This window comes from Cohnella xylanilytica (assembly GCF_014212175.1).
Classification (GTDB): domain Bacteria; phylum Bacillota; class Bacilli; order Paenibacillales; family Paenibacillaceae; genus Cohnella; species Cohnella xylanilytica.
In genome coordinates, this window is the sequence record NZ_JACJVR010000072.1 from 1 (window position 1) to 55,454 (window position 55,454).

The following is a 55,454-nucleotide window of genomic DNA, read 5'->3' on the forward strand; positions in this document are numbered from 1 at the left end:
AAGCGCGGCAACGCGTGGAGCTGACGAGTACTAATCGGTCGAGGGCTTATCCAAATAGGCCTACACAGGTAGATGATTCTAAGCGCATAAACGTTTCGTATCCGGTTATCAAGGCGCAAGCAGCAACCGTACCTTAGCGACGATCGTCGCGGTCGGTTGTCGGCAAGCCTTGATGAATAGTGGTAGAAATTACCGCTGTACAAAGCCGCGAAAACATGGTAACATGTCATTCGCTGCTGAAAAATCCGGTCCGGTGATGATGGCAGAGGGGTTCCACGCGTTCCCATCTCGAACACGACCGTTAAGCCCTCTAACGCCGATGGTACTTGGACCGCAGGGTCCTGGGAGAGTAGGAAGTTGCCGGGCCGGCAACACAATCTTATACATTCCCCGATAGCTCAGTCGGTAGAGCACTCGACTGTTAATCGAGTTGTCACAGGTTCGAGTCCTGTTCGGGGAGCCATTCTGGAGAGATGTCCGAGTTTGGTCGAAGGAGCACGATTGGAAATCGTGTAGGCGTCACAAGCGTCTCGAGGGTTCGAATCCCTCTCTCTCCGCCAGCATGGCCCGTTGGTCAAGGGGTTAAGACACCTCCCTTTCACGGAGGTAACAGGGGTTCGAATCCCCTACGGGTCACCACTTTCAATCTCAACCCGAAAAAAAGATCTTGAAAAAGATAAAAAAGGGTTGCAAACGAGTAGGCGTTTGGTGTATGATATTAAACGTCGCACTCGAGGAAATGCTTGATCAACGACGCGGGGTGGAGCAGCCCGGTAGCTCGTCGGGCTCATAACCCGAAGGCCGCAGGTTCAAATCCTGCCCCCGCAACCAAATGATCTACCTTCGGACTTACGATCCGAGAATGATGTGGAGCCGTGGTGTAGAGGCCTAACATGCCTGCCTGTCACGCAGGAGACCGCGGGTTCGAATCCCGTCGGCTCCGCCATTCAAACCTTAAACCTCGGCTCGGTAGCTCAGTTGGTAGAGCAGAGGACTGAAAATCCTCGTGTCGGCGGTTCGATTCCGTCCCGAGCCACCATCAAGACATGGAATGCGAACGCGCCGGTGTAGCTCAACTGGTAGAGCAACTGACTTGTAATCAGTAGGTTGGGGGTTCAAGTCCTCTCGCCGGCACCATTGTAGGGACTGCTTTGGAGGGTTAGCGAAGTGGCCAAACGCGGGAGACTGTAAATCTCTTCCTTCGGGTTCGGTGGTTCGAATCCATCACCCTCCACCATTTTACCTTACTTAGGGGCATAGTTTAAAGGTAGAACAGCGGTCTCCAAAACCGTTAGTGTGGGTTCAATTCCTGCTGCCCCTGCCAAACAGAATAGCGTGGCGGTCGTGGCGAAGGGGTTAACGCACCGGATTGTGGCTCCGGCATTCGTGGGTTCAAGTCCCATCGATCGCCCCATCTACTCTAAAACTTCATATTGGGGCTTAGCCAAGCGGTAAGGCAACGGACTTTGACTCCGTCATTCCAAGGTTCGAATCCTTGAGCCCCAGCCAACATGCGGAAATAGCTCAGTGGTAGAGCATCTCGTTGCCAACGAGAAGGTCGCGGGTTCGAATCCCGTTTTCCGCTCCATCTTCTTTATACGGCGCCATAGCCAAGTGGTAAGGCAGAGCTCTGCAAAAGCTTTACCCCCAGTTCGAGTCTGGGTGGCGCCTCCATCAACTTCATATCGCGCGCCCTTAGCTCAGCTGGATAGAGCGTTAGACTACGAATCTAAAGGCCAGGAGTTCGAATCTCTTAGGGCGCGCCATTTATTTGCTGGTGTGGCGGAATGGCAGACGCGGCGGACTCAAAATCCGCTTCCGGCGACGGAGTGGGGGTTCAAGTCCCTTCACCAGCACCAAGACTCGACGATGAAGCTCTTAGGATCGACAGCCGATCATAAGGGTTTTTTTATTTTATCCGGAGGTGCTTCCGTGGATCGACGCGAGATGGACGTACATATCAGAAGGCTGCTCGACAGCTATAGGAGATGGACCGGGGAGGAGCTCGCTCCGGAGCTTGCGGGGAGAGATCCGGCCGCGGAGATAAACGAAGCGCCGTTCGCCCTGCTCTCTCACGGAACCGAGGAGGATCCGATCCTGAATTACGGCAACCGAACGGCGCTTCGACTATGGGAGATGGATTGGGACTCGTTCACCTCGACCCCGTCCCGTCTGACGGCCGAGCCGCTCGCGAGGGAAGAACGGGAGAGGTTCATGGACGACGTGCGGATTCGCGGGTATTCGGACGGCTATTCGGGCGTTCGCGTCTCGCGGACGGGACGGCGCTTCCGAATCGAGCAGGCCGTCGTCTGGAACGTGACGGACGAAGATGGCCGCTACATCGGACAGGCCGCTTCGTTCAGGAAGTGGACGGACTTATGACGGACGCGGGCTGAGACTCCTCCAGAGCGGCCTTCCACTTGCCGTAGGCGGCGAGGGCCGCTCCGTTGTCGATAAGGGCTTTGCACGTATACAGCCCTTCCTCCAGGGATCCGACGCGCTCCGCAAGCTGCAGTCTGGCCGCTCCGTTAAGCAGGACGAGGTTCGTGTAGGCGAGCTCGGCTTCGCCCTTCAAGACGCTCTCCGTCGTCAGGAGCTGCTCCTCGGGCGTCCAGGTCTTCTCCGGGAGCGGAGCCTCCAGGCCGTACGTCTCCGGGTCGATGACCTGGAGCTGGAATTCCCCGTTCTCCACGACATATACGCGGGTCGGACGGTCGACGAACAGATCCTCCGAGCCCTCGGCCCCTTGCACGATCAACGCCTTGCGGTAGCCGAGCTTGACGAGAAGCCGGGCGAGGCGGTCGAACACGGTGTTGTGATAGACGCCGAAGGCCAGGTACGGAGACCGTCCGTAATCGATCAGCTTCTCCGCCGTGTTGAGCACGGTGCGCATCCCGAGCTCTTCCCGAATCGGGCGCAGCTTGCGCAGAGGCGGGCACCACTCCTCCGAAGACGCGTACAGGACGCCCGACCGCTCGGCCGCCTGCAAGCTTCTCTCGCGCGTCAGAGAAGCGGGGTCGATACCTGCCGCCCGGATGACGTCCTGGAGCGTCATGCCCCACTTGGGAGGCAGAGAAGCGGAGCCGTGCAGCGTCACCGGCAGACCCGCGGAGGCGAGCACGAACGACGCGGCGAACGTGGCCATGAACGACGTCTTGCGGCCGTCGTACGGTCCCGCGCAATCGAGCCCGTACCGAGGCTCGGAACGAACGGCGTATTTTCGACAGACGTGCACGAACGCTTCCAGCTCTTCGACGCTCTCCAGCTTGATTCGTTCGGCGATGAAGAACGCCCCGATCTGGGCAGGAGTCGCCTTCGATGTCAGGATGGCTTCCGCCGCCTCCAACGCTTCCTCATAACTTAAATCGCGGGCGCCGCGCTTGCCCCGGGCCACTTCCTTCAGCAGGTTGATCATCGTCTCGCGCCCCCTTTTCGCTCGCTTTTCTCGCTCTGGATCAATTGGTACACATTCACGATCGACGTCGCGACGTCGACGAGCCGCTTCCTCTCGTTCATCGCCTGCTTGCGGAGCAGGTCGTACGCTTCCGACTCCGTGATGTTCTTGATCTCGCAGAGGATTCCCTTGGCCATGTCGATCCACTTGCGCTCCTCGATCTTCGAGAGCAGCTGCTTGCGCTCCAGATGCCATTGCTGCCGCTCGAAGCATTGCTTGGCTCCGAAGTGAAGCGCCCAATGGATCTCCGTCGGCTTCATCGAAGGCGTCAGCACGCCGTCGACCATCACGTTGTCCTCGCAGGCGTCGACGGACAGAGTCGCGGTCGCCTCGCTGCACCACCAGAGCAAGGGCACTACCTTCATTCGAAGCAGCAGCGTTCCCCATGCCTGAATGTCGGATACCGGCAGATGCAGCACCGCCCCGTCGGCATCCGGAAGGAGCTTGCGGCACGACTCTTCATTATGAGCGTTCGTGACGGCATATCCGCAAGCGCGGAGAACGTGCTCGGGGAGAAGCATCTTTGAAGCGGTGGCCGACTTCCGATCCGATGCCGTCGCTTGGTTATGAATAACCAACAAAGAACGCATAGCGCCTCTCCTCTCTTTATTGTCGTTCAAGACCCCATAATTCGAAGAAAAAGATACTGACGTTAATTTATATAACACAAAAAAGCCGCCTGTGTCGAGGTTGTTTCGGTTATATTTTTGTTGTGTTATATATATTGACAAAAGGGGAAGGCTGTTATATAGTTTCCTTAATAAATTCATGAATACAACGATGTATTCAGATGAAGCGGCAACGAAGCCTGCTCTCGCTCGACATGGGTTCTCTTTTACCCATGGGGCGAAGCAGGCTTTTTTGGTCTCAACGAACGATTAACGACGAGAGGGGTAACGCATATGGCGGAAGCAAAAAAGCTGGTGTTAATCGGGAACGGGATGGCAGGGGTACGGGCCATCGAGCATCTGATCAAGCTGGCCCCCGGGGCTTACGAGATCACGATTTTCGGAGCGGAACCGCATCCTAACTATAACCGCATCATGCTGTCCTCCGTCTTGGCGGGCGGCGCCGATATGAAGGATATCGTCATCAACGATTGGGACTGGTACAAGGAGAACAACATCCGCCTGCACGCGGGCCATACGGTGACGAAGATCGATACGAAGGCCCGCAAGGTCGTCTCCCACCTCGGCGTCGAAGCGGAATACGACGCGCTCGTGCTGGCGACGGGCTCCAACCCGTTCATGCTTCCTCTGCCGGGCGCGGACAAGGAAGGCGTCATCGGCTTCCGCGACATCAAGGACACCGAGATCATGCAGGAGACGGCGAAGACCTATAAGAAGGCGATCGTTATCGGCGGCGGCCTGCTCGGGCTGGAAGCCGCTCGCGGCTTGCTGAACCTGGGGATGGACGTGTCCGTCGTCCACAACCAGCCGTACCTGATGAACCGGCAGCTGGACGAGACGGCATCCGCGATGCTGAAGAAGGAGCTCGAAGCGCAAGGCATGAAGTTCCTTCTCCGCAAGTATTCGGAATCGATCTACGGCAAGAAGCGGGTGAAGGGGCTGCGGTTCTCCGACGGCACCGAAGCGGAAGCCGATCTGATCGTCATGGCGGTCGGCATTCTTCCGAACGTCGGGCTGGCCAAATCGTCCGGAATCGAAGTCAACCGGGGAGTCGTCGTGAACGACTTCATGGAGACGAACGTTCCCGGCATCTATGCGGTAGGAGAATGCGCGGAGCACCGGGGCATCGCCTACGGCCTGGTGGCTCCTCTGTACGAGCAAGGCGCCGTTCTGGCGAAGAGGCTCGCGGGAGTCGCGACGGAAGGCTACGCGGGATCGGTCACTTCCACCAAGCTGAAGGTGTCGGGCGTCGACGTGTTCTCCGCGGGGCAATACCTGGACTCGGACGATACGCGTTCGCTGCGTTATCAGGACGAAGTCGACGGCGTCTATAAGAAAATCGTGCTGAAGGACGACAAGCTCGTCGGGGCCGTTCTCTTCGGCGATACGGGAGACGGGGCGTCGCTGTTCTCGATCATCAAGAAGGGCGAATCGGTCAAGGGCAAGGAGAAGGAGCTGCTGCTCGGCTTCTCGGCCTCTCCGTCGGGAGGCTCTTCTCCGCTCGCCCGGCTGGAGAGCATGGCCGACGACGAGATCATCTGCGGCTGCAACGGCGTCTCCAAGGGAACGATCGCGGACGCGATCAAGACGAAGGGCTGCAGCAGCGTCTCCGAGATCAAAGCCTGCACGAAGGCTTCCGCTTCCTGCGGCGGCTGCAAATCGCAAGTCGAAGGCCTGCTCCAGATCTACGCCGGCGACGCCGCCGTCTCGGTCAAGGAAGGCATCTGCGGCTGCACGACGCTGAATCGCGACGAGATCGTCGCCGAGATCAAGCGGATGGAGCTCAAGACGATCAAGGAAGTCATGCACGTGCTCGATTGGAAAAACACCGAGGGCTGCTCGAAGTGCCGGCCTTCTCTCAATTATTACCTCGGCATGCTGTGGCCGACGGAATACAAGGACGAGAAGGAATCGCGCTTCACGAACGAGAGATATCACGCGAACATTCAGAAGGACGGCACGTATTCCGTCGTTCCCCGCATCTACGGCGGCGTAACGTCTCCGGCGGAGCTGAAGAAGATCGCGGAGGTCGCGGAGAAGTTCGACGTGCCGATGGTCAAGTTCACCGGCGGTCAGCGCCTCGACTTGCTCGGCGTCAAGAAGGAAGACCTTCCGAAGATGTGGGAAGAGCTCGACATGCCGTCGGGTCACGCGTACGGGAAGATGCTCCGGACGGTGAAGACTTGCGTAGGCAACACGTTCTGCCGCTTCGGCACGCAGGACTCGATCGCGATGGGCATCCGGCTCGAGAAGGAATTCGAACGGCTGAACGCTCCCGCGAAGGTGAAGCTGGCCGTCTCGGGATGCCCGCGGAACTGCGCGGAAGCGACGATCAAGGACTTCGGCGTCGTCGCGATCGACGGCGGCTGGGAGCTCCATATTGGCGGGAACGGAGGCGTTCATATCCGAGCGACCGACCTGCTCTGCGTCGTGAAGACGGAGGACGAAGTGGTCGAATGGGCATCGGCGTTCCTCCAGCTGTACCGCGAGCAAGCGCAATGGAACGAGAGAACGTCCACCTGGGTGGAGAGAGTCGGACTCGATTACGTGAAGCAAGCGCTGGAGAAGCGGGAAGACCGCCTTGCGCTGATGGAGAGAATCCGGACGGCTCTCGACCAGACGGTCGATCCGTGGAAGGAGATCATCGCCAACAAGGAGCTGCGCAAGAACTTCGAGGCGCTGAACCCGGTTCAAGCCGTACAGAGCTGAAGAGAGAGATAGAGAGAGGAGACGAACCCCATGACCAAAGTGCTAATCGGAAATATCGCGGACATCGACGCCAAGGGCTCTCGTACGTTCCGTCTGGACGATACGGAGATCGCCGTCTTCCGTCTCTCGGACGGAGACGTGAAGGCGGTGGAGAACCGTTGTCCTCACAAGGGCGGCAAATTGTCCGAAGGAATGGTGTGCGGCCAGGTCGTCCACTGCCCTCTTCACGATTGGAAGATCGACCTGAAGAGCGGCAAGGTGCACGAGCCGGACGACGGCTGCGTCACGACGTTCGAGACCGAAGTCGACCGCGCCAACGGATCCATATACATCAACATTAGGGGGTGAGCTCGATGGATTACGTGAAGCCGAATCAAGTGTTGGACGCCATGATCGAGACGGGAACGGCCAAAGCGAACTTGAGCGCGTCGCAACTGATCGTCCGGGGATTCCTCGGAGGAGCGATTCTGGCTTGCGCGACCACGCTCGCCTTCACGGCGGTCGCACAGACGAAGATCGGCATGGCGGGAGCGTTGATTTTCCCCGTCGGGTTCGTCATGATCGTCCTGCTCGGGCTGGAGCTGGTCACCGGCAGCTTCGCCCTCATTCCCTTATCCGTTCTGCAGAAGAGAACGACGGTCGCCCGGATGCTCGCCAACTACGGCTGGGTGATCGCCGGTCACCTGATCGGCTGCTTCGTCTACGCGGTCCTCTACGATCTGACGGCGACGAAGATGGGCACGGACATGACCGCATCTCTAACGCAGACGCTGATCCAGACGAGCGAAGCGAAGACGATCGCCTACAAGCATCTGGGTGCGGACGGATGGCTTCTCGTCGTGATCAAGGCGATTCTGTGCAACTGGATGGTCACGCTCGGCGTCGTCATGGCGATGACCTCCACGTCCACGATCGGCAAGATCGTCGCCATGTGGCTGCCGGTGCTGACCTTCTTCGGCCAAGGCTTCGAGCATGCCGTCGTCAATATGTTCGTCATTCCGGCCGGCATGATGCTCGGCGCCGACGTCAGCTTCGGAGATTGGTGGCTGTGGAACCAGATCCCGGTTCTGATCGGCAACTTCATCGGAGGTTCGGTTCTGACGGGGCTGTTGTTCTATCTGTCGCAAAAAGGGATCAAGCTTCTGCCGGGCCGTCCGGCGCCGCGCCTCGATCCGGCGGTATCCGCGGAGAAGAGCGCATGAGGCCGGGCGAGGTGTTCATCGTCGGGGCCGGACCCGGCGACCCGGAGCTGATCACGCTGAAGGCGCTCCGGCGAATCCGGGAGGCGGACGTCATTCTGTACGACCGGCTCGCGAACGAGGAGCTTCTGCAGTACGCGAAGCCGGAAGCGGAGCTGGTCTACTGCGGCAAGGCGCCTGGCGCGCATTCGATGCCGCAGAAGCAGATCAACCGGAAGCTGGCGGCTTATGCGCTCGAAGGGAAGACGGTCGTCCGGCTCAAGGGCGGCGACCCGTTCATCTTCGGCCGCGGCGGGGAGGAGGCGCTCGAGCTGGCGGCGCAGGGCATTCCGTGCGAGGTGATCCCGGGCGTCACGTCCGCCGTCGGGGCGGCGGCTTCGGCGGGAATTCCGCTGACGCACCGGGGGCTGAGCGCGTCCGTCGCCTTCGTGACGGGCAAGCGGTGCCAGGACAGCGAAGCCCCGCCCCGCTGGGATCTGCTCGCTCAAGCCGTCGACACGCTCGTCATCTACATGGGCGTCGGCAAGCTGGCGGAGATTCGCGCGGAGCTGCTCCGGCACGGCAAGCTTGACTCGACCCCCGTCGCGCTGATCGAGCGCGGAACGACGGCCAGCCAGCGCGTCGTCACCGGCACGCTGGCCAACATCCATAAGCTCGCCGAATCGACGAAGGTCACGAACCCGGCCCTCATCGTCGTCGGCGAAGTGGCCCGCGTCCGGGAGCAGCTGCTGGCTCTCGAGGCGGAGGCGGATTTAAGGATCGGCTAATGGCCCTTTTTCCGAATCTGCTTGCGGCGGTCTTCGCCCCACTCCTTGGCCTTCGCCGTAGCGATAGCGATGGCCCGGCCTTCGTCGTAGCCCTCCTCGAGCAGGGCGTTGGCGATCTCGATCGCCTTGTTGCGGATCGGGGCCATGAAGTTCTGAAGCGACGGCGGGTAATCGTCGGGAGTCCAAGGCATGACTGTTCACCTCTCTCGCGGATGACCGCGTGTCCTACTTATGATTTCCCCGAACGGCGAATAGCGAAACAACACAATCGAACCGAAGCGGCCCGATGGCGGGCGCTTCGGTTTTTTTTGGCGTACGGCGGAAAAGTGCGAACGCGTCCATAATAGTCCAATCGCGGCAGGCGCTCCGGTCCGGCGGGTCGCAAAAAAGTCCGATTGCCGGCAAGCGAGGCCCGGGCTAAGCTGATCCCAAGACCGGCGAGGAGGGAATATCGAATGAAGGATCGGGAGGAGGTCGACTGGATGCCGGACGCTTGTCGGGAAGGGATACGGCTGGAGCGGTTGGATCGAGGGCTCGTGGCCGCGTCGACGCCGGAGGGCGTGTTCCTAAGCTGGCGGCTGCTGCGCCGGGAGGCGACCGGTTATTCGGACCGGGGATTGACCGGGGCGGACTTCCATCTCTACCGCGACGGGCGGAGGATCGCGACGGTCCGGGACAGCACGAATTACCTGGATCGCGACGGAGGCTCGGAGTCCGTCTACGAGGTGCGGGCGGTCGTCGGCGGCCGGGAAGCGGACCGAAGCCGGGAAGCGAAGCCTTGGGCGGGTCCGTACTGCGAGCTGCCGCTAAAGAAGCCGGAAGGAGGAGCGACGCCCGCGGGCGAGGCGTATACGTATTCGGCCAACGACATGAGCGTCGGGGATGCGGACGGCGACGGGCAATACGAGTTCTTCGTCAAGTGGGACCCGTCGAATTCCAAGGACGTGTCGCACTCCGGCTATACCGGGCCGGTCTATGTCGACTGCTACCGGCTGGACGGCACGTTGCTGTACCGGATCGACTTGGGGCCGAACATCCGGGCGGGAGCGCACTACACGCAGTTCCTCGTCTACGACTTCGACGGGGACGGCAAGGCGGAATTAATGATGAAGACGGCTCCGGGGACGAGAACGATCCGGTACGACGCCGAGGGGCGGCCCGTCTCCGAAGCATCGATCACGATGCTTCCGGAGGATACGGCGTCCGGATACGGCCATCGGGACGATTATCGGATGAGCGCCGCCGATTACCGCGAGCACGTCGTGAATCTGTTCATGAGCTGGCATGAGCATGAGGAAGTCAAGGCGGGCCGCTGGCCCTCCAGCCTGGAGGAATGCTTCGGAATCGCCAGGCGCTTCGGCTATCCGCTGGATCGCGAGGACGCGGAGCGGTTGGCCGATTTTTTTCTCGACGAATACGCCCCGTCCCGAAGCGAGCGCAACCGGCTAAGGGAGTTCGAAGGCTTCGTTCTGAAGGGGCCGGAATACCTCACCGTATTCGCGGGCGAGACGGGGGAGGAGCTGGAGACGATTCGCTACAAGCCGGGCCGGCACGACGACGGGCTGATGTGGGGCGACTACTCGTGGAACCGGATCGAGCCGGGCAACCGGGCGGACCGCTTCCTGGCGGGCGTGGCGTACCTGGACGGCCGGAAGCCGTACGCGATCTTCGCCCGCGGTTATTATACCCGGGCGGCGGTCGTCGCTTACGAGTGGGACGGGAAGCGGCTTCGGGAGCATTGGGACGCGGACAGCGGCTGGGTCCCGATGGACAATCCGTTCGGCGACACGCTGCGTCGCAGGGACGGGACGAGCGAGACCCACGGCAGCCTGGCGGGACAGGGCGCGCATTCGCTCAGCGTGGCGGACGTGGACGGAGACGGCTGCCACGAGATCGTCTACGGCGCGGCGACGATCGACCACGACGGCGCGATGCTGTACAGCTCGCGGGCGGAGATGCCCGCGGAGAGCGCGGCTCCGGGGACGGTCGCCAAGCTCGGCCACGGCGATGCCCTTCACGTCGCGGACATCGATCCCGACCGGCCGGGGCTGGAGATCTTCATGGTCCACGAGAGCGGCGTCTGGGGACCGTACGGGTATACGCTTCGCGACGCGGCGACCGGCGAGGTGCTGTTCGGCGGCTTCGCCCGCGAGGACGTCGGCCGCGGCATGGTCGGCCAGGTCGATCCGCGGTACCGGGGGCTGCAGGTATGGTCGAGCGAGGACATCTATAGCCGGGAGACGGGGGGCCTGCTGACGGCGAAAGGGGAGCGGATCGACGGGAAGGCTCCCGGCACGAATATGAGCATCAAGTGGGCAGCCGACATGACGACGCAGATCGTAAGCGGGTCCTTCGACGACGACGTCGTCATCGAGGATTGGCGGCGCGGCCGGCTGCTGACCGCGGCGGGGGCGCGCTCCAACAACGGCACGAAGGGCAATCCGTGCTTGGTAGCCGACGTCTTCGGCGATTGGCGGGAGGAGCTGCTCGTCCGGAACGCGGACAGCACGGCGATCCGGATCTACCTCAGCACCAAGGTGACCGACCGCAAGCTGTACACGCTTATGCACGATCCGCAGTACCGCGTCGGCGTCGCCTGGCAGAACGTCGTCTACAATCAGCCGTGCTACACGAGCTTCTACTTCGCCTCGGATATCGATTGGTCGAAGGTGCCGCTTCAGGCGGAAGAGGGGAATCGCCGTTAAGCCGGTTCGAGCGGCGGATTCCGGAGGTTTATCCTTATCCGGCTCCGTTAGCACTTTCTTGCTCGGAGGCTTGGAAGCCAGGCGCGGCGCGGCCTCTCGGGCTCGAGCAAAAATGTCCAATTGGCTGTAAAAGCGAGGGCGGTCATAATGGGCAACAAGGACGGCTCGAACCGGAACCCGCTCAGGCCGTCTCGAACTCTTGCCGGCTCAGGCTACCGAATTCGCTCAACCCGCCCGAACCGGCGGACACGCAGCAAGCGGACGCCGCACCGACCGATGCTTCGCGCGCCGTTCGAATCTTATGGAGGTGACGCAACATGAAGCTCAGAGCCGAGCCGAACCGCGGGGCCGGTTCCGCCCTGGCGGCCGCTTCGATTCCCTCGGCGAGGAGAACGAGCCTCGCGGCCAAGCTGCGGAAGGACAAGTGGATCTACCTTCTGCTCGCTCCGGGCCTGCTGTATTTTCTAATCTTCAAATACGTGCCCATGTGGGGCATCCTGCTCGCGTTCCAGGATTATCAGCCGTTCCTCGGCTTCTGGAAGAGCGAGTGGGTCGGCTTCGATCACTTCAAGGTGTTCTTCGATAATCCGGAATTCTTCATGCTGCTGCGCAACACGCTGACGCTCTCGTTCTACAACCTGATCTTCTTTTTCCCGATGCCGATCGTCCTGGCGCTTCTCCTGAACGAAGTGCGCCGCGCCTTCTTCAAGCGAACGATTCAGACGCTCATCTACGTGCCGCACTTCATCTCGATGGTCATCGTGGCCAGCTTGACGTACGTGCTGCTGACGACGCAAGGAGGATTCGTGAACGGCCTGCTGGAACAGTATGCCGGGACGAAGATCGACTTCCTCGCCAGCCCGGAGTGGTTCCGGCCGATGATCGTCGTCCAGACGATCTGGAAGGAGAGCGGGTTCGGAACGATCATCTTCCTGGCGGCGCTGGCCGGCGTCGACGTCGAGCAGTACGAGGCCGCGATCATGGACGGGGCGAACCGTTGGCGCCAAGCGTGGCATATTACGCTGCCGTCCATTCGCAACACGATCGTCATTCTGCTCATTCTGCGGATGGGGGACGTGCTGGACAACGGCTTCGAGCAGATCTATCTCATGCTCAATCCGCTGAACCGCGAGGTCGCGGAAGTGTTCGACACGTACGTCTACATGATGGGCATTACGCAAGGGGCGTTCAGCTACAGCACGGCGGTCGGCTTGTTCAAGGCCGTAGTCGGCGTCATTCTCGTGCTCGGCTCGAACTGGCTGGCCAAGCGCTTCGGCCAGACCGGCATCTACTAACTCGCCGCGCCAGAAGGAGGGCAAGCCCTATGAACAGAAGATACCGCAGCGTCGGCAGCACCGTCTTCGACACGGCTAATTACATCGTCCTCGCGCTCATCGGCTTCGCGGCGATCGCTCCGTTCCTCTACGTCGTCGCCGGCTCGTTCGCCAGCGATACCGAGCTTACGAGGCGTTCGTTCTTCCTCATTCCTCATTCGTTCTCGACGATGGCGTACAAGTATATTTTCTCGACGGACACGATCATGAAGAGCATCGGCAATTCGCTGTACATCACGGTCGCGGGGACCGCGGTCAACCTGCTCTTCACCGTCACGATGGCGTACGGGCTGTCCAAGCGGGGCATCTACGGGCGCAATGCGATCATGAACCTGATCCTCTTCTCCATGCTGTTCGGCGGGGGGCTGATCCCGACCTATCTGGTCGTTCGCGAGCTTCAGCTGCTGGACACGTACTGGGCGCTTATCCTGCCCGGCGCGATCAGCGCGTTTAACCTGATCATCGTCAAGAACTTCTTCCAGGAGCTCCCGCCGGAGCTCGAGGAAGCCGCCAAGATCGACGGCTGCTCGGATCTCAGCCTGCTGTGGCGCATCGTGCTGCCGCTGTCGATGCCGGTGCTCGCCACGTTCACTCTTTTTTACGCCGTCGGGCATTGGAACAACTTCTTCTCCGCGCTGCTCTATATCAACGATCCGGCCCGGTGGCCGCTTCAGGTCATGCTCCGCCAGATCGTGCTGCTGTCCCAGATGGCGGCCGGCAGCGCCGACAGCGTCGATTACAATTACGTGCAGGAAGCCCAGCAATCGATCAAGATGGCGGTCATCGTCGTCGGCACGCTCCCGATTCTGCTCGTCTATCCGTTCCTCCAGAAGCACTTCGCCAAGGGGGTCTTGATCGGCTCGGTCAAGGGGTGAACGGATTCGCGATACAGCAATGGCCCCACTCGATGGAATGGGACGAACCGGAGTCGCAATCGAAAAAAAAAGGGAGGAACCCAAATGAAAAGAAAGTTGAAAGCTTGGACCATCCTGGCGGCGGGCACCGCGGCTCTCGCGTCCGTGGCGGGCTGCGGAAGCGACGACAACGACAACGGCAGCAACAGCGCGTCCGCTCCGCCTTCGGCCTCGTCCGCCGGCTCGTCCAGCCAAGGGACGTCCGCCGGGAAGCCGCTCGATCTGAGCATCATGCTGCCGATCTTCAAGACGAATTATCCGAAGGACGACGGACCGGTCACGACCGAGATCGAGAAACGCACGAACACGAACATTCATTTCCAATGGGTGCCGAACGCTTCGTACGGGGACAAATTCAACATTACGCTCGCTTCCGGCAAGCTGCCGACGATCATCATGGTGGGCAGCCCCAAGGAGCCGAGCTTCGTCAACGCGGCCCGGTCGGGGGCGTTCTGGGATCTGACCGACTACTTGAAGGATTACAAGTATTTAAGCCAATCGAACGAAGTCATTCTGAACAATTCTTCGATCGACGGCCGCAACTACGGCGTCTACCGCTCGCGCGCCCTCGGACGCAACGGCATCAACTACCGCAAGGACTGGCTGGAAGCGGTCGGCCTGCAGCCGCCGAAGACGATCGTCGACTTCTACAACATGTTGAAAGCGTTTAAGGAGAAGGATCCGGACGGCAACGGCAAGGACGACACGTACGGCATGGTGCTCGTCAAGTGGACCGGAGGCTGGGCGAGCGGCTTCGATACGATCAAGCTGTGGTTCGGGGCGCCGAACAAGTGGGGCGTCGCGGACGGCAAGCTCGTGCCGGAGCACGAGACGCCGGAATATCTGGAAGCGCTCAGGTTCATGAAGAAGCTGTACGACGAAAAGCTGATCAACGAAGACTTCGCCGTCTTCGACAGCGCGAAGTGGAACGATCCGGTCGTCAATAACCAGGCGGGCGTCATCGTCGACGTCACCGACAACGCCGCACGTCTCGACGACAAGATCCGCGCGGCGATGGCCCAGCAAGGCAAGGACGATCCGAATGCGCAATATATGGACAACATGATCGGCGTCGAGGGCGATCACGGCCTGCGCGCGCTGCCGACATCCGGGTTCTCGGGCATGCTGGCCATTCCGAAGTCGACCGTGAAGACCGAGGAAGAGCTGAAGCGGGTACTCGCCTTTATCGATCAATTGAACGATCCGGAGATTCAGACGCTGGCCGGCTACGGCCTCGAAGGCAAGCACTATACGCTGGACGGGGAAGCTATCGTTATCAGCAAAGATACGGCGCTGCTGGAGTCCGAGGTGGAGGGCTTGAACCAGATGGTTCCTTATATCGGGGCCGTGGCCAGCCGGAACGTGAAGCAGACGCCGCTCCGCGAGAAGACGACGCAGATCCAGAAGGAAGCGGAGAAGTACATCGTGGCGAACCCGGCCGAGCCGTTCATCTCGACGGTCTATTCCCAGAAGGGGCAGCAGCTCGACAACATCGTCAACGACGCGCGCATCAAATTCATCGTCGGCCAGACCGACGAAGCCGGCCTGAAGGCCGCCTTCGAGACGTGGAGGAAGTCGGGCGGGGACGATCTGGTGAAGGAGATGAACGAACTGTACGCGGCCGCCGGCAGCAAGTAACAGGCGACGACAAGGCCGTCCGGAGCGAATCCCGGGCGGTCTTGCTGCGGATATTAGCCCCATGGTCGCTTGGCCCGATGCCGCCGGGTGGGGTATGCTTGGAGGTGACGCCATAGCGGTCGAACGATTCTGATCTACGGTTGGTGAGAGGATGCTGTCAACGTTAAGAGCGGGATGGACGAGAGGGCTGGAGCGTTCCTCGGCCCGGCTGGGGCGGTTCTATCTGAAGAGCCTGATGATGATCTTCCTCGTCTCCGGCATCCCGGGACTCGTCACGGGTGCCCTCGTCTACGAGATCGCCGGGGGAAGGATGGAGAGCGAGCTGCTGCAGCAGCATTACAAGCAGATCGAACAGCGGTCGCGCACGATCGACGACCAATTGGGCAATCTGGAGCTGCTGCTGTCGCATTGGGCGTTCGACAACAAGTTCGGGAGCGGGCTGTACGGCCTCGACTTCGTCCGGAGCTTCGAGACGACGAACGATCTGACGAAGACGCTGTTCGTGATGCAGGGCTCCAACGCGATGGTCAAGAAGGCGGAGCTGTACGTGAGCGGCGGCCGGAAGCCGGTTCTGTTCAATCCGGAATACAGCTCTCTCGGGGAGGAGGCTTCGTCCGAAGTTTACGAGCCGCTGCTTCGCGGACCGAGCGAGACGTTCTGGACGCAGTGGGCGTTCGATCCCGACCGGCCGCAGGACAAGGATCTCGCGCTCGTGCACCGGATTCCCGGCGGCAGCCTGCAGCCCTTCGGAGTTCTCGTGTTCCGGTTCAGCGGAGAGAAGTTCGCGAATCTGCTGCAGACGATGGCTCCGTACGACGGCGGGGAGACGCTGCTCATGAACCCGTCCGGCTCTCTTTATGTCTCCGCCAATGGAAGCGCTTCCGATTCCCCGTTCGTTCAGGCTCTGAGGGAGAAGGTCGAAGCGGCCGGCCAGCCGCAAGGCTCGTTCTTCCTCGAATGGAAGGGGATCACGTATACGGCGTCGTACGGCAGCTTGTCCCGCATCGCGGACGATTGGCTCTACGTGTCGGCGTCGCCGATCTCGAACATCACGTCGCCGGTAGTCGTCATCTCCAAGGCGATCATCCTCGTCAGCCTGGCCGCGCTGGCCGTCGCCGCCGTGCTCGCCTGGCTCGCGTCCCGGAAGATCTACTCTCCCGTCCGCAGGCTGGTGTCGCTGCTCGGCGCGCCGGACGAAGGGGGCGGCCGGCAGGACGAATTCGCGCTCATCGAGCGCAGGTGGCGCAACCTTCACGAAGTGAGCCTGGAGCTGAACACGAAGCTGGCGGAGCAGCTTCCGCAGATCAAAGAGAGCTTCCTGCACCAGCTGCTGCAAGGGTACTTGTACGCGTATTCGGAAGAGGACCTGCTGAGGCGGATGAAGCAGCTGAAGTGGGAGCTGGCCGAACGGCGGCTGATCGTCCTCTACGTTCAACTGATCGGGATCGGCGCCCAGGAGGGGCGGTTCCGGGAAGGGGACGAAGGGCTGGTCACGTTCGCGGCGGTCAACATGATCGGCGAGCTGGCCGGCCACCGCTTCGAGCAGAGCAGCACGGTCAACTTCCACGACTTGACCGCGGGTCTGCTCGTCGTCGTTCCGGACGGGGACGATTACAAATCCGCGCTGCAGGCGTTCGGAGAGGAGCTGACCCAGTCGGTCAACCGCATTCTGAACATGAGGGTCGCCGTCGCCGTCAGCCGTCCGGTCTCGCGCGTGTCCGACGTTCCGCACGCGTTCGAGCGGGCGAAGCAGGCAGTCAGCTACCGGAACTTCGCCGGAGACAACCAGATCATCGACATGGAGGAGATCTTCGCGGGAGGCGATCCGGAAGGGGAGCCGCGGTATCCGTTCACGCTGGAGCGGGAGCTCGTCCAGGCGCTGCGAACGGGTCAGGAGCAGGAGGCGGAGCAACTGCTGGAAGCGTTCCTTGCGGCGCTGGCCGGCGACGGCGCCAAGGAATGCGACGTGCAGCAAGGCATGCTTCTGCTCTTGGGCAACGTGCAGCACGCGATCCTCGTGTCCGGCATCCAGCCGAGCCGCCTGTTCCAGGGGGAGAACCTGTACGAACAGCTCTCCGGCATCCGGGAGCCGCGCCGAATGCTGGCGTGGTTCCGCAAGAAGGTGATCCGTCCGTTCCAGACGGAGCTCGCGAGCCGGTCCGACGCGCAGGTGAAGCGGATGATCGAGCAGGCGATGATCTACCTGCAGAACAACTATATGCGCGACATCTCGCTGGACAATTGCGCCGAGCACGCGGGCTGCAATCCGTTCTTCTTGAGCAAGGCGTTCAAGCAGGTCACCGGCAAGAACTTCATCGATTATCTGACCGAGCTGAGGACGGACAAGGCGAAGGAGCTGCTGAGGGAGACGGAGCTCAAGATCAACGACGTCGCCGAACGGGTCGGTTACCAGCACAGCTACTTCAATCGAATCTTCAAAAAAATGGAGGGCATGACGCCGACGCGCTACCGCGAGCTGAGCCGCGGGGGCTAAGGCGTAGGGACCGAGCGGGCAAGCGCCGCCCGCAGAGGTCCGATTCGAAGCGGGAGAGAGACGGAGACGAATCCGAGCTTAAAGGAGAGGACGAACGCATGAATCAAGTGTTGCTATGCTTCCCCGGGGGAAGGCACAAAGCGCTGACGCTAAGTTACGACGACGGACGGAGCGCCGACCGGCGTCTGGTCGAGCTGTTCAACCGGCATGGTCTGCGAGGGACGTTCCATCTGAACTCCGGCTTGTTCGGTACCCCGGATCGCGTTCCGGAGGAAGAGGTTCGGACGCTGTACGCGGGACACGAGGTGTCGGCCCATACGCGGACCCATCCGACGATCGCCCGCAGTCCGAACGAGGCGATCGTGCATGAGATTATCGAGGACCGGCGGCAGCTGGAGCGGATCGTCGGCTATACGGTGCGCGGGATGTCGTATCCGAACGGCTCCTATGACCGCCGCATCCGTTCGATGCTGCCCGGCCTCGGCATCGAATACGCCCGGGTCGTGCCGAGCACGGGGCAGTTCGGCCTGCCGGACGATTGGCTGGAGTGGAAGCCGACCTGCCATCACAACCACAACCTGATGGAGCTGGCCGAGACGTTCGCCGGGCTGCACAAGAAGCAATATTTGTACCTCATGTACGTCTGGGGGCACAGCTACGAGTTCGACCAGGACGGCAACTGGGAGCGGATGGAGCGGTTCGGCGCCTTCATCGGCGGCCGAAGCGACATCTGGTACGCGACCAACATCGAGATCGTCGATTACGTCAAGGCGTACGAGAGGTTGAAGTTCGCCGCTTCCCTCGAGTTCGTCCACAACCCGTCGGCCACGAGCGTCTGGCTGAGCGTGAACGGGGAGATCGTCGAGGTCGAGGGCGGGGAGACGAAGGCGTTGGGGACCGCAGTCGACCAATAAGAGGCTCATTCATTCGGGGCAAGGGGGGCTTATCGGGTGAAGCAATCGAAGAAGGAACCGTATTGCGCGGGGAGAATCGATCTGAGGGCCGCCGGTCCGCGCTGCCGCATGCTGCTCGGCGACCTGGACGGGGACGGCCGCATGGAGATCGTGATGGTTCAGCCCGACAACCGGCAGGACGTCCGGCACATTCCCCATCAGACGCAATGCTTGACGGCGTTCGATCTGGAGGGACGCCTGCTCTGGCAGTTCGGCAGACCGGACCCCGGAGCCGGCGCGCCGGGCTCGGACTATCCGGCCCAGCTCGCGGACGTCGACGGGGACGGGCGGCTGGAGGCGCTGTGCGTGATGGACGGGCGGCTGTGGATGTTGGACGGCCGGACCGGGAAGCCGAAGCGGGCCGCGGAGCTCCCGGACCCGCAAGCGCACGATTGCCTCATCGTCGCCAAGCTGACGGGCGGCGATTACGCGGGAGACTTGATCTTGAAGGACCGCTATCGGACGCTGTGGGCGCTGGACCGGGAAGGGAACCTGCTCTGGAAGCACGAGGGCAACCCGGGCCACTTCCCGTGGACGTACGACTTCGACGGCGACGGGCTGGACGAGGTGATGGCGGGTTACGACCTGCTCGATCACGACGGCCGTCTCCTATGGAGCTGCCGCGACCTTGACGATCACGCGGACTGCATCTGGGTCGGGGACGTCAACGGGGACGGGGAGCCGGAGCTCGTCATCGGCGGCAGCGTCACGGTCATGTACGACGCGAGGGGCAACGAATTATGGCGCTACGAGGGCTCGGTCGAGTCGCAGCACATCGCGCTCGGCCGCTTCCGCCCCGAGCTGCCGGGGCTGCAGATCGCCGGGCTGGACCGGCTCGTCCGGGAGGACGACGGGATGGGACTGAAGGGCAAGGACGCACTGTTCCTGCTGGACGCCGAGGGACGCGAGCTGTGGAAGGAGGATCGCCGGACGGACGGCTGGCTGACGATCGCGGAGACGCTTCAAGATTGGCAGAAGGGGGCTCCCGACTACATCCTGGCGTACCGCCGCGGCGGCGGCGTCCTGCCCGCGCTGTACGACGGACGGATGGAGATCGTCGCGGAGTTTCCGCTCGACGGCTACGCCGCCCACGCCGACCTTTGCGGAAGCGGGACCGAACAAGTTATCATCTATACGGACGAGGAAGCGGCCATCTATTCCGGCGGGGAGATCGACCTGCGAGAGTCCCAAGCTGCCGGACCGCTTCCGCAGCCGAAGCGGCTGTCCAGTTCGACGCTGTATCCGGGCGGGGAGATTCCGCCGCGCGTGCCGGATGGGCGGACGGCGGACGAGAAGCGATAGTTACAGGAGGAGATCGGGAACATGGAACCGCGGTATCGATTCGACTTCGGGACGGGAGACCCGGTGGAGGGCTATACGAAGGTAGGGCCGGACGCGGCGTACGACGGCGCGGCCGCCGGCTACGGGTTTACCCGCACGGAGCGGGTGAACGCCAAGGACCGGGGAGAACCGGGACCCTTGCGAAGGGACTTCTGCATTCCGCTGGACACGGCGTTCGTCGTGGACGTGCCGGACGGCACGTACCGGATCGCGGCGCTGATCGGGGACGAGATCGCCCCGACGGAGACGACGATCCGGGTCGGCCAAGGGCGGCTCGTCGTGCACAAGCAGCGGACGGCGCCGGGGCATTACGCGCGCGTCGTCTTCGCGGCACGGGTTGCGGGCGGCTCCCTCAAGCTGACGTTCGGCGGCTTGACGCCGCGGATCAACGCGCTGGAGATCGATCCGTCGCCGGACGCTTGCACGATTTTCCTGGCGGGAGACTCGACGGTGACCGACCAGCCGGACGACGGCTACCCGTACGCCGGCTGGGGCCAGATGCTTCCGATGTTCGTGAAGCCGGACGCGGCGGTGGCGAACTACGCGCTGTCCGGCCGCAGCTCCAAGAGCTTCATCGGCGAAGGCGCGCTCGATCGGATCTGGCAGGCGATCAAGCCGAACGACTACCTGCTCGTCCAGTTCGGCCACAACGACCAGAAGCCGGACGCCGAGAGGCGCACGGAGCCCTTCACCACGTACAAGGAGACGCTGAAGCTCTACATCGACGGCGCCCGCGAGCGGGGGGCGATCCCGATTCTGGTCACGAGCGTGCAACGCAGGTTCTTCGAAGCGGACGGGACGCTGAGCGACACGCACGGAGAGTACCTGGTCGCGATGCGGGAGCTGGCCGCCGAGGAGAACGTTCCTCTCGTCGATCTGGTGGCCCGCAGCAAGGAGCTGTTCGAGCGGCTCGGGCCGGAGAAGACGAAGGACTTGTTCATGTGGCTAGCGCCTGGCGAATTCGCCAACTTCCCGGATGGCGCGCAGGACAACACGCACTTCCAGCAGCAGGGCGGCATCGAGGTCGCGCGGCTGGTGTACGAAGAGCTGAAGCGGCTGCAGCTTCAGCCCCTGACGTTATTTTTGAGATAAACGATACTGGACGAACGAAAAGCCGGAGCCCCTAAGGGACTCCGGTTTCTTCTATATTATATGGCGATTATATGGCGCGATTGCGCCTATACGACGCTGCCTCCGAACAGGAACCGGTATTCCCATGCCGTGCCTTCGATCGAGTCGACGCGTACGCCGCCGCTCTTGACGGAATACGTCTGGAGAACCTTGCCGTCGCCCAAGTACAGGCCGACGTGGGTAATGCGGGCCGTCGACTTGTCGACGCCGGCGTAATCCGCTTCCTTGGAGCCTTTGTAAGACATGAAGAAGATGAGGTCGCCGCGCTTCAGCTGATGCCAGTCGGTCTTCGCTTGGCCGCGCTGCTTGACGTAGTCGCCTTGCTGGCGAGAGTCGGACGGGAGATCGACCCCAAGCGTCTCCTGGAAGATCCACTTGGTGAAGTCGGAGCAATCGAACGTCTTGCTGGTGCTGCGGTCGGAGCCGAATTCGTAGGGCGTGCCCAGATACTTCATGCCGTCGGCGATCACCTTCTCGATGTCGTTCGAGGCCGTCTGGCTCGGGTCCGAAGCGTCGCTCGAATCCGCCGCCCCGGCTCCGTCTGCGTTCTGTTCCTGGCCGCCGCCGCCGTTCCAATCGCTTGCGAAGCCGCCGTCGTCCGTCTGTCCGTTATCGAACGATGTTCCGTCGTTTTTATTATAGGAAGCCTTGAAGCCGGATTTGCCCTTGGGGGTCGAGAGGGACGCCGCGGAAGCCGTCGTCGAATGGGCGCCGAAGAGACCGGTCGCCACCGCGCATACGAGCGCGAGCCATGCGATTTGTTTTCTCATGCGTCATGCACCTCCTATTAGCGTGTACAACTACGCTAACATAGGCACAGGAGGGCATGTAACCCTCAATTGTTGCCATTGACGCCCGAAGTCTTGCGTCCCAAGGGCCGTGGGACCGTCCCGACCCTCGACCCCAGTCTAGGATCAAAAACGTCCGCGAGTCCGTTATGCCCAAATGCCGTTCCGTTTACAATGTAAATGTGAGGTCAAGAGAAACGGTTAACGAAGCGAGGCGCTTCGGACGCCGGACACAAGGAAAGAGGTGAGGAACCATTGAAAAAAGGAAACGGATTGGCCGTTATACTCATCGTCATCGGCATCCTGCTGCTCTTCGGTAAATTGGGCAACCTGTTCGGCTTCATCATCTCGCTGCTAATCCCGGTGCTTATTATCGGATTGGGCGTGATGGCTTGGCGCCGGGACAACCGAATCGTGGGCGGCATCCTCGCCGTCATCGGCGGGTTCATGCTGCTGGGCAAACTATCCGCGGTTATCTTCTGGATCGCCGTGATCGGCTTGATCGTATTCGGAATCTCGATGCTGGGCAGGAAGCCCGCGGGTCGGCCGTAAAAGCCGGGATAAGGAGGATTAGGAATGAGCGTCATCAAACGGGTACGAGACATGACAGTGGCTACTTTAAACGACCGGTTGGAGAAGACCGAAGATCCTGTTCGCTTGATCGATCAGTTCTTATGGTCGACCCACCAGGAGATCATCCAGAGCGAGCAGCTTCACAGGCAGTATTCGGCGCATACCGATAGCCTGTATCGGCAATGGAAGGAAGCCGAGCAGTGGAGGGATCGGCGCGAGCAGCAAGCGATGACGGCTCTCAAGGCCGGAGAAGAATCCGCAGCCAAGCTGGCTCTTCAAGATAAAATGGCGCACGAGGAGAAAGCGGCGCGTTATCAAGGGCTGTACGAGCAGAGCCGCAGCGAGCTGAACGAGCTGGAGCAGCTGCTCCAGGAGCTCCGCGACGAATATCGGGCCGTCTACGACCGCAGGCAGTTCTACGTCGCCCGGATGGAGTCGCTCCGGCTCCAGCAGAGGCTGAACGCCCGGTTCGGTCCGAGCGCCGACAGCAATCCGTCGACGATGTTCCGCAGGCTGGACGACCGGCTGACGGACATGGAGCTGGAGACGAAGAGCCTTCGCGACTTGCGGAGGATGGGTCAGGAGTTCGCCTACCAAGCGGGCAGCGTCATCCATGAAGCCATCGAGAAAGAGTTGCAGCAATTGAAGCGCAAACTGCAGCAAGGAGGTTAACCATGCGCAAACTTTATCGTTCGTCCCGAGACAGCAAAATATTCGGGGTGTGCGGAGGGCTGGCGGAGTACCTGGGCGTCGACGCGACGCTGCTTCGGATTCTGCTGATCGTCGTGGCGGTGTTCTCGGCCGGCTCCATCGTGCTCGTCTACATCCTCGCCGGGTTCATCATCCCGCGGGAGCCGCAATTCGGCGGCCCGTTCGGATCGGGGCCCTACGCGGATCCGACGCCGCCCCGCGGCGGCCGTTGGAACGGCGGCTATAGCGGCTGGAATCCGCCGCACCAAGCGCCGAACGCGGCGCCGGGCTGGACGCCGGGCACGCCGTGGCCGGGGCCGGGTCCTTCCGCCGCGTCGGCGGCGCCGGGAACGGCAAGACCGGGAGCGGCTCCCGCCGCGGGAACGGCGACGACGGCTCCCGAGCTGGACGCCATGATGGAAGATATCGAGAAGAAGGCTCTGAAGCGCGAGATTGAAGAACTGAAAGCCAGAATTACTAAATTCGAACAACAATCGAAAGGGGAATAACGACCATGGGAGTATTTCAACGCGTAAAAGATATGACGAAGGCTTCGATTCACGATCTGCTGGATAAGCTGGAGGACCCGATCGTCATGCTGAACCAATATCTCCGCGATATGGAGACGGAGATTCACGAAGCGGAAGTGACGGTCGCGAAGCAGATGGCTTCCGAGCGCCGCCTGAAGCAGCGGCTGGACGAAGCGGTGCGCATCGGCGTCGAACGCGAATCCCAAGCGGAGCAAGCTCTCCGCGGCGGCAACGAAGCCGTTGCCCGCAAGCTGCTGGAAGAGAAGGTTTACTACGATCAGCAAGCCGCCGACCTGCTCGGCCTGCATGAGCAAGCCAGCGCGCAAGTCGGCGAGCTGACGGCTCAACTGCACGAGATGAAGGAAGAATACTACAAGCTCCGCAACAAGCGCAACGAGCTGTCGGCCCGCGCCCAGATGGCGAAGGCCCGCAAGCAAATGGCTCAAGTGAGCTCCCTGCACACGATCGAGAGCGGCAACGCGTCCCGCGGATTCCACCGCATGGAAGAGAAGATCATGCAGCTCGAAGCCGAAGCCGACGTCGCCCGCCTGCCCGGCTCGCCGTTCCGCTCGATCGCCGCTCCGGTGGACGCCGAGAAGTCGTTCCGCGTCGAGCAAGAGCTCGCGGCCCTGAAGAATCGCCTGCAGCCTCCGGCCGCTACGGAGTAATCCGGATCGCCGCAAGCTTCCGGACATAGTCGGAAGCTTGCGGCTCCTGCGAAGCGGGAGAGACGAGAGGGACGTTCCCGACAGAGGGAAGTTATGGTATGCTAATCAAGATGCGTTCAGGCCAGGCCATAACGGATTCTATCCGTTATGGCCTGAGCCGCGAAGCGGAAGCGAACGTGAGAGGAGGCGAGGCCCGTCGTGAAGAGACTATCCAACCATGCGTTATTGTTCGTCGGCGCCGGGCTCTATCTCGCTCTCGGAGGGGTGGCGGGGTTCGCGACGGTGAATGCCGTTCTTCTTCTCTGGCTCGGAATCGACCGGTTCCGGCACGACCGAAGCAGGCTGGCCGTGATCGTCATCGCCATCTGCGCTTTGATTCTGGTCGTGCAGCAGTTCGGGCTGCTCATCGTCCTTCTGCTCGTCTCGCTCGGCATTTATTATTTGAAGGCCAGGCCGACCCATGCGGGCGGGCCCGTCGACCGCAGACACCGGTTCGCGCTGAACATGCGTCTGGATAAGCAGTCGTGGGTGCTCAAGTCGATGAGCTGCTGGCACGCGTTCGGAGAGGTCCGGATGGACCTGTCGATGGCCATGCCCGAAGAACGGGAGACGACGATCGTGCTGCAGGGAATCGTCGGCGACGTCGACCTGATCGTACCGGAGGACTACGGACTCGAAGTCGAAGCGTCCGTGCTGATGGGACAGATCGGCTGGGACCAGCAGCGGGAGGGCGGGTTTTTCCACAAGACGCGCTGGCGTTCGCCCGATTACGACCTGAAGGATCAGAAGTTGAAACTGCAATTGTTCTACCTCGTAGGGAATATCAGAATTCGGCCGATCTGAAGAAGGGGGAATCGGAATTGGTATGGCGTCACGTTGGCGAATCCGTCTTGTTCTCCCTCGGCATCGGCATCTTGATCGTCTACTTGCTGGAGAGCCAGGGACTCGCCGCTCCGTTCCATTCTTGGTCGACGATCGTTACGTTCGGCCTCTCCGCGGTCGGGGTGCTTCTCGTGGCCGGCGCCGCATTCGGCTTCTATCGCAGTTACCCGATCCGCAACCGGGTAGACATGATGAGGGATGCCATGCTGATGCTGGAGAAGGGAAGCCCGGTCCCGCAGCTGCCCGATATGGGCAAGGACGAGATCGGCCATCTGGCGGAGCAGCTGTCCCGGATTAGCCGCAAGTGGGAGGAACAGGTGTCGAGCCTTCAGAGGCTGTCGACGAACAATACGGAATTGGCCGCCAAGGCGCGGATGAGCGCCGTCGTGGAAGAGAGACAGAGGCTCGCGCGCGAGCTGCACGACGCGGTCAGCCAGCAGCTGTTCGCCATCTCGATGACGGCGACGGCCGTCGGGCGCACGCTCGATCACGACTTCGAGAAGGCGAAGCGCCAGGTGAAGCTGATCGAGGAGATGGCCTCCGTCGCCCAGTCCGAGATGAGAGCGCTGCTTCTGCATCTTCGGCCCGTTCATCTGGAAGGGAAGAAGCTGTCCCAGGCGATCCCCGAGCTCGTCGAGGAGATGCGGGCGAAGGTCGCCATGGACATCGCGCTCGAGATGGACGAAGACATCCAGCTGAACAAGGGCATCGAGAATCACTTGTTCCGAATGCTGCAGGAGGCGTTCTCGAACACGCTTCGGCATTCGAAGGCGACGAGGATGGACATTGCCCTTCAGAAGCGCGGCGAGACGGTGCGGCTGGCGATCAAGGACAACGGAGTCGGCTTCGACGTGCAAGCGAAGAAGCAGACGTCCTACGGACTCGTCAGCATGGAGGAGCGGGTCAGCGAGCTGGGCGGTTCCTTGAACGTGGCCAGCGCTCCGGGCAAGGGAACGAGAATCGAAATTCGGGTGCCGATCGTGACGGCGGAAGGGAGAGCTTGGGAAGATGGCGGAACAGCAACCGATTCGGGTACTGCTGGTTGACGATCACGAGATGGTGAGGATCGGCTTGGCGGCCGTTCTCGATACGGAAGACGGGATCGAGATCGTCGGCGAAGCGGGCAACGGCATGGACGGCCTGCGGCTGGCGAAGGCGTATAAGCCGGACGTCGTGCTGATGGATCTGGTGATGGAGGGAATGGACGGCATCGAGACGACCCGGAAGCTGCTCGAAGAGCAGCCGGAATGCCGGGTCATCGTGCTGACCAGCTTCCTCGACGACGAGAAGATGTATCCGGTCATCGAGGCGGGAGCGTTCAGCTATCTGCTCAAGACGTCCCGCGCTTCGGAGATCGCCGACGCGATCCGGGCGGCGGCCCGCGGGCAGTCGGTGCTCGAATCCCAGGTCGCTTCCAAGATGATGAACCGGTTCCGCAAGCCGGCACAGGCGGCCGCCCAGCCCCACGAAGAACTGACGGAGCGGGAGATGGAAGTGCTGCAGCTGCTCGCCCAGGGCAAGTCGAACCAGGAGATCGCCGACGAGCTGTTCATCGGGATCAAGACGGTGAAGTATCATATGACGAACCTGTTCGGCAAGCTCGGCGTCGAAGACCGCACGCAGGCGGCGATTTACGCCCACCGGCACGGCTTGGCCGAATGACCGGGGCGGGCGATACATAATTGGAATTCAAGGGAGGCCGACGACGTCGGCCTTTGCGTTTTAGTTGGGGGCAGCGGCAAGAGGCGATTTAGAGTTGCGTAGAGCTCCTATATTTGTGCGGGTTCCCGGTTTCATTGGGGGAGGCGGCTAACGAATCGAGGAGACGCTATTTCGTCCCCAATCATGGATTTTCGATTCTAACGAATCGTATAAACGCTATTTCGTGCCGGAAGCCCGTTTTTCCCCCGATTGGCCACAAATAAGATCGCCCGAACCAACACACCCGAACCAACCCTCCCCGACCAACTCTCATGCCTAACCAGCTGGCTGCCCAATGAACATCTCGCCGAATTAACCCAGTCCCCGCCTGAGCGGCTTCGACTTCTCGCAAGCGAAGAGCGCAATTCCCCGTGTATGCGCCTTCAGAACCTCTTTTGTCGAAAGTGCACGACCCCATCCGCCGATCGTCGCTCCCTTTTTGGAAGCGCAAGAGACCAATTACCGGGATTGGCATTTTTGGTATTGCGAAAATCCTATATTATATATAATATAGAATATAGAAAAAGATAGCGTTTTCATGAAATGAGTTGAAAGGAGATGAAGCGATGAAAGACACGGCGCAGCGTCCCCCGTTCATGGACAAGCAGAACATCAGCCACGACGTGGTCGAATACTTCAAGAGAATGATCCTGAACGGGGAACTGAACCCCGGAGACCGGATCGTGGAGACGAAGTTCGCCCGGGAGCTCGGCATCAGCCAGACGCCGATCCGGGAGGCGATGCACCAGCTGTCCGGGGAAGGCATCGTGACGATCGTGCCGAACAAGGGGCCGGTCATCAAGGAGCTGCAGAAGAGCGACGTCTTCGAGATCTACTCCTTGCGGGCCGCGATCGAAGGCTTGGCCATCCGCATCGCCACCCAGATCGCCTCCGACGAAGCGGTAGAGGAGCTGGAGCGCTTCTACTCCGAGATGAAGGTCAAGCTGGAGGACCCTTCGGTCGATACGCTTCTGCAAGACTCGCTCTACATTCACCAGTCGATCATCAAGCTGTCCAAGCACGAGCGGCTCATCAACACGTACGAGTCGATCTCGTTCCAGATCGCCCTCGTCAACCGGATTCTGGGCCGGGAGTCGACGAAGCAGAAGGAAGTCGACCAGCACCTGGAGCTGATCGAAGCTCTTAAGGAGAGGAATCCCGACCAGGCGGAGAAGGTCATGCGCAAGCATATCTACCGTTCGTACCGCGAGTTCATCGAGTTGGACGAGGACAAGCATTGGGAGGACGGAGAGACTCTCTGGTTCTAAGCGGGAGCCGAGCAAGGACCTCAACAGGAAGCAGAAAGCCCATTTCTTCGCAGAGGAGGGCATGAAGTTGACGACGACGGCGCTTCGAATGACCGGAATCTCCAAGGCTTACCACGGCGTCAAGGCGCTCGACAAGGTCACGCTGGAGGTTCGGCCGGGCGAGGTACACGCCTTGATGGGCGAGAACGGAGCGGGCAAATCGACGCTCGTGAAGATCCTGACCGGCCTCGTCAAGCCGGACGAAGGAGAGATCGAGTATTACGGGAAGCCGGTCCGTATCGACGGGCCGCAGGCCGCGCTCGACCTCGGAATCGCGATGATCCACCAGGAGCTGAACCCGATTCCGGAGATGACGGTGGCCGAGAACCTCTTCCTCGGACGCGAGCCGACCCGTGGGCCGTTCCTGAACCGCAGGGAGCTGCGGAGGCGGACCCGGGAGCTGCTGGCCGAATTCGGCTTCCCGCTCGATCCGGACGAGAAGGTCGGCAAGCTGAGCGTCGCGCGGAAGCAGATGCTCGAGATCATCAAGGCGGTGTCGTACAACGCGAAGCTGATCATCATGGACGAGCCGACGTCGGCGCTGTCCGACGGCGAGGTCAAGACGTTGTTCCAGACGATCGCCAGCTTGAAAGGCAAAGGAGTTCCCGTCATCTACATCTCGCACCGGATGGAAGAGATCTTCAGCATGACCGACCGGGTGACGGTGCTGCGGGACGGTCAATACATAGGCTCGAAGCCGACCGGGGAGCTCGATCCGGACCGGCTCATCTCGATGATGGTCGGCCGCCCCCTGGAAGCGATCTACCCGAAGGAGACGGTCTCGCCCGGCGAAGTCGCGTTCGAAGCGGCCGGGCTGACCCGGCGCTCCGTCTTCGAGAACGTCTCGTTCCAGGTGCGCCGGGGCGAGATTCTCGGCATCGCCGGGCTGATGGGGGCGGGAAGAAGCGAGGTCGCTCGGGCGATCTTCGGCATCGACCGCCTGGACGAAGGCGAAGTGAAGATCGGCGGCAGCCCGGTCGCCATCCGGCATCCGGCGGACGCCATCCGGCACGGAATCGCCCTCGTCACCGAGGACCGGAAGGAGCTCGGGCTCGTGCTGTGCCGCTCCATCCAGGAGAACATGACGATGGCGAGCCTCCCTCTCTCGGAGCGCAAGGCGTTCCTGTCCCGGAGCGAGGAATCCCGCGTCGTGGACGAGTTGGCCGGGCGCATCCGCGTCAAGATGAGGGATCCGAAGCAGCTCGTCCAATACCTGAGCGGGGGCAACCAGCAGAAGGTCGTGCTGGCCAAGTGGCTGCTCACGAGGCCGAAGGTGCTCATCCTCGACGAGCCGACCCGCGGCATCGACGTGGGCGCCAAGGCCGAGATTTACCGAATGATGTCCAATCTGGCGAAGGAGGGCATGGCGATTATCATGATCTCATCGGAACTTCCCGAGGTGCTCGGCATGAGCGACCGCGTTCTGGTCATGGGCCAGGGCAGAATCAGAGGCGAATTCCAGGGAGGACAGATCACCCAGGAACAGATTCTCGCCTGCGCGGTCGGAGGTGAGAGGGATGGCTGATCCGGTCTCCGTCAAACGCAGAGCCCTTCCGGACGGCGGGGGCCTGTCGTCCGACATGATCCGCAGGTACGGCCTGATCCTGATTCTCCTCCTGGCCGTCATCGTTCTCAGCATCGTATCCGATACGTTCCTCACCTTCACCAACATCATGAACGTGCTCCGGCAAGTCTCGATCAACGGCATTCTGGCGGTCGGCATGACGCTCGTCATTCTCACCGGCGGCATCGACCTGTCGATCGGCTCGCTCATGGCGGTATCCGCCGTCGTGGCCGCCAGCATCGTCAGCGAGTCTCCTTCCGCCGCGGTCGTCGCCCTCATCGCGGGCATGCTGGCCAGCGGGGTGCTCGGGGGAGTCAGCGGGACGATGAGCTCGCGGCTGAACGTGGCGCCGTTCGTCGCCACTCTGGCGATGATGACGATCGCGAGGGGCATCGCCCTGATCTACACGAACGGCCGGCCTATCGTCGTCGACTCCGCCGCCTTCAAGTTCCTCGGGCAAGGGTATTTGGGTCCGGTTCCTTTTCCCGTCGTCGTCTTCGTCCTCGTGACCGCTCTGGTCGGCATCGTCCTCTACATGACGAAGTTCGGCCGCTATATCTTCGCCGTGGGCGGCAACGAGAACGCGGCGCGCATCTCGGGCATCCGGGTCGGCCGCGTCAAGATCGGCGTATACGTCATCAACGGCGTGCTGTCCGGCCTGGCCGGCGCGCTGCTCGCTTCGCGCATCAGCTCGGGGCAGCCGAACAGCGGCCTCGGGTACGAGCTCGACGCGATCGCCGCCGTCGTCATCGGGGGGACCAGCCTGTTCGGGGGCCGTGGCTCCCTGCTCGGGACGATCGTGGGCGTGCTCATCATCGGCGTCATCAACAACGGGCTTAATCTTCTGGACGTCTCCTCCTATTGGCAGCAGATCATCAAGGGCGTCATCATCGCGGGGGCGGTCATTCTGGACCAGCGCGCCAAGAAGAATTGAAGACGGCACCATCGGAGGCGAGGCGGCGCGCCGCTTCAAGCTTCCGACTGCATAGATCCAATAGACGAGAGGAGCACATGAAAATGGGGAAAACGAGAAGCTGGAAGTGGATGGGTATCGTCGCGCTGTCCGCGGTGCTGTTGGCGGGGTGCGGGAAGGACGCGAATAACGGCGGCTCCGCGGGAGGCTCGTCTTCCCCGTCGGCGGGAAGCGAAGGCTCGGGCGGGAAAACGTACCGGATCGGCGTGGCGGCTCAAGGCTTGTCGCACGAATTCATCAAGTCGCTGGTCGAATCGATGCAGGAGAAGGCCGACGAGCTGAACGTCGAGCTGCTCGTCATGGACAGCCAGGACAAGATCGAAGACCAGCTGAACCAGGTCGACAACCTCATCTCGCAGAAGGTCGACGCCATCATTCTGAACGCGGTCGACATGGTCGGCTCGAGCCCGGCCGTGGACAAGGTGAAGGAAGCGGGCATCCCTCTCGTCGAGACGATCACGTTCACGAAGAACGAGAATTACGACGTGTTCGTCGGGACCGATCCGGAGCAGTCCGGCGTCATGATGGGCGAGATTCTGGCGGACAAGCTCGGCGGCAAGGGCAAGGTGGCGCTGCTGCAAGGGCAGATCGGCCATTCGGCGGAGATCACCCGCGGCGCGGGGCTGCAGAAGGCTCTGTTCGACAAGTATCCGGACGTGAAGCTCGTGACGCAGCAGACCGCCAACTGGAACCGCGACGAAGCGATGAGCATCACGGAGGACTGGCTGCAGCGGTTCCCCGACCTGAACGCGATCGCCGCGCAGAACGACGAGATGGCGATGGGCGCCCTGCAGGCGGTCGAAGCGGCGGGACGCAAGGACATCCTCGTCGTCGGCATCGACGGAATCTCCGACGCGCTCAAGGCCGTCAAGGAAGGCCGGCTGACCGCGACCGTTCTGGACAACGTCACCTCCGAAGGGAAGCGCGCGGTCGAAGTGGCCGTCGGGTTGATCAAGGGCGAGAAGTTCAACAAGAAGGAGCTCGTCGACTACGTGCCGGTCAACGCGGATAACGTGGACGAGTATTACAAGCCGTAACCGAAGAGGACAACCGAAGCCACCTGGAAAAGGAGGATGACCTGGATGAGCCCGAATCCGGACTCGACCCCGAACTCGAACTCGAACTCGAACCCAAATCCGAACCCGTCGTCCGTTCCTCTGCTGCCGACTCCGAAGCGGCTGACCTTGGGGACCGGGAGAACGAGAATCGGACGAGAGATCGTCCTGACGCTGGACCCGGTCTTCGGCGAGTTGGCCGGCATCGTCCGCTCGGAGCTGGAGCATCTCGGCGTGAAGACGATCCGGGAAGCGGCGGGCGCTTCGAATGCTTCGGACGCTTCGGACGCCTCGAACGCCCCGAACGCTGTCTCGCTGTCCGTGCTCGGCAGAGGAGAGATGCCCGAGCCGATCGAGAGGGAGCTGAGCGGGCAGGACTATCCGGAGCAGTCGTACGCGCTGCTGTCCGAAGCCGGCCGCCTGACCGTGTACGCCTTGGATAGAAAAGGAGCCTTGAACGGGATCGCCACGGTGCATCAGCTGATCGAAGGCGCCTCCGGGGGAGAGATCCCCGATCTCAGCATCGTGGACGGCCCGGACATCGAGAGGAGAATCGTCTCCCCGACGCTGACCTGGTACGCGGGCTTCGCCCGGGCCGGCTTCGGCACCCAGCTGTGGGACGGCGACCGGTGGCGCGTCTTCGTCGATTGGTGCTTCCGCCACAAGATCAACGCCCTTAACGTCGTCATGTACGGCTTCTGGCCGTTCGAATTCCCCGAATATTCGGACACGACTCTTCGGGATTTGAGAATGGAGACGTGGTCGCCCGAGATCGGCGACTGGGTAGAGGTCCGCTTCACCCACCCGAATCTCCGCAAGCCGTTCCTTGAAGACCTGATTCGCTACGCCAACGAGAGAGGCATCGAAGTCTATGCGTACATCGGCATGAACTCGTACAGCGGAGGCTACCCGGTCGTTCATCCGGAGAGCCGGAGCGTTCTGTCGCCGGAGCTCGTCGCGGCGGGGCACGTGAACAACTACGACTCCCTGTGCACCTCCCGAGAAGACGTCAGGCGTTACTTGATCGCCAGCGTCCGGAGGATCGAGGAGATCGGGTTCGACGGGCTCGTGTTCGAGGAGAGCGAAGAGGTGCAGTGGTTCTGCCAATGCTCGGAATGCCAGCGCAAGTACGGGCACCTGCCGCCGAACGAGGCGAAGCACAGCGTGACGGTCGAGCTGCTCGAGGAGTACGCGAAGGCGCTGAAGCCGGAGACGCTGATCGGCATCCGCTGGCTGCGCGAGCCGCCGATCGTGAAGGACCGGGAGCGGCTGGCGGCGTGGAACGCGCGGCTGCCGAGCCGGGCGAAGCTGTTCTGGGCTCCGGGCCTCGAGGACGACGACCGCGAATTCCTGAAGTGGGTCGACGTGTTCGGGCCGGAGAGGATCTGGTCGCGCAACTGCGAAGGGAGCGGCTTCGCCGCCAGCCTGGGCCGAATTCCGTATCTCATTCCGGACACGTTCCCGGAGGAGCTTCGGAATTACGCTTTTCAACATCTGTGGAACGACATCGCGCAATTCCAGGGAGCGGTGAACACGAAGTGCGCGGCGATCAACGGCTACGGCTTCGAATGGTACGGGCACGAGCTGTACTTCATGGCGACGGCGCAATTCGGCTGGGACTGCTGGCGGTTCGACCGCGACGGCTTCCTCGCGCACGCTTCGCGGCACCTGCACGGAGAAGAGAACGGGGCGCGGTACGAGCGGCTGATCCGGTCGGTTCCGTGCATCCACGAGACGCAGATCTGCCCGACGCTGCCTTCGTTCCCGTTCATGCCGAACAAGTACGTCGGCCCGGAAGGGTTGGCCTACCTGGAGCGAAGCGCGGAGGCGGCGGAGCGGGCGCTGCGCGAGCTGGACGAGATGGAGCGCGCGGGCCTCGGCAACGCCGTGCGGCGGGAGAACGCGGAAGCGACCCGGATCATGGTCCGCCGGATGAAGGAGGCCGCCGAAGCGGGCATCGCCTTCAACCGGTTCCTGGCGGAACGGGACGGGGAAGGCGACCGCGGGCGGATGAAGCGGCACGCGGACGAGGCGCTTCGTCATGCGGAGGAGGACTACCGCATCGTCAAGGAGCACTACTTCGACACGAAGGCTCACGATTGGACGGGAGTGCCCATCGGCGAATATTACATCCCGATGGTCGTCAACGAGTATCGGAAGACGTTCGCCGCTTCGCTCGGCGACGAGTACGCCCCGGACGACAGCGTCCCCTACATGGTCGGAGGGGAGAGCCTGCCGTGGGAATGGCTGCTGGAGTGGGGGCCGAAGATCGCCGCGGCCAAGCCGCTGGCCGCGGCGCGCCCGAATGCCGCGCCGGCGGGAACTCCGGCGGGAAGGAGCGAAGCCCCGTGAAGCATCCCGCCGTCGAGATTCTGGAGGACCTGGTCCGCATCCAGAGCGTCAATCCGCATTACGGCGAAGGCGCCCGGGGCGAGATGGAGCTGTCCCGGTACGTCGAGAGCCGCTGCCTTCGGGCGGGGCTCAAGGTGACGAGGCAGCAGGTGTTCGAAGGACGGGACAATCTCATCGTCGAGCTGAAGACCGGGCATCCCGAATCGGTGCTGCTGTTCGAAGCCCATATGGACACGGTCTCGCTGGGCAGCATGGCCGATCCGCTTCGCCCGGTCATCCGCGACGGGCGGCTGTACGGCCGGGGAGCTTGCGACACGAAGGGGTCGCTCGCCGGCATGATCTACGCCTTGGAGCAGTGCGCGCGTCATCCGGAGATTCTCCGTTCGGACATCGTCCTGTGCGCGTCGGTCGACGAGGAGCACGCCTACCGCGGGCCGCTTCGGTTCCTCGAGCTGAAGATGCCGATCTCGGCCGCGGTCGTCGGCGAGCCGACGGAGCTGCGCATCGTCGTCGCGCACAAGGGGTGCGTCCGCTTCGCGGTCCATACGCACGGCAAGGCGGCCCACAGCTCCGTGCCGCACGAAGGCGAGAACGCCATCGTCCCGATGGCCAAGGTGATCGGCTATCTGGCGGATACGATGGCGCCCGGCCTGAGCCGGCTTCACGACGTGCTGTGCGGCCCGGCGACGATGTCGATCGGCACGATCCAAGGCGGCCGGCAGATCAACGTCGTGCCCGAGAGCTGCACGATCGAAGTCGACCGGCGGATCATCCCCGGCGAAGACCCCCGCGCCGTCATCCAGGAGATCGAGAGCGGGCTGCTTCGCTGGGCGGCCGACAACGGCATCCGCCTCTCGGTGGAGTCGCTGCTGCTCGATTGGGCGCTGAACACGCCGCAGGACGATCCGCTTATCCATGCGGCCCGGGAAGTCGCCGCCCGCCGCGGCATGCCGACCGGGCTGTTCGGGGAGACGTACGGCAGCAACGCCAGCAAGCTTCAGGGCATCGGAGGGATTCCCTCCATCGTCTTCGGTCCCGGCTCGATCGCCCAGGCCCATTCGAAGGAGGAATGGGTTCCGGTGCGGGACGTCGAGCGGGCGGCCGAGTTCTATCTCGATCTGGCCCGCACCTACGGGCATGCGGCGGCGACGCAAGAAGGAGGAGAGCGAATTGAAGAAGCAAATCATTCGAACCGATAGAGCGCCGCTTCCCGCGGGCAGCTATTCGCAGGCGGTGAAGCTGGGGCCGACGGTCTACGTAGCCGGCACCTGCCCGTTCGAGCTCGGCTCGAAGAAGGTGCTGCATCCCGGCGACACGGCCGCCCAGACGAAGCTCGTGCTGGAGTATATCTCGGCCATTCTGGAAGAGGCGGGAACGTCCATCGACCGCGTGCTCAAGGTGACGGCCTTCCTCGACGATCTGGACGAGTTCGCGGAATACGACCGGGAGTACGCGAAGTTCTTCCCCGCCGACCCTCCCGCCCGCAGCACGGTGGAGATCGGCAAGTTCCCGCCCGGGATGAAGGTCGAGATCGAGTGCACAGCCTACATTCCGGACTAAACAACCGCGAGGAGGAGAGGGCCCGGTGAAGATCGCCGACAAGGTGTACTTGGCGGGGAGCGGCAAATACGGCATGGAGTCGAGCGATCCGACGGATTGCAACGTGTACCTGCTGGACGGAGGGAGCGAGTGCGCCTTGATCGACGCCGGGGGCGGCGTCGATCCGGAGCGGATCGCGGACAACGTCCGGCGCTCCGGGTTCGCGATGGAGCAGGTGCGATGGTGCCTGCTCACCCACGCGCATGCGGATCATGCCGCGGGCGCCCGATATTTTCGCGAGCGGTACGGCATGCGGGTCGTCGCCTCCGAAGAAGCGGCCCCCTGGCTGGAGAACGGGGACATGGAGCGCACGAGCCTGGATCACGCCAAGCGGGGCGGGGTGTATCCGGCGGACTTCCGGTTCCCCGCGTGCCCGGTGGACAGAACGGTTCGCGACGGCGACCGGATCCGCATCGGGGATATCGAGCTGACGGTCGTCGACAGTCCCGGCCATGCCCGCGGCCATATATGCCTGCTCTGGGAGCGCGGCGGCGAGCGGAGCCTGTTCTCGGGAGACGCGGTGTTCGCGGGCGGCAAGGTCGTCATCCAATACGTCTGGGATTGCGACATCCCCGCCTACGCGAAGACCGTCGCGAAGCTTCATTCGCTCGGCGTAGACCGCCTGTACCCCGGGCACGGCCCGTTCCTGCTCTCCCGGGCGGCGGTTCATATCGAGAAGGCGCATGCCTGCTTCGAGAGGCTTGACGTTCCGCCGAATTTATAATTTGCAGTTGCGGCTCCGGTGGCACGGGACCGAGCAGACGGAGGGATTCCGGAGATGAGAGCATTACTGGACAAACGGGATTTTATCGGATTGGACCGCTGCGCCTGGTTCTACAGCGGCGCCGAGACGCCGACGCACCGGGAGGCGCTCAAGGCGGTCACGGAATACATGACCGTCCGCAGCGAAGGACCCGGGGGAAGAGAGCGCAACGCCGAGACGGAATGGAGCTGCAAGCGCAACCTGGCGGAGATGCTCGGAGGCGAGCCGGAGGACATCGCGATCGTGTCCAATTCGTCGGAGGCGATCTCGATGATCGCGCAGGCGCTGCCTCTCCGGGCGGGCGACAACGTCATCGTCCATGCGCTGGAATTCCCGTCCGGCGTGCTCCCTTGGCTCGCGCTCAAGGAGCGGGGCGTCGAGGTGCGCGTCGTCGGGCACAAGGACTGGGAGATCGGCGAGGACGACCTTCTGGCGAGAGTCGACGGGCGGACCCGGCTCGTGCTGACGAGCCACGTCAGCTACCTGACCGGCATCCGAATCGACTACCGGAAGCTGTACGAGGAGCTCTCCAAGACGGACGCCTTGCTCGTCCTGGACGCGACCCAGTCGCTCGGCATCGTCCCGGTCGACATGGCGATGGCCGATCTCGTCGTCTGCAGCACGTACAAGTGGCTGCTGTCCGTTCACGGCGGAGGCGTGCTCGCCGTCAATCCGAAGCGGGCGGCGGACTTGCGCCCGGCGTACGTCGGCTGGCGAAGCGTCGAGGATCGGCCCGGCGCGGACCGGTTCGAGACGTTCGAGTTCCAGCCGGACGCGAGAAGGTTCGAGCTCGGATACCCGAGCTATCCGACCGTGTACGCGCTCGAGCGGTCGACCCGGATGCTGCTGGACGCCGGCATCGCCAACATCGAGAAGCACGTGCTGACGCTTGGGGGAACGCTTCTTCAGCTGTTAAGGTCGATGGGCCTGCGGACGACGACGCCGCTCGAGCCGAAGCGGCGGGCGGGTAACATCAGCTTCCTGCACGACAAGGCGGAGGAAGTCGCCGCGCGGCTCCGGGAGCGGGACGTGTACGTCATGGGAGGGGACGGCCGGGTGCGGATGTCCGTCCATGCGTTCAACGATTCCGAAGACCTGGAGAAGCTGGCGAAGGAGCTGCCTTCCTGTCTGGGAGATTGACATGGAGAATTACGGTTCGGCCGCGAGGCGGCCAAGGGAGGTACAGCGATGAGAGCGTTGGTATGGACCGCTCCCCGGCGAATGGAATATACGGACGCCGCGAAGCCGGAGCCGGCGGAAGACGAAGTTCTGATCCGGGTGGAAGCGGTCGGCATCTGCGGCTCGGAGATCGAAGGGTATCTGGGGCATAACAGCCTAAGGGTCCCTCCGCTCGTCATGGGACACGAATTCTGCGGCCGCGTCGAGTCTTGGGGCGACAGGGCGTCCGGATTCGCGCGGGGGCAGAAGGTCGTCGTCAATCCGCTGCAATCGTGCGGACGCTGCGTCTCCTGCCGCAAAGGGCATACGCAACTGTGCGCTTCGCGGCGCATCGTCGGCATACACCGGCCCGGCGCGTTCGGCGAATGGGTCGCCGTTCCGGCGTCCGGGGTCGTGGCGGTGCCCGAGAGCCTAAGCCCGTTCCGGGCGGCGCTGGCGGAGCCGCTCGCCTGTTCGCTGCGGGCGACGAGGCGGGCGATGCGGCGGCACTTCCACCCGCACGTCGTCGTGTTCGGGGCGGGCGGGATCGGCCTTCTGTGCGCCAAGGTCGCCCGGCTGCTGGGCGCGGACAAGGTGATCGTATCGGACACGCAGCCGGAGCGGCTTCAGATCGCGAAGGAGGTCGCGGCCGACGAAGCCGCCCTTCCCGGAAGCGCGGAATGGGAGCGGCTGCTGGCGGAGGTCGCCGGCGACAAAGGAATCGACGTCGTCATCGACGCGGCCGGGTTCCAACCGACCCGCTCTTCGGCGCTGTCTCTCGTCAACCCGGGCGGGACGGTCATGAACGTCGGGCTCGGCATCGACGAGACCGAGCTTCGCGTCAACCATCTGATCCGCAGCGAGATCGAAGTGCTCGGCTCGTTCTGCTATACGGACCAAGACTTCCGCGACGCGGTTCGACTGCTGGAAGAAGGAAGAATCACGGAAGAAGGCTGGACGGACGTCCGGCCGATCTCCGAAGGCGGCGAAGCGTTCCGGGAGCTGGTCGAAGGCCGAGTGAAGCAAGGCAAGCTATTCCTCGCGATGGAAGGAGAATGAACGTGGAGCGGTTGCGAGTGGGGATTATCGGCCTGGGAAGTTGGGGAGAATGCCATCTCGAGGCTTACCGGGCCCTTCCGTTCGTCGAGGTGGCCGCCGTCTGCGACCCCCGGCCGGAGAGAAGGCGTCTGGCGGAGGAGAAGTACGGCGTCCCGAGCGTATACGAGAGCGCGGAGGAGCTGCTGAAGCGCGAGGATATCGGCCTCGTGAGCGTCGTCACGTATGAAAAGGAGCATCTTCCGCCCGTGCTGGCGGCTCTGCGGGCGGGCAAGCATGTGCTCGTAGAGAAGCCGGTCGCGACCGACGCCGCGGAAGCGAGGGAGATGCTGGAGACGGCCCGGAAGGCGGGGCGGTTCGTCGCTCCGGGGCATCTGCTGCGCTTCGACCCGAAGCACGCGGAGGCTCGCCGTCTCATCGGCAACGGAGAGCTGGGCCGGGTCGCGTCGATCTACATGAAGCGTTCGAGGAAAAACTCCTTATACCGCACCTACAAGAGGACGCATACGGTGTACGAGCTGACGATCCACGACATCGACCTCGCGATCTGGTACGCCGGCAGCCGGGTGAGCGAGGTGACCGCGGCGGGCTGCTTCCTGTCCGGGGACGATTCGCCGGAGGTGCTGTGGGCGCAGCTGCGGTTCGAGAACGGGACGCTCGCGGTGCTGCACAGCAACTGGATGACGCACGACGCCGCGGGCCTGACGATCAACGATTATACGGAAGTGATCGGGGAGCTGGCCACCGTCCAATTCGACGCCGCGGCTTCGGGCGTTCAGCTGCTGGGAACGGCCGGCCGCGAGACGACGGACCTGTCGGTCCATCACAACCAGGGGGGACGCGTCGTCGGGGCGCTTAAGGAGCAGCTCGCCTATCTGTGCGAGTGCGCGCAGCTGGGCCGGGAGCCGTCCGTCGCGTCGTTCGAGGATGCCGTTCACGGCATCGAGGTCGCGGACGCGATCGCGGAATCGGCCAGGCTGGGGAGGCCCGTCCGAATCGGCGGTTGAGAGGCGATCGACCGCGTTGCTCTTATTGATTTTCGTCTACATAAGGAGGGGTCTTCATGAAGTGGGTTCAATTCATAGAGCGGGCCGATCCCGCGCGCAAGCTGCGTCTCGGGGCGCTGTCCGGGGACGGAAGCTTCGTATATGCTGCGGAGGACGGGCTGACGATGAAGGAATTTATCTCCCGCTGCGAGAAGGAGCCTGCGCTCGCTTCGCGGGCTCCGGAAGGAGGGAGCCGTTATCCTATCGAGGAGGTGCGCCTCGCGGCGCCTATTCACGATCCGGAGAAAATGATTTTCATCGGGCTGAATTACGTCGATCACGCCTCCGAGTCGAAAATGGCGATTCCGAAGGTTCCCGTGCTGTTCCCCAAATTCCCGAATTCGATTGTCGGTCCCGAGGACGACGTCGTCTTTCCGGCCGAAGTGAAGGAGTGCGATTACGAAGTCGAGCTCGCGGTCGTCATCGGCAAGACGGCCAAGAACGTCTCCCGCGAGGAAGCGCTGGACTACGTGTTCGGCTACACGATCGTCAACGACGTCAGCGCGCGGGATCTCCAGTTGACGGAGGGGCAATGGACCCGGGGCAAGGCGATCGACACGTTCGCGCCGATGGGGCCCGTCATCGTCACCCGGGACGAGCTGGCGGATCCGCACGTTCTCGATCTGTCGCTTGCGCTTAACGGAGAGAAGCTGCAGGACTCGAACACTCGCCATTTGATTTTCGACGTTCCCTACCTGATCTCGTTCTTGTCGCGGACGATCACCCTCTCGCCGGGAGACGTGATCAGCACGGGAACTCCGCCGGGAGTCGGCATGGGGCGGGATCCGCAAGTGTGGCTGCAAGAGGGAGACGTCACGGAGGCGTACGTGCAAGGAATCGGGACGCTTCGGAACGGCTACGTTCGCGAGCGGACGCCGGGCAAGGCGTGAACGGAGAGGAGGCTGCGGCGGCGTGAGGCGGTTCCGGTTCAGAATCTCGGTGAAAATCACGATCGGCTACGTCGCGCTTCTGCTGTTCCTGGCCGGCGCCCTGCTGATCGTCTCGTGGACGATCGATCGGCTGCAGCGGGAGATCGAAGCGGTGACGAGCCGCGATCTCAAGGTTCAGGAGCTGACGTACCAGATCGACAAGAACGCTTCGGATATGGAGAACAACCAGCGCGGCTACCTGATCGCCGGCGGCGAGGATTACCTCAAGGCGTACGAAGGTGCGTTGGACAAGTGGAAGATGAACGGCGGGCAGCTGCGCGGCTATCTGGAAGGGTCGGACGAACAGACCAGCCGGCTGGCGAGCGTGGAGAACGCCATCGAGCAGTGGATCTCGCTGGCGGATCGGCAGATCCAGGAAGCCCGTCCGGGCGCGCAGTCCGCGGAAGAGCTGGAGAAGCTGTTCTCCGCGGATTCGGGGCGCAAGCAGATGGAAGGAATGCGCGAGCAGCTGTCGAGGCTCCGCCAAGCCGAGAAGGTCGCGATGGACGAGCGGGTGAAGGCGCTGCGGGACAGCAACGGCCGTCTCCGCGGGCTGCTGTTCGTCGTGTTCGCCGCCCTGACCGCGTGCACGATTCTGTTCTCCTGGATCGTCTCCCGCCACGTGACGCGGAACATCCGCAAGGTGACGGAGGCGGTGTCCGACATCGCCAAGTCCGGTGGCGACCTGACGAAGCGGATCGAGGTGAAGACGAGTGACGAGACGCTCGAGCTGAGCCGCGAGACGAACGCGCTGCTGGCTTCCCTTCAGAGCATGATCGGCCGCATCCAGGAGCAGGCGCGAGGGCTGTCCGAGGTGTCCGGCACGATCGGCGTCGGCGCCGAAGGCGCGATCCGGATCAACGGGCAGGTGAACGACGCGATCCGGAGAGTCGCCGAGGGGGCCGAGCAGCAGGTGGCCCAGACCGAAGAGATTACGGCCATCATGGCCGAAGCGATGAAGGGGCTGGAGCAGGCGGCCGCCGATTCCCGGGAGGTGGGGGATCTGGCGCTGGCGACGCGGGAGGCCGCGGACGACGGCGGACGGCACCTGGACAAGACCGGGGAGGAGATCGGGCGGATCGAGGGGATTTTCGGCCGGATTCGCGAGAGCGTGCAGGAGCTGTCCGAACAGTCGGGGCGAATCCAGGAGATCGCGGGCTATATCTCGGAAGTATCGACGCAGACGAACCTGCTGGCGCTGAACGCCGCCATCGAAGCGGCGCGGGCCGGCGTTCACGGGCGGGGATTCGCGGTCGTCTCCGCGGAGATCCGCAAGCTGGCGGACCAGACCGCTCATTCGGCGCGCCAGATCTCGCAGACGCTCGGGAGCCTCGACGACGGCGTCGGCCACATCGCGGAGCTGATCGAGAGCAGCTCGGAGGCCGTGTACGGAGGCACGGCGTCGATGCGCGAGGCGGGCGACAGCGTGCGCCGGGTCGTCGACAGCGTCAGCCGGTTGACCGGGCAGATGCTCGAGGTCGCCGCGTCGGTCGAGCGGATCGCCTCGGGCAGCAGCCAGGTCGTGAGCGCGAGCGAGGAGATCGGCCGGGTGACGGAGGAGACCTCCGCGTTCGCCGAGCAGATGACGGCCATGGCCGAGGAGCAGAACGCCGCGTTGCGGCAGTTCGCGGTGACGTCGGAGCGGCTGGGCCGCGTCTCGGACGCGCTGAGGGAAGTCGCGGGCAACTTCCGGGTGTGAGGTAGGGCGTTCATCCTCTCATCCCCATCCGACTCGGCATCGAATCCGCATCCGACTCGATATCCGTTTAAAGATCCGATTCCGCTTCGGATACACGTCGAATAACCAAATCCCGTCGTTTTCGCAGGCGCGGATTTGGTTATTTTGTTCGTATGGGCGCTAACGGGGTTATGTTATGCTCTGGCGTCCAGCAGGCTGCCCGGCGGCACGGCCGCTACGTTCTTGCCGCCTCTCGAGTCGTAGCCGACGACGGTGCCCGGAGCGGGGCCGATTCGCAGGGAGCCCGCTGCGGATTCGGCTAGAGGAAAGGCCGAAGCCGCTGGCGTCGCCGCCAATGTCGTCGACGGCGCATGTATGCGCGCTATGGATCTAGCGGAAGTTACGGATGGTGCCGATGATGAAGGATTCGCAGGAGTCGCAGGAGTCGCAGGCCGACGCGCATTAGTGGCGGAAATTGCGGAAGTCGAAGAAGTTGCAGAAGTTGCAGAATTTGAAGAGATTGCAGAAGTTGCGGAAGATGCAGAAGTTGCGGAAGTTGCCGAAGTTGCGGATGTTGCCGAAGTCGAAGTAGACGCAAATGCCGCGCTGGACGCGGAAGGTTCAGAAGACGGGGCGGTCTTGGCTAAGGATGCCTTCTCTTCGCGAGCGGGCTGCTCGTCGCGGGATCTTCTTCCGGAGAACCTCCGGTATCTCTCGGAGAAGGCGTCGAAGTCCCGTTCGAAGAACGGATAGACCGGGTAAAACGGGCGAATCGCGGCAGCGGGATCGACGCGAGGCAGGGAGCGAAGCCACATGCAGGTTCCTCCTCTCGGACTCAACGAAGATAGGTTCGCCCTTATTTTACCACACCTAGCGCTCGTTCGAACCAGTCGGCGCGCTGCCCGCGAGGGATGGCTCCCTGTTCGCGGGCAGCATGGAGGACGGGAAGGACGGCCATCTTCGTCGCGTCGAACGGTAACGGCCCGCCGGTTCCCGGCTTCGCTCGACTCCCGAAGTTACATCACCAGAACCGCCTCGATCGGGTCCAAGGGCAAGATGACCCGGGGGCCGGCCACCGGCGGGGCCAGCTCCAGCGTTCCCCATCCATCCGACGCGGCGCCGGAGCTCTCCGCTCCAACGGTTTTGTTTTCGCTCTTGATGCCGGCCTTGCTGCGGGAACGCTTCCCGGTCCGGCGGGAATGCGCGGCGACACTGCGGCGCTTCCGTGCGCGCGAAGGAGCGAGCTCGGACAGATCCTCGTCCAGCTCTCCGTTCAGCACGACTTTGCCGTGGGCGCATCCCGTGAGCAGGCCGTAGTGGCGGGCGCCGTCGTTCATGACGACGCAGACGGGAAGGCCGCGAAGCGAGAGCAGATGCTCTTCGTCGGCGGGCACGAATTCATCCAACATGGCTACCACCCCCTCGGGGAATGTTCAAACCCAGTGTATTCACCCGGGGGCGAACGCGTATGGACACGAACCTATTTTCATCAAAAGCAAAGGGGCAAACGGCCCGCATTCTCGATAAGCGGAAAAAAACGTCTTGTTGGGGACGCATCAGTTGGCGGCACGTCGAACAAGCGGAAAGCCCGAATCGGCGAAGCCCGAGGGGAGCGAAGGAGGACCGCTGGGCGAACTTCAAAATAATAGCAATCGCACGGCGATGTATGATAAACTACTGACACGCATCCAATCTTGACCAAGAGAGATGAGGATCATGACGGACAAAAACATCGAACAACTCGCCGCCGAGGGCGCGGTCTATTTTATTTTCGGAGCGACTGGCGACCTGGCCAGACGCAAGCTGTTCCCCGCGCTGTACAGCCTGTACCGCGAAGGGAAGCTGGGACGAAGCTTCGCGATCGTCGGCCTCGCCCGCAGGCCCCGCACGGACGAGCAGTTCCGGGACGACGTGCTGGAGTCGATCCGGGAGTTCTGCCGCTACAAGCCGGAAGAAGGGGGCGACTGGCGCGAATTCGCCTCGCGCTTCAGCTACCATTCGCTCGACATCGGCAACGTGGAAGGCATGCGCCGGTTGAACGAGTCGACGCTGGAGCTGGAGAAGCGCTACGAGATCCCGGGCAACCGGCTGTTCTATCTGGCGCTGGCGCCGGACCTGTTCGGCACCGTGTCCCGCAACCTGCGCGACGGCGGCATGCTGGAGAGCAAGGGCTGGCACCGCCTCGTCATCGAGAAGCCGTTCGGCTACGACTACCCGTCCGCCGAGCGCCTGAACGAGGAGATCCGCCAGGTGTTCCGCGAGGACGAAGTGTTCCGCATCGACCACTACCTGGGCAAGGAGATGGTCCAGAACATCGAGGTCATCCGGTTCGCGAACCAGTTCTTCGAGCCGCTCTGGAACTCGAACCATATCGCGAACGTGCAGATCACGCTGGCCGAGACGGTCGGCGTCGAGGAGCGCGGCGCGTATTACAACAAGTCGGGCGCGCTGCGCGACATGGTGCAGAACCATATGCTCCAGATGCTGACGATGATCGCGATGGAGCCGCCCAGCCGTCTCGACCCGGAGGACATCCGCGACGAGAAGGTGAAGGTGCTGCGCTCGATCCGCCGCTTCGCGTCGGCGGAGGACGTTAGCCGCCGGGTCGTGCGCGGCCAATACGCCGAAGGCTCCGCCAAGGGCAAGACGCTCCCCGGCTACCGGCAGGAGGAGTCGGTTCCGCCCGATTCGACGACGGAGACGTTCTTCGCGGCCCGCCTGTTCGTGGACAACTTCCGCTGGGCCGGCGTTCCGTTCTACGTCCGCACGGGCAAGCGTCTCCCGGTCAAGTCGACCGAGATCGTCATCGAATTCAAGAACGTGCCGAACAACGTTCTGTTCGCCCGGCGCCAGGACCTGCAGCCGAATCTGCTCGTCATTCGGGTGAACCCGATGGAAGGCATCTACATCAAGACGAACGCCAAAAAGCCGGGCAACGACATGACCATCCAGCCGGTCGTCATGGAGTTCTGCCAGAGCTGCCTCGTCGGCATCAACACGCCGGAAGCGTACGAACGGCTCATCTACGACGCCGGCCGGGGAGATTCCACCTACTTCACGCGGTGGGACGAGTTGGCCGCCGCCTGGCAGTTCGTCGATCCGATCGCGGCCGCCTGGCGGGACCGGCCGGACGAGCTTGCCTTCTATCCGGCCGGGACGTGGGGACCGGAGCGGGCGTCCGGGCTTCTCGCCGAGGACGGCTTCCGCTGGTGGCCCGTCAACGGCGAAGAAGAGGACAACGTCGTCTGGGTATCGAACTCGAAGGGATAACGCGCGGGGACGCGAACCGAATCGAGCGACAAGTCAAGCAGCATGGGGGAGAAGCCGTTGTCCAAGCTATACGATATCTCGATGACGATTCATGCGGACATGCCTTCGTGGGGCAACGATCCGGCGAAGAAGCCCCGGATCGAGAACGTGCAGAACCACGACCAAGGCCAGCCGCACGAGAGTCTGCTGAGCCAGAACCTGCATACGGGCACCCACGTGGATGCCCCTCTTCATATGATCGCGGGCGGAGACACGATCGAGACGATTCCGCTCGAGCAGCTCGTAGGACCGGCGCGCGTGCTCGACTTGACGCACGTCGAGGATTCGATCGCGAAGGCGGATCTGGAGCCGTTCGCCATTCGGAAGGGCGAGCGGCTGCTGTTCAAGACGTCCAGCTCCTTCAGCGAGGAGTTCCGCGACGACTTCGTGTTCCTGCGCGAGGACGGCGCCCGCTATCTCGCGGAGATCGGCATCCGGGTCGCGGCGATCGACGCGCTCGGGATCGAACGGTCGCAGGAAGGCTATCCGACGCACCGTACCTTGATGAAGAGCGGGGTCGTCATCGTCGAGGGCCTGCGGCTGAAGGACGTGCCGGCGGGCAACTACTGGCTCGTCGTCGCGCCGCTCAAGCTGACGGGAACCGAAGCCGCGCCGGCCCGCGCATTCTTGATCGGAGAGGAATAGCGGCCGGAAATCAATCTCCATCCGAAACTTCGCGTAACGACCCAAGGAGGGTTGTTACGCGAAGTTTCTTTTTTTGGTCTTTACAGCGTAACAATGTTATGTTACATTGTGTTCAGGAAGGTGATACCGATGACGGAACGGGAACTGATCTCGAAGAAGGAGCTGCTCGAGCTGACCGGAATCTCTTACGGACAGCTCTACCGTTGGAAGAGGAAGCAGCTGATCCCGGAGGACTGGTTCATCCGCAAGTCCACGTTTACGGGGCAGGAGACGTTTTTTCCCAAGGAGCTCATACTGGCGAGAATCGACCGCATTCTGAATATGAAGGACGATTTGTCGCTCGACGAACTCGCCGGCAAGCTGTCTCCGCTGCTGTACGAAGCGAAGCTGCGCAAGGATGAATTGTCGAAACGTAACATTGTTTCAAGGGTTGTCCTGGAACGGCTTGGCGCCCGCGACCCGGACGACACGGTCTACTCGTTCGAGCAGACGCTCGCGTTCTTCGCGGCGGATCAACTGCTTCTGACCGGGGAGATGAGCCTCGACGAGGCGGATCTGCTGGCGCAGACGATGAAGGAGCACTTCTCGAAGTTCGAGGGCAAGACTTGCGAGCTGTGGTTCGTCCGGAAGATGGGCGTCTCGACGTTCCTGCTCCTCTCGGTTCCGTCCGAAGCGTACTTCGAGAGCGGAACGAAGGTCGTCGCCCGGCTGAACATGGCGGAGCTCGCGGAACAATTGCAAACGAAGCTGAACTAGGAGGCATCGGAATGGATAGAACCTTATTGGATCTGAATTTAAACGGCATCGGAAGCGCCGCCGGCGGTGAGTACCGCCATGTCCGATTGGACGGCGTATGCAAGCTGCTGTCGGACGTGTCGGCCGAGACGTTCGTCGTCAACGGTCACGGCTCGGCGCAAGGCGCCGTGCGAACGAAGCAATTCACTTGCAACGGCAAGTTCACGATCAAAGGCGCCTTGAACTCCGAGGAGGTGCGGATCGACGGCATGGTCGACACCGGATCGGTCAACGCGGACCGCGTGACGGCGAACGGAGGGCTCAGCTCCGAAGGGGACGTCGAGTCCGAGCTGTTCGAGCTGACCGGCTACTTCGACGTCGAGGGCCTGCTGAACGCCGGAACGATCAAGATCAGCCTGCACGGGGGAAGCCGGGCGCGGGAGATCGGCGGAGAGATCATCCGGGTTCGCAAGGGCAAGGATGCCAAGTGGAACAAGCTGGTCTCGTGGGCGATTCCGCGGCTGAACGTTCAGCTCGAGGCCAACGTCATCGAAGGAGACGACATCGAGCTGGAAGAGACGGTCGCCGCCGTCGTCCGCGGCAATCGCGTCGTCATCGGCAAGGGCTGCCGCATCGGCAAGGTCGAGCATAAAGGCGAGCTCGTCGTCCATCCGCAAGCGAAGGTCGACGAGCGGGTTCGGAACTAGACCTCGGACCGAGGGGAAAATAGGAAGGGAGAATGAGGAACATGGACGCTGCGAGCGGTAATATGAGGTTGGTCGGAACGACGCAGTCCGGAGGCGGGAAGTTCCGCCACGTGAGAATAGCCGGGGAGAGCGAGCTCGTCGGCCGCACGGAATGCGAGTCTATCGCTTGCACCGGAACTTTGAAGGTGAAGGGAGACCTGCAGTCGGGGAGAATCAAGCTGACCGGGGAGTTGACGGTCGAAGGCGATCTGAAGGCGGGCCGGGCGGGCATGACCGGCCATGCGGACGTCCGCGGGAGCTGGCGCGGGGAAGAGCTGCGGCTGAACGGGAGCCTGATCGTGAAGGGCGACCTGGAGAGCGAGGCCTGCCTCGTTCGGGGCGCCGCCAGCGTCGGGGGCCTGCTCAGCGCGGAGACGGTGGAGCTGAGAATGTTCGGCTCTTCGGCAGCCAAGGAGGTCGGAGGCGGAACGATCACCGTGAAGCGGAGCCGGATGGGCTCGATCAAGACGATGTTCACGTCCTCGCAGCCGGCCTTCTTCACGGCGGAGCTGATCGAAGGCGACCGGCTCGACCTGGAGCACACGAAGGCGCGGGTCGTTCGCGGCAACCAGGTGCGGATCGGCCCCGGCTGCGACATCGGCCGCGTCGAGTACCGCCGATCTCTGAGCAAGAGCAATGGAGCTTCCGTCGGCTCGGAAGCGAAGATCGACTAAGTTGCGATTGAAGGCGAAATCCCGATCATTGGAGGTTTATAAAACGATGGCGACGCGCCAAAATCGATTCGGATTCATTCTCGCGGGGCTCTTGCTCGGCATCTTCGTCGCGGCGATCGACAATACGATCGTGGCGACGGCGATGGGGACGATCGTCTCCGACCTCGGCGGGCTCGACAAGTTCGTCTGGGTTACCTCGGCTTACCTGGTCACGGAGATGGCCGGCATGCCGATCTTCGGCAAGCTGTCCGACATGTACGGGCGGAAGCGGTTCTTCGTGCTCGGCATCTTCCTGTTCCTGCTCGGCTCGGTGCTGTGCGGCACGGCGACGAACATCGTCGAGCTCAGCATCTACCGGGCGATTCAAGGCGTCGGAGGCGGCGCGCTCGTGCCGATCGCCTTCACGATTCTGTTCGACGTCATTCCGATGGAGAAGAGGGGCAGCATGTCCGGCATCTTCGGCGCCGTCTTCGGGACGTCGAGCCTGTTCGGGCCTCTGCTCGGCGCCTATATCGTCGATCATATCGACTGGCGCTGGATTTTCTACATCAACCTGCCGCTCGGATTGATCGCTCTATTCTTCATCCTGTTTTGCTACAAAGAATCGGTCGAACACTCCAAGCAGCGAATCGACTGGTGGGGAGCGGCGACTCTCGTCGGGGCGGTCGTCTGCCTCATGTTCTCGCTGGAGCTCGGAGGCCAGGAATACGCTTGGGATTCGGCCCCAATTCTGTCCCTGTTCGCCGCCGCGGCCGTCCTGTTCGTCCTGTTCCTCTACGTCGAGACGAAGGCGCAGGAGCCGATTATCTCCTACTCGATGTTCCGCAGGAGACTGTTCGCGGCCAGCACGGTCGCAGGCATGTTCTACGGAGCGGGCTTCATTACGTTCGCGATGTACATTCCGATTTTCGTCCAGGGGGTCAACGGGGGTTCGGCGACGAATTCCGGCCTCATCCTTCTGCCGATGACGCTCGGCTCCGTGGCCGCGGCGCAGATCGGCGGCTTCCTGGCGACGAAGATGCCTTACCGCAATATCATGATCCTGTCCGCGATCGTCTTCACGCTCGGCACCTTCCTGCTCAGCACGCTGACCCCCGACACGGCGACATGGGAGCTGACCTTGTACATGATCGTGGCCGGGCTCGGCGTCGGCTTCTCCTTCTCGGTGCTCGGGATGGCGAGCATGCACGGCTTCGACGCCCGCCAGCGGGGTTCGGCGAGCTCGACGATGTCGTTCGTCCGTTCGCTCGGCATGACGGTAGGGCTGACGATCTTCGGCATCCTGCAGCGCAACGAGCTGAGCTCGAAGCTGGCGGGCGCGTTCGGCGGGGCGTCCGGCGCTCCGGGCGGCGAATCGTTCGGCAACATCCGCGAGTCGCTGTCCTCGGAGAAGCGGGCGGCCATTCCGAAGGACATTCTGGATCGCATCATCGACGCCATGTCCTCGTCGATCACGACGATGTTCCTCTGGGCTCTCGTCCCGGCGGTGCTGGCGCTCGTCGCGGTGCTGTACATGGGCAAGGAGCGCCTGCAGCTTCCTCCGAAGGGAGCCAAGAAGCAGCCGGGCGGCCGGCCCGAATACGGCGGAGGACACTGACCGCTCCGCGCCCGCACCCATCCTCGCTTCCGTGCGATTCGAACGGGGCGAGGATTCTTTTTTTGCCCGATGGCGCATTCGGTTCATATTCAGTTCATATTCCCCCCGTAATCTAAGGCGCGTGGAGAGTGGATGAGGTTGGAAAAAAAGAGAAGCGCGGCGTTCCGGGAAATACGGCCGTTCCCGGAACGAACGTCGCCGGCCGCCCGGAGGCAACCCCCGCGCGGCGAAGTCGTTCCCTCTTACGAAGTATGGATCCTTATGAGGTGATTCTTATGGCAGCAGCAAAAGGCAACAACAAAGCGCTGGTCCTGACCGCGCTCCTGATCGGCCTGATCTTCGCGGAGCTCGACGAGACGATCGTGTCGACGGCGATGCCGACGATTATCCGCGATCTGCACGGCTTGTCGCTGTACGGCTGGGTAGCCGGCGTGTACATGCTCGCGCTGACGATCTTCATGCCGATCATCGGCAAGCTGGCCGACCTGTTCGGCCGCAAGAAGCTTTACCTGACCAGCATCGGCCTCTTCATCGGCGGCTCGATCGTCTGCGGTCTGTCGCAATCGATGGAGATGCTGCTGGTCGGCCGCGGCATTCAAGGAATCGGGGCCGGAGGCTTGATGCCGCTGGCGATGGTCATTCTCGGCGACACGTATCCGCTCGAGCAGAGGGCCAAGATCCAGGCGGCGATCGGCCCGGTCATGTTCCTGCCGCAGCTGCTCGGACCGACGGTCGGCGGCTACATCGTCGGCCATATCAGCTGGCACTGGGTGTTCCTGATCAACATTCCCGTCGGGCTTCTGGCCGCGGCGGTGCTCTCCATCGGCATGCGGGAAGCGAGAGGCGAAGAGAAGCGGTCCATCGACTGGGCCGGCGCCTTCACCTTGATGCTCGGTCTTCTGTCGCTCCTGCTGGCGCCCGTTCTGATCGACAACCAAGGGCTCAGCTGGTCGTCGCCGCAAGTGATCGGCCTGCTCGTTCTGTCCCTCCTGCTGTTCGCTCTGCTCGTGCGGATCGAGAAGCGGGCGAAGGAGCCGATCATTCCGCTGCACCTGTTCAAGAACCGGACGGTCGTCGTTCTGTCGCTGTTCGTGTTCGTCCTGATGATGGGCCTGATGGGCGGCCTCTCGTCGTTCCCGTTCTTCGCCCAGAACGTCATGGGGCTGACGCCGACCGCTTCGGGCTACCTGAACATGGCGGCGATGGCCGGAGCGATTCCGGCGAGCATTCTGATCGGCTTCCTCATTACGAAGATCGCTTACCGGACGCTGTTCATCGTCTCCTTCATCCTGCCGATCGTCGGCATGTATCTGCTGACTCAGATCGGCGTCGACACGACCGTCGTCTACATCGTCGTCACGTTCTTCATCACGGGCATCGGGATGGGCGCGTTGTTCGGAAGCGACAATCTGATCGTGCAGGAATCGGTCGAGAAGGAGCATAGCGGCGTCGCGCTGTCGACCGTGCAGCTGTTCCAGTCGCTCGGCATGACGATCGGGCTCAGCGTCTTCGGCAGCCTGCTCGCCAACAACATCAAGAGCGGCGTCATGGATCTGAGCGATCAGCTGCCCCCCGGGACGGCGGGCACGATCGCGACGGGCGGCATTCCGGCGGGGCTCGCCCCCGATCTGGTCGAGAAGGTGCGATTCGCGTTCTCGGACGCGTTCCAGAATATTTTCACCATCGGTCTCGTCTTCGCCTTCGTCGCCTTCGGACTCTGCTGGTTCCTGAAGAAGGAAGTGCTGAAGAAGAGGGAAGAGGGCGAGGAGCAGGCGCTGCAGCAAGGCGCTTGAGGCTTGCCGGGAAGACGGCATGGGCGCATCTCCGCGAGGGGGTGCGCCTTGTCGTTCGCGGGGAGGCGTACGTTCCCGGGTTGGCTTCGTTTGGCTGAGGTTTACGGAGGAACAATGTGCTATAATGGAATCTGCCATTTTCCTAAGGAAGGGAACTTCAAACGATGAGCCAAACGTTGCGCGAAGAATTGGAGCAAGAAGTGGCCAAGCGCCGCACCTTCGCGATTATCTCCCACCCCGACGCGGGGAAGACGACGCTGACCGAGAAGCTGCTGCTGTTCGGAGGCGCGATCCATATCGCGGGCTCCGTCAAGGCGCGGAAGGCGGCCCGTCACGCGACAAGCGACTGGATGGAGATCGAGAAGCAGCGGGGGATCTCCGTTACGTCCTCGGTCATGCAGTTCGAATATGCCGGCAAGCACGTCAACATTCTCGATACGCCGGGTCACCAAGACTTCAGCGAAGACACGTATCGCACGCTGACGGCCGCGGACAGCGCGGTCATGCTTATCGACGTCGCCAAAGGCGTCGAGGCGCAGACGATCAAGCTGTTCCAGGTGTGCGCCAAGCGGGGCATTCCGATCTTCACGTTCATCAATAAGCTCGACCGCGAGGGACAGAACCCGTTCGACCTGCTCGAGGAGATCGAGCGCGTGCTCGGCATCCGTTCGGTGCCGATGAACTGGCCGGTCGGCATGGGCCGCGAGCTGTGCGGCGTCTACGACCGGATGAAGAAGCAGGTGGAGCTGTTCAACGGCAGCGACCATTCGACCATCGAAGTGCGCAAGGTCGAAGACTACAACGATCCGATCATCCGCGAGATGGCGGGCGACTACCTGGCCGACCAGCTGACGCAGGACCTGGAGCTGCTCGACGTCGCGGGCGACCCGTTCGACTACGAGAAGGTGCTGGCGGGACAGCTGACGCCGGTCTTCTTCGGCAGCGCCGTCAACAACTTCGGCGTGCAGACGTTCCTCGAGAACTTCCTGCAGCTCGCGCCGGCTCCGACGCCGCGCCGCAGCACCGACGGCCCGATCGAGCCGGCGACCGAGAAGTTCTCCGGGTATATTTTCAAGATCCAGGCGAACATGAACCCGGCGCACCGCGACCGGCTGGCGTTCCTGCGCATCTGCTCCGGCAAGTTCCAGCGCGGCATGAGCGTGAAGCACGTCCGCGCGGGCAAGGATATCAAGCTGTCGCAGCCGCAGCAGTTCCTCGCGCAGGACCGCGAGATCGTGGACACCGCGTATCCGGGCGACATCATCGGCTTGTTCGACCCGGGCATCTTCCGGATCGGAGACTCGCTGAGCGAAGGCAGCCAGATCACGTTCGACGAGCTGCCGACGTTCTCGCCGGAGATCTTCGCCAAGGTGTCGGTCAAGAACGCGCTTAAGCAGAAGCAGTATCTCAAGGGGCTGGACCAGCTGACCGAGGAAGGCATGGTGCAGGTGTTCCGCTCGATCGGCCCGTTCGAGGATACGTACCTCGGCGTCGTCGGCCAGCTGCAGTTCGACGTGTTCGAGTACCGGATGAAGAACGAATACGGCGTCGACATCCAGCTCGCGCGCACGCCGTTCCAGTTCGCCCGCTGGATCGTCGCCGACAAGCTCGACGCGTCCAAGTTCCGCATCAACTCGACGCTCGTGAAGGACAAGAACGACAACGACGTCGCGCTGTTCGAGAACGAGTACGCGATGCGCACCGCGATGGAGCGCATGCCGGAAGTGACGTTCCTGGAGACGGCTCCGTAACGGGACGAGGGTTATCCGCAAATCAGCAAGAAGCTCCGTAACGCCATAAATAGGAACGACCCCCGCCTCAAGTCGCCTGCAGCAGATCAACTTCGCCCAACAACACGAAGGGGGGATTTTCTCCCCCCCATAAAACTTACCGTATGTTATTAAATATCAATACCCGGAATTATTAGTTGGCCATAATGGAGAGCCCAAGGTAAGCTGTAATCGGTAACCGGCTCGAACAATGGCCTTTTGTTTTGCCGCAGGTAAGCTTGATAACGAATAACTTGGCTTGCTTGATTACAAATACGATTATACGAGGAGTGGACGTCATGAAAAAGCTGATCTCTGCAGCTACTGCGATAAGCGTGCTGATCTCCGCATCATCCGCATACGCCGCCGAACCCGTGAAATTACTTATGAAAAATCAAGCTGATGACGCATCGATTGCAATTTCCTCCGATGTGAAGCCCGAAATTAAGAATAACCGAACAATGGTGCCTCTGCGAATTATCAGTGAAAATTTGGGAGCTAAGGTCAACTGGTCGGGTTCGGAAGTTGTGCTTACAAAAAGCAATGTGAAGATTATTTTACAACTGAATAGCAATACAGCAGTGAAAAACGGTAAAACGGAGACGCTTGATGTCAAACCTTACTTAAAGAATAATCGCACGATGGTTCCACTTCGTTTTATTGCAGAGATGTTTGGTTGCAATGTCAGTTACAGCAACTCAGCAGTAACTGTTGAGACCAAGCCATTGATAATCGATGGTGTAGAAGTGAAAGCATTGCAACAAGAATACCACCTGACTATGGGCGGCGTAGTAAATCAAATCAATGGAAATGCCTATAATGAAGCAATCTATAATATTTTTGTAGAAAACAAAGGTAAGAAGGTCGAAGCACCTTCTAATTACACCTGGAATAGTCACCCCAGCCCTGGCGACTACTATAAAGTTGGACAATATGACTTTTTAGACAAAAAGGGGAACAGCATAAAACGTTTTGACATTTATACTTTAGTTCGAGAAGCACCGACTGAGGGGGACCCTGAGGTTTTGATTTATGAAGCGAATGACAACCAATGGTATATGTTTAAGTACACAGCAAGTCAAGATATTCGGCAGTTAATTGATGTAGCCTCAACGAACGGTTTTCTAAAGCAGATCAGTAACACAGCTCCGTAAAAGTCTGCTCCGGCAAGTTCCAGCGCGGCATGAGCGTGAAGCACGTTCGCGCGGGCAAGGACATCAAGCTGTCGCAGCCGCAGAACGACGTCGCGCTGTTCGAGAACGAGTACGCGATGCGCACCGCGATGGAGCGGATGCTGGAAGCGAAGTTCCTGGTGAGAATACGCGAATCAACCGCGATCCTCCCGGCGAGGACGCGGTTTTTTTGGCATGCCGAACGATCCTCTTCGCGGGAGGAGGGGCTAACGAACCGGAGAGACGCTATTTCGCCGAAAATCGCGTTTTGCAATCTCTAACGAACCGGAGAGACGCTATTTGGCTTAGAACGGCCCCTTTTCCGGTAAATCGACGCCAATAGCGTCTCCTGAGTCCGTTAGAAATTCAAAATCGGCTTTTGGAGCCAAATAAGGTCTGTGGGATTCGTTAGAGCTATTAAGCCCCCTAATTAG

50 protein-coding genes, 15 tRNA genes and 1 rRNA gene are annotated in these 55,454 nt (G+C 62.0%); 60 read left to right on the plus strand and 6 right to left on the minus strand.

Annotated features, from left to right (window positions below; translation table 11 throughout):
* The first annotated feature begins 249 nt into the window (after nucleotides 1-249).
* The 17 genes from rrf to H7B90_RS18415 all read left to right on the plus strand — a co-directional run bounded on the left by rrf (nucleotide 250) and on the right by H7B90_RS18415 (nucleotide 2,382).
* Nucleotides 250-366 (plus strand): 5S ribosomal RNA (gene rrf / locus H7B90_RS18335).
* A 21-nt stretch (nucleotides 367-387) separates the two neighbouring features.
* Nucleotides 388-463: transfer RNA gene (locus tag H7B90_RS18340), tRNA-Asn, on the plus strand.
* 4 nt (nucleotides 464-467) lie between these two features.
* Nucleotides 468-560 (plus strand) — tRNA-Ser (locus tag H7B90_RS18345).
* A 4-nt stretch (nucleotides 561-564) separates the two neighbouring features.
* Nucleotides 565-639, plus strand: a tRNA-Glu gene (locus H7B90_RS18350).
* Between the two features lie 115 nt (nucleotides 640-754).
* Nucleotides 755-831 (plus strand) — tRNA-Met (locus tag H7B90_RS18355).
* Nucleotides 832-869: 38 nt separating this feature from the next.
* Nucleotides 870-946, plus strand: a tRNA-Asp gene (locus H7B90_RS18360).
* 17 nt (nucleotides 947-963) lie between these two features.
* Nucleotides 964-1,039 (plus strand) — tRNA-Phe (locus tag H7B90_RS18365).
* Between the two features lie 22 nt (nucleotides 1,040-1,061).
* Nucleotides 1,062-1,137, plus strand: a tRNA-Thr gene (locus H7B90_RS18370).
* A 16-nt stretch (nucleotides 1,138-1,153) separates the two neighbouring features.
* Nucleotides 1,154-1,237, plus strand: a tRNA-Tyr gene (locus H7B90_RS18375).
* A gap of 13 nt (nucleotides 1,238-1,250) precedes the next feature.
* Nucleotides 1,251-1,324: transfer RNA gene (locus H7B90_RS18380), tRNA-Trp, on the plus strand.
* Between the two features lie 14 nt (nucleotides 1,325-1,338).
* Nucleotides 1,339-1,414 (plus strand) — tRNA-His (locus tag H7B90_RS18385).
* Between the two features lie 20 nt (nucleotides 1,415-1,434).
* Nucleotides 1,435-1,509: transfer RNA gene (locus H7B90_RS18390), tRNA-Gln, on the plus strand.
* A 4-nt stretch (nucleotides 1,510-1,513) separates the two neighbouring features.
* A tRNA-Gly gene (locus tag H7B90_RS18395) sits at nucleotides 1,514-1,588 on the plus strand.
* Between the two features lie 12 nt (nucleotides 1,589-1,600).
* Nucleotides 1,601-1,674 (plus strand) — tRNA-Cys (locus H7B90_RS18400).
* A 15-nt stretch (nucleotides 1,675-1,689) separates the two neighbouring features.
* A tRNA-Arg gene (locus H7B90_RS18405) sits at nucleotides 1,690-1,766 on the plus strand.
* Between the two features lie 7 nt (nucleotides 1,767-1,773).
* Nucleotides 1,774-1,859: transfer RNA gene (locus H7B90_RS18410), tRNA-Leu, on the plus strand.
* A 73-nt stretch (nucleotides 1,860-1,932) separates the two neighbouring features.
* Nucleotides 1,933-2,382: an MEKHLA domain-containing protein gene (locus H7B90_RS18415; RefSeq protein ID WP_246578869.1), complete on the plus strand. Its 450-nt coding sequence runs from the start codon at nucleotides 1,933-1,935 to the stop codon at nucleotides 2,380-2,382.
* Here the strand turns inward: H7B90_RS18415 and H7B90_RS18420 are convergent.
* Entirely contained in the window at nucleotides 2,360-3,415 is a 1,056-nt protein-coding gene (locus H7B90_RS18420; RefSeq protein WP_185137351.1) for an anthranilate phosphoribosyltransferase, read from the minus strand. The genes H7B90_RS18415 and H7B90_RS18420 overlap by 23 nt on opposite strands.
* Complete coding sequence (locus H7B90_RS18425) at nucleotides 3,412-4,044, minus strand: ANTAR domain-containing response regulator (RefSeq protein WP_185137352.1); 633 nt, start codon at nucleotides 4,042-4,044, stop codon at nucleotides 3,412-3,414. The genes H7B90_RS18420 and H7B90_RS18425 overlap by 4 nt, the downstream gene beginning before the upstream one ends.
* 312 nt (nucleotides 4,045-4,356) lie before the next feature.
* On the opposite strand from H7B90_RS18425, the gene nirB reads away from it, so the two are divergent.
* Genes nirB through cobA form a run of 4 tightly spaced genes read left to right on the plus strand, consistent with a single transcriptional unit; the run spans nucleotide 4,357 to nucleotide 8,758 of the window.
* Nucleotides 4,357-6,792, plus strand: coding sequence for a nitrite reductase large subunit NirB (gene nirB / locus H7B90_RS18430; RefSeq protein WP_185137353.1), 2,436 nt, complete (start codon nucleotides 4,357-4,359; stop codon nucleotides 6,790-6,792).
* Between the two features lie 30 nt (nucleotides 6,793-6,822).
* Nucleotides 6,823-7,140 (plus strand): nitrite reductase small subunit NirD, encoded by a 318-nt coding sequence (nirD, locus tag H7B90_RS18435; protein ID WP_185137354.1) that lies wholly within the window; start codon nucleotides 6,823-6,825, stop codon nucleotides 7,138-7,140.
* Between the two features lie 5 nt (nucleotides 7,141-7,145).
* Complete coding sequence (locus H7B90_RS18440; RefSeq protein WP_185137355.1) at nucleotides 7,146-7,994, plus strand: formate/nitrite transporter family protein; 849 nt, start codon at nucleotides 7,146-7,148, stop codon at nucleotides 7,992-7,994.
* Nucleotides 7,991-8,758, plus strand: coding sequence for a uroporphyrinogen-III C-methyltransferase (gene cobA, locus H7B90_RS18445; RefSeq protein ID WP_185137356.1), 768 nt, complete (start codon nucleotides 7,991-7,993; stop codon nucleotides 8,756-8,758). Before H7B90_RS18440 ends, cobA begins: the two co-directional genes overlap by 4 nt.
* Here the strand turns inward: cobA and H7B90_RS18450 are convergent.
* Entirely contained in the window at nucleotides 8,755-8,949 is a 195-nt protein-coding gene (locus H7B90_RS18450; RefSeq protein WP_185137357.1) for a DUF2188 domain-containing protein, read from the minus strand. The two genes, cobA and H7B90_RS18450, sit on opposite strands and share 4 nt — an antisense overlap.
* Before the next feature lie 264 nt (nucleotides 8,950-9,213).
* Here H7B90_RS18450 and H7B90_RS18455 point away from each other — a divergent pair, with 264 nt between their 5' ends.
* The 8 genes from H7B90_RS18455 (at nucleotide 9,214) to H7B90_RS18490 (ending at nucleotide 21,229) form a co-directional block, all read left to right on the plus strand.
* On the plus strand, nucleotides 9,214-11,463 hold the full coding sequence (locus H7B90_RS18455; protein ID WP_185137358.1) for a rhamnogalacturonan lyase: 2,250 nt from the start codon (nucleotides 9,214-9,216) through the stop codon (nucleotides 11,461-11,463).
* A 317-nt stretch (nucleotides 11,464-11,780) separates the two neighbouring features.
* Nucleotides 11,781-12,758 carry an ABC transporter permease gene (locus tag H7B90_RS18460; RefSeq protein WP_185137359.1) on the plus strand — a complete coding sequence of 326 codons (978 nt, stop codon included), beginning with the start codon at nucleotides 11,781-11,783 and terminating at the stop codon, nucleotides 12,756-12,758.
* 29 nt (nucleotides 12,759-12,787) lie between these two features.
* Entirely contained in the window at nucleotides 12,788-13,672 is an 885-nt protein-coding gene (locus tag H7B90_RS18465; protein ID WP_185137360.1) for a carbohydrate ABC transporter permease, read from the plus strand.
* 84 nt (nucleotides 13,673-13,756) lie between these two features.
* Nucleotides 13,757-15,349: an extracellular solute-binding protein gene (locus H7B90_RS18470; RefSeq protein ID WP_185137361.1), complete on the plus strand. Its 1,593-nt coding sequence runs from the start codon at nucleotides 13,757-13,759 to the stop codon at nucleotides 15,347-15,349.
* A gap of 151 nt (nucleotides 15,350-15,500) precedes the next feature.
* The gene (locus tag H7B90_RS18475) at nucleotides 15,501-17,843 is read left to right on the plus strand and encodes a helix-turn-helix domain-containing protein (protein ID WP_185137362.1); all 2,343 of its coding nucleotides are present in this window, start codon (nucleotides 15,501-15,503) and stop codon (nucleotides 17,841-17,843) included.
* A gap of 98 nt (nucleotides 17,844-17,941) precedes the next feature.
* Nucleotides 17,942-18,757 (plus strand): polysaccharide deacetylase family protein, encoded by an 816-nt coding sequence (locus tag H7B90_RS18480; RefSeq protein ID WP_185137363.1) that lies wholly within the window; start codon nucleotides 17,942-17,944, stop codon nucleotides 18,755-18,757.
* Between the two features lie 108 nt (nucleotides 18,758-18,865).
* Nucleotides 18,866-20,098, plus strand: coding sequence for an FG-GAP-like repeat-containing protein (locus H7B90_RS18485; protein ID WP_185137399.1), 1,233 nt, complete (start codon nucleotides 18,866-18,868; stop codon nucleotides 20,096-20,098).
* A gap of 21 nt (nucleotides 20,099-20,119) precedes the next feature.
* Nucleotides 20,120-21,229 (plus strand): rhamnogalacturonan acetylesterase, encoded by a 1,110-nt coding sequence (locus tag H7B90_RS18490; protein WP_185137364.1) that lies wholly within the window; start codon nucleotides 20,120-20,122, stop codon nucleotides 21,227-21,229.
* A gap of 86 nt (nucleotides 21,230-21,315) precedes the next feature.
* Here H7B90_RS18490 and H7B90_RS33465 read toward each other — a convergent pair whose 3' ends face one another.
* On the minus strand, nucleotides 21,316-22,038 hold the full coding sequence (locus H7B90_RS33465; RefSeq protein ID WP_185137365.1) for a C40 family peptidase: 723 nt from the start codon (nucleotides 22,036-22,038) through the stop codon (nucleotides 21,316-21,318).
* 273 nt (nucleotides 22,039-22,311) lie between these two features.
* On the opposite strand from H7B90_RS33465, the gene H7B90_RS18500 reads away from it, so the two are divergent.
* The 20 genes from H7B90_RS18500 (at nucleotide 22,312) to H7B90_RS18595 (ending at nucleotide 42,601) form a co-directional block, all read left to right on the plus strand.
* Entirely contained in the window at nucleotides 22,312-22,608 is a 297-nt protein-coding gene (locus H7B90_RS18500) for a LiaF transmembrane domain-containing protein (protein ID WP_185137366.1), read from the plus strand.
* A gap of 24 nt (nucleotides 22,609-22,632) precedes the next feature.
* Complete coding sequence (locus H7B90_RS18505; RefSeq protein ID WP_185137367.1) at nucleotides 22,633-23,301, plus strand: PspA/IM30 family protein; 669 nt, start codon at nucleotides 22,633-22,635, stop codon at nucleotides 23,299-23,301.
* A 2-nt stretch (nucleotides 23,302-23,303) separates the two neighbouring features.
* A complete protein-coding gene (locus tag H7B90_RS18510; protein ID WP_185137368.1) occupies nucleotides 23,304-23,828 on the plus strand; it encodes a PspC domain-containing protein in 525 nt (174 codons plus the stop codon).
* A 5-nt stretch (nucleotides 23,829-23,833) separates the two neighbouring features.
* Complete coding sequence (locus tag H7B90_RS18515; RefSeq protein ID WP_185137369.1) at nucleotides 23,834-24,517, plus strand: PspA/IM30 family protein; 684 nt, start codon at nucleotides 23,834-23,836, stop codon at nucleotides 24,515-24,517.
* A gap of 198 nt (nucleotides 24,518-24,715) precedes the next feature.
* Complete coding sequence (gene liaF / locus H7B90_RS33470) at nucleotides 24,716-25,360, plus strand: cell wall-active antibiotics response protein LiaF (RefSeq protein WP_185137370.1); 645 nt, start codon at nucleotides 24,716-24,718, stop codon at nucleotides 25,358-25,360.
* 17 nt (nucleotides 25,361-25,377) lie between these two features.
* Nucleotides 25,378-26,445, plus strand: a complete 1,068-nt coding sequence (locus H7B90_RS18525) for a sensor histidine kinase (RefSeq protein ID WP_185137371.1) — start codon at nucleotides 25,378-25,380, stop codon at nucleotides 26,443-26,445.
* Nucleotides 26,408-27,061, plus strand: coding sequence for a response regulator (locus H7B90_RS18530; RefSeq protein ID WP_185137372.1), 654 nt, complete (start codon nucleotides 26,408-26,410; stop codon nucleotides 27,059-27,061). The genes H7B90_RS18525 and H7B90_RS18530 overlap by 38 nt, the downstream gene beginning before the upstream one ends.
* Before the next feature lie 605 nt (nucleotides 27,062-27,666).
* Entirely contained in the window at nucleotides 27,667-28,368 is a 702-nt protein-coding gene (locus H7B90_RS18535) for a GntR family transcriptional regulator (RefSeq protein WP_185137373.1), read from the plus strand.
* A gap of 61 nt (nucleotides 28,369-28,429) precedes the next feature.
* Nucleotides 28,430-29,932 (plus strand): sugar ABC transporter ATP-binding protein, encoded by a 1,503-nt coding sequence (locus H7B90_RS18540; protein ID WP_311772756.1) that lies wholly within the window; start codon nucleotides 28,430-28,432, stop codon nucleotides 29,930-29,932.
* Nucleotides 29,925-30,905, plus strand: coding sequence for an ABC transporter permease (locus tag H7B90_RS18545; protein ID WP_185137374.1), 981 nt, complete (start codon nucleotides 29,925-29,927; stop codon nucleotides 30,903-30,905). The genes H7B90_RS18540 and H7B90_RS18545 overlap by 8 nt, the downstream gene beginning before the upstream one ends.
* 83 nt (nucleotides 30,906-30,988) lie before the next feature.
* Nucleotides 30,989-31,981: a substrate-binding domain-containing protein gene (locus H7B90_RS18550; protein WP_185137375.1), complete on the plus strand. Its 993-nt coding sequence runs from the start codon at nucleotides 30,989-30,991 to the stop codon at nucleotides 31,979-31,981.
* Between the two features lie 45 nt (nucleotides 31,982-32,026).
* Complete coding sequence (locus tag H7B90_RS18555) at nucleotides 32,027-34,351, plus strand: glycoside hydrolase family 20 zincin-like fold domain-containing protein (RefSeq protein WP_185137376.1); 2,325 nt, start codon at nucleotides 32,027-32,029, stop codon at nucleotides 34,349-34,351.
* Nucleotides 34,348-35,550, plus strand: a complete 1,203-nt coding sequence (locus tag H7B90_RS18560) for a M20 family metallopeptidase (protein WP_185137377.1) — start codon at nucleotides 34,348-34,350, stop codon at nucleotides 35,548-35,550. The genes H7B90_RS18555 and H7B90_RS18560 overlap by 4 nt, the downstream gene beginning before the upstream one ends.
* Nucleotides 35,522-35,911, plus strand: a complete 390-nt coding sequence (locus H7B90_RS18565; RefSeq protein WP_185137378.1) for a RidA family protein — start codon at nucleotides 35,522-35,524, stop codon at nucleotides 35,909-35,911. Before H7B90_RS18560 ends, H7B90_RS18565 begins: the two co-directional genes overlap by 29 nt.
* 25 nt (nucleotides 35,912-35,936) lie before the next feature.
* A complete protein-coding gene (locus H7B90_RS18570; RefSeq protein ID WP_185137379.1) occupies nucleotides 35,937-36,674 on the plus strand; it encodes an MBL fold metallo-hydrolase in 738 nt (245 codons plus the stop codon).
* A gap of 54 nt (nucleotides 36,675-36,728) precedes the next feature.
* Entirely contained in the window at nucleotides 36,729-37,853 is a 1,125-nt protein-coding gene (locus tag H7B90_RS18575; RefSeq protein WP_185137380.1) for an aminotransferase class V-fold PLP-dependent enzyme, read from the plus strand.
* A gap of 48 nt (nucleotides 37,854-37,901) precedes the next feature.
* Complete coding sequence (locus H7B90_RS18580; protein WP_185137381.1) at nucleotides 37,902-38,930, plus strand: galactitol-1-phosphate 5-dehydrogenase; 1,029 nt, start codon at nucleotides 37,902-37,904, stop codon at nucleotides 38,928-38,930.
* 2 nt (nucleotides 38,931-38,932) lie between these two features.
* Nucleotides 38,933-39,934, plus strand: coding sequence for a Gfo/Idh/MocA family protein (locus tag H7B90_RS18585; protein ID WP_185137382.1), 1,002 nt, complete (start codon nucleotides 38,933-38,935; stop codon nucleotides 39,932-39,934).
* A gap of 56 nt (nucleotides 39,935-39,990) precedes the next feature.
* Nucleotides 39,991-40,863 (plus strand): fumarylacetoacetate hydrolase family protein, encoded by an 873-nt coding sequence (locus tag H7B90_RS18590; RefSeq protein ID WP_185137383.1) that lies wholly within the window; start codon nucleotides 39,991-39,993, stop codon nucleotides 40,861-40,863.
* A 22-nt stretch (nucleotides 40,864-40,885) separates the two neighbouring features.
* On the plus strand, nucleotides 40,886-42,601 hold the full coding sequence (locus H7B90_RS18595) for a methyl-accepting chemotaxis protein (RefSeq protein WP_185137384.1): 1,716 nt from the start codon (nucleotides 40,886-40,888) through the stop codon (nucleotides 42,599-42,601).
* A gap of 173 nt (nucleotides 42,602-42,774) precedes the next feature.
* On the opposite strand, the gene H7B90_RS18600 is transcribed toward H7B90_RS18595, so the two are convergent.
* Nucleotides 42,775-42,936, minus strand: a complete 162-nt coding sequence (locus H7B90_RS18600; protein ID WP_185137385.1) for a hypothetical protein — start codon at nucleotides 42,934-42,936, stop codon at nucleotides 42,775-42,777.
* Nucleotides 42,937-42,955: 19 nt separating this feature from the next.
* Here H7B90_RS18600 and H7B90_RS18605 point away from each other — a divergent pair, with 19 nt between their 5' ends.
* The gene (locus H7B90_RS18605; RefSeq protein WP_185137386.1) at nucleotides 42,956-43,333 is read left to right on the plus strand and encodes a hypothetical protein; all 378 of its coding nucleotides are present in this window, start codon (nucleotides 42,956-42,958) and stop codon (nucleotides 43,331-43,333) included.
* A 263-nt stretch (nucleotides 43,334-43,596) separates the two neighbouring features.
* Here the strand turns inward: H7B90_RS18605 and H7B90_RS18610 are convergent, their stop codons facing one another.
* Complete coding sequence (locus tag H7B90_RS18610; RefSeq protein ID WP_185137387.1) at nucleotides 43,597-43,989, minus strand: hypothetical protein; 393 nt, start codon at nucleotides 43,987-43,989, stop codon at nucleotides 43,597-43,599.
* Nucleotides 43,990-44,296: 307 nt separating this feature from the next.
* Between H7B90_RS18610 and zwf the strand changes: the two genes are divergently transcribed.
* The 10 genes from zwf (at nucleotide 44,297) to H7B90_RS18660 (ending at nucleotide 55,301) form a co-directional block, all read left to right on the plus strand.
* Nucleotides 44,297-45,850: a glucose-6-phosphate dehydrogenase gene (gene zwf / locus H7B90_RS18615; protein WP_185137388.1), complete on the plus strand. Its 1,554-nt coding sequence runs from the start codon at nucleotides 44,297-44,299 to the stop codon at nucleotides 45,848-45,850.
* Between the two features lie 57 nt (nucleotides 45,851-45,907).
* Nucleotides 45,908-46,534, plus strand: a complete 627-nt coding sequence (locus tag H7B90_RS18620; protein WP_260411106.1) for a cyclase family protein — start codon at nucleotides 45,908-45,910, stop codon at nucleotides 46,532-46,534.
* Between the two features lie 129 nt (nucleotides 46,535-46,663).
* Nucleotides 46,664-47,290 (plus strand): YhbD family protein, encoded by a 627-nt coding sequence (locus tag H7B90_RS18625; RefSeq protein ID WP_185137390.1) that lies wholly within the window; start codon nucleotides 46,664-46,666, stop codon nucleotides 47,288-47,290.
* A gap of 11 nt (nucleotides 47,291-47,301) precedes the next feature.
* Nucleotides 47,302-47,976, plus strand: a complete 675-nt coding sequence (locus H7B90_RS18630) for a hypothetical protein (protein WP_185137391.1) — start codon at nucleotides 47,302-47,304, stop codon at nucleotides 47,974-47,976.
* A gap of 41 nt (nucleotides 47,977-48,017) precedes the next feature.
* Nucleotides 48,018-48,689, plus strand: a complete 672-nt coding sequence (locus tag H7B90_RS18635; RefSeq protein WP_185137392.1) for a hypothetical protein — start codon at nucleotides 48,018-48,020, stop codon at nucleotides 48,687-48,689.
* Between the two features lie 46 nt (nucleotides 48,690-48,735).
* Entirely contained in the window at nucleotides 48,736-50,286 is a 1,551-nt protein-coding gene (locus tag H7B90_RS18640; protein ID WP_185137393.1) for an MDR family MFS transporter, read from the plus strand.
* 275 nt (nucleotides 50,287-50,561) lie between these two features.
* Complete coding sequence (locus tag H7B90_RS18645; protein ID WP_185137394.1) at nucleotides 50,562-52,079, plus strand: MDR family MFS transporter; 1,518 nt, start codon at nucleotides 50,562-50,564, stop codon at nucleotides 52,077-52,079.
* Nucleotides 52,080-52,243: 164 nt separating this feature from the next.
* Entirely contained in the window at nucleotides 52,244-53,830 is a 1,587-nt protein-coding gene (locus H7B90_RS18650; RefSeq protein ID WP_185137395.1) for a peptide chain release factor 3, read from the plus strand.
* Between the two features lie 317 nt (nucleotides 53,831-54,147).
* A complete protein-coding gene (locus H7B90_RS18655; protein ID WP_185137396.1) occupies nucleotides 54,148-55,002 on the plus strand; it encodes a copper amine oxidase N-terminal domain-containing protein in 855 nt (284 codons plus the stop codon).
* Nucleotides 55,003-55,037: 35 nt separating this feature from the next.
* A complete protein-coding gene (locus H7B90_RS18660; RefSeq protein ID WP_185137397.1) occupies nucleotides 55,038-55,301 on the plus strand; it encodes a hypothetical protein in 264 nt (87 codons plus the stop codon).
* The last annotated feature ends 153 nt before the right edge of the window (nucleotides 55,302-55,454 follow it).

What these genes read in the sequence shown, in the direction of transcription:
- H7B90_RS18420 (WP_185137351.1), bottom strand. Translation starts at nt 3,415, where the DNA reads ATGATCAACCTGCTGAAGGAAGTGGCCCGGGGCAAGCGCGGCGCCCGC.
- H7B90_RS18425 (WP_185137352.1), bottom strand. Translation starts at nt 4,044, where the DNA reads ATGCGTTCTTTGTTGGTTATTCATAACCAAGCGACGGCATCGGATCGG.
- nirB (WP_185137353.1), top strand. Translation starts at nt 4,357, where the DNA reads ATGGCGGAAGCAAAAAAGCTGGTGTTAATCGGGAACGGGATGGCAGGG.
- nirD (WP_185137354.1), top strand. Translation starts at nt 6,823, where the DNA reads ATGACCAAAGTGCTAATCGGAAATATCGCGGACATCGACGCCAAGGGC.
- H7B90_RS18440 (WP_185137355.1), top strand. Translation starts at nt 7,146, where the DNA reads ATGGATTACGTGAAGCCGAATCAAGTGTTGGACGCCATGATCGAGACG.
- cobA (WP_185137356.1), top strand. Translation starts at nt 7,991, where the DNA reads ATGAGGCCGGGCGAGGTGTTCATCGTCGGGGCCGGACCCGGCGACCCG.
- H7B90_RS18450 (WP_185137357.1), bottom strand. Translation starts at nt 8,949, where the DNA reads ATGCCTTGGACTCCCGACGATTACCCGCCGTCGCTTCAGAACTTCATG.
- H7B90_RS18455 (WP_185137358.1), top strand. Translation starts at nt 9,214, where the DNA reads ATGAAGGATCGGGAGGAGGTCGACTGGATGCCGGACGCTTGTCGGGAA.
- H7B90_RS18460 (WP_185137359.1), top strand. Translation starts at nt 11,781, where the DNA reads ATGAAGCTCAGAGCCGAGCCGAACCGCGGGGCCGGTTCCGCCCTGGCG.
- H7B90_RS18465 (WP_185137360.1), top strand. Translation starts at nt 12,788, where the DNA reads ATGAACAGAAGATACCGCAGCGTCGGCAGCACCGTCTTCGACACGGCT.
- H7B90_RS18470 (WP_185137361.1), top strand. Translation starts at nt 13,757, where the DNA reads ATGAAAAGAAAGTTGAAAGCTTGGACCATCCTGGCGGCGGGCACCGCG.
- H7B90_RS18475 (WP_185137362.1), top strand. Translation starts at nt 15,501, where the DNA reads ATGCTGTCAACGTTAAGAGCGGGATGGACGAGAGGGCTGGAGCGTTCC.
- H7B90_RS18480 (WP_185137363.1), top strand. Translation starts at nt 17,942, where the DNA reads ATGAATCAAGTGTTGCTATGCTTCCCCGGGGGAAGGCACAAAGCGCTG.
- H7B90_RS18485 (WP_185137399.1), top strand. Translation starts at nt 18,866, where the DNA reads ATGCTGCTCGGCGACCTGGACGGGGACGGCCGCATGGAGATCGTGATG.
- H7B90_RS18490 (WP_185137364.1), top strand. Translation starts at nt 20,120, where the DNA reads ATGGAACCGCGGTATCGATTCGACTTCGGGACGGGAGACCCGGTGGAG.
- H7B90_RS33465 (WP_185137365.1), bottom strand. Translation starts at nt 22,038, where the DNA reads ATGAGAAAACAAATCGCATGGCTCGCGCTCGTATGCGCGGTGGCGACC.
- H7B90_RS18505 (WP_185137367.1), top strand. Translation starts at nt 22,633, where the DNA reads ATGAGCGTCATCAAACGGGTACGAGACATGACAGTGGCTACTTTAAAC.
- H7B90_RS18510 (WP_185137368.1), top strand. Translation starts at nt 23,304, where the DNA reads ATGCGCAAACTTTATCGTTCGTCCCGAGACAGCAAAATATTCGGGGTG.
- H7B90_RS18515 (WP_185137369.1), top strand. Translation starts at nt 23,834, where the DNA reads ATGGGAGTATTTCAACGCGTAAAAGATATGACGAAGGCTTCGATTCAC.
- H7B90_RS18530 (WP_185137372.1), top strand. Translation starts at nt 26,408, where the DNA reads ATGGCGGAACAGCAACCGATTCGGGTACTGCTGGTTGACGATCACGAG.
- H7B90_RS18535 (WP_185137373.1), top strand. Translation starts at nt 27,667, where the DNA reads ATGAAAGACACGGCGCAGCGTCCCCCGTTCATGGACAAGCAGAACATC.
- H7B90_RS18540 (WP_311772756.1), top strand. Translation starts at nt 28,430, where the DNA reads ATGAAGTTGACGACGACGGCGCTTCGAATGACCGGAATCTCCAAGGCT.
- H7B90_RS18545 (WP_185137374.1), top strand. Translation starts at nt 29,925, where the DNA reads ATGGCTGATCCGGTCTCCGTCAAACGCAGAGCCCTTCCGGACGGCGGG.
- H7B90_RS18550 (WP_185137375.1), top strand. Translation starts at nt 30,989, where the DNA reads ATGGGGAAAACGAGAAGCTGGAAGTGGATGGGTATCGTCGCGCTGTCC.
- H7B90_RS18555 (WP_185137376.1), top strand. Translation starts at nt 32,027, where the DNA reads ATGAGCCCGAATCCGGACTCGACCCCGAACTCGAACTCGAACTCGAAC.
- H7B90_RS18575 (WP_185137380.1), top strand. Translation starts at nt 36,729, where the DNA reads ATGAGAGCATTACTGGACAAACGGGATTTTATCGGATTGGACCGCTGC.
- H7B90_RS18580 (WP_185137381.1), top strand. Translation starts at nt 37,902, where the DNA reads ATGAGAGCGTTGGTATGGACCGCTCCCCGGCGAATGGAATATACGGAC.
- H7B90_RS18590 (WP_185137383.1), top strand. Translation starts at nt 39,991, where the DNA reads ATGAAGTGGGTTCAATTCATAGAGCGGGCCGATCCCGCGCGCAAGCTG.
- H7B90_RS18605 (WP_185137386.1), top strand. Translation starts at nt 42,956, where the DNA reads ATGCGCGCTATGGATCTAGCGGAAGTTACGGATGGTGCCGATGATGAA.
- H7B90_RS18610 (WP_185137387.1), bottom strand. Translation starts at nt 43,989, where the DNA reads ATGTTGGATGAATTCGTGCCCGCCGACGAAGAGCATCTGCTCTCGCTT.
- zwf (WP_185137388.1), top strand. Translation starts at nt 44,297, where the DNA reads ATGACGGACAAAAACATCGAACAACTCGCCGCCGAGGGCGCGGTCTAT.
- H7B90_RS18625 (WP_185137390.1), top strand. Translation starts at nt 46,664, where the DNA reads ATGACGGAACGGGAACTGATCTCGAAGAAGGAGCTGCTCGAGCTGACC.
- H7B90_RS18630 (WP_185137391.1), top strand. Translation starts at nt 47,302, where the DNA reads ATGGATAGAACCTTATTGGATCTGAATTTAAACGGCATCGGAAGCGCC.
- H7B90_RS18635 (WP_185137392.1), top strand. Translation starts at nt 48,018, where the DNA reads ATGGACGCTGCGAGCGGTAATATGAGGTTGGTCGGAACGACGCAGTCC.
- H7B90_RS18640 (WP_185137393.1), top strand. Translation starts at nt 48,736, where the DNA reads ATGGCGACGCGCCAAAATCGATTCGGATTCATTCTCGCGGGGCTCTTG.
- H7B90_RS18645 (WP_185137394.1), top strand. Translation starts at nt 50,562, where the DNA reads ATGGCAGCAGCAAAAGGCAACAACAAAGCGCTGGTCCTGACCGCGCTC.
- H7B90_RS18650 (WP_185137395.1), top strand. Translation starts at nt 52,244, where the DNA reads ATGAGCCAAACGTTGCGCGAAGAATTGGAGCAAGAAGTGGCCAAGCGC.
- H7B90_RS18655 (WP_185137396.1), top strand. Translation starts at nt 54,148, where the DNA reads ATGAAAAAGCTGATCTCTGCAGCTACTGCGATAAGCGTGCTGATCTCC.